Source organism: Nonomuraea turcica (genome assembly GCF_030718205.1).
Lineage (GTDB): Bacteria > Actinomycetota > Actinomycetes > Streptosporangiales > Streptosporangiaceae > Nonomuraea.
Genome location: NZ_JAUZQF010000013.1, coordinates 113752 through 171422, shown reverse-complemented (window position 1 = coordinate 171422; position 57671 = coordinate 113752). Strand labels below are relative to the sequence as shown.

At 68.7% G+C, this 57671-nt stretch carries 50 protein-coding genes and 1 pseudogene (2 of these 51 only partly in view); 20 read left to right on the top strand and 31 right to left on the bottom strand.

Annotated features, from left to right (window positions below):
• A protein-coding gene (locus Q9G87_RS31825; RefSeq protein ID WP_305920214.1) for an aldo/keto reductase crosses the window boundary here: on the top strand, positions 1 to 899 show its 3' portion. The gene continues 88 nt to the left of window position 1, outside the view; the window shows 899 of its 987 coding nt (coding positions 89-987); its start codon lies beyond the left edge, outside the window; it ends in the stop codon at positions 897 to 899.
• Positions 900 to 928: 29 nt separating this feature from the next.
• On the top strand, positions 929 to 2281 hold the full coding sequence (locus tag Q9G87_RS31820) for an MFS transporter (protein WP_305920213.1): 1353 nt from the start codon (positions 929 to 931) through the stop codon (positions 2279 to 2281).
• 134 nt (positions 2282 to 2415) lie between these two features.
• Here the strand turns inward: Q9G87_RS31820 and Q9G87_RS31815 are convergent, their stop codons facing one another.
• Positions 2416 to 3543 (bottom strand): serine hydrolase domain-containing protein, encoded by a 1128-nt coding sequence (locus Q9G87_RS31815; protein ID WP_305920212.1) that lies wholly within the window; start codon positions 3541 to 3543, stop codon positions 2416 to 2418.
• A 164-nt stretch (positions 3544 to 3707) separates the two neighbouring features.
• Here Q9G87_RS31815 and Q9G87_RS31810 point away from each other — a divergent pair, with 164 nt between their 5' ends.
• Positions 3708 to 4913, top strand: coding sequence for an acetamidase/formamidase family protein (locus tag Q9G87_RS31810; RefSeq protein WP_305920211.1), 1206 nt, complete (start codon positions 3708 to 3710; stop codon positions 4911 to 4913).
• Between the two features lie 9 nt (positions 4914 to 4922).
• Here the strand turns inward: Q9G87_RS31810 and Q9G87_RS31805 are convergent.
• From Q9G87_RS31805 to Q9G87_RS31785, 5 genes and pseudogenes are all read right to left on the bottom strand, one after another.
• Positions 4923 to 5715: pseudogene (locus Q9G87_RS31805) on the bottom strand (helix-turn-helix domain-containing protein); the annotation flags it as partial.
• 135 nt (positions 5716 to 5850) lie between these two features.
• Positions 5851 to 6348, bottom strand: coding sequence for a DinB family protein (locus Q9G87_RS31800; protein WP_305920210.1), 498 nt, complete (start codon positions 6346 to 6348; stop codon positions 5851 to 5853).
• A 115-nt stretch (positions 6349 to 6463) separates the two neighbouring features.
• A complete protein-coding gene (locus Q9G87_RS31795) occupies positions 6464 to 7066 on the bottom strand; it encodes a DJ-1/PfpI family protein (protein ID WP_305920209.1) in 603 nt (200 codons plus the stop codon).
• Between the two features lie 10 nt (positions 7067 to 7076).
• Positions 7077 to 8033, bottom strand: a complete 957-nt coding sequence (locus tag Q9G87_RS31790; RefSeq protein WP_305920208.1) for a GlxA family transcriptional regulator — start codon at positions 8031 to 8033, stop codon at positions 7077 to 7079.
• A gap of 157 nt (positions 8034 to 8190) precedes the next feature.
• Positions 8191 to 10875: a cellulose binding domain-containing protein gene (locus tag Q9G87_RS31785; protein WP_305920207.1), complete on the bottom strand. Its 2685-nt coding sequence runs from the start codon at positions 10873 to 10875 to the stop codon at positions 8191 to 8193.
• 188 nt (positions 10876 to 11063) lie between these two features.
• Between Q9G87_RS31785 and Q9G87_RS31780 the strand changes: the two genes are divergently transcribed.
• Together Q9G87_RS31780 and Q9G87_RS31775 are read left to right on the top strand one after the other, a co-directional pair.
• The gene (locus Q9G87_RS31780; protein ID WP_305920206.1) at positions 11064 to 11828 is read left to right on the top strand and encodes an SDR family NAD(P)-dependent oxidoreductase; all 765 of its coding nucleotides are present in this window, start codon (positions 11064 to 11066) and stop codon (positions 11826 to 11828) included.
• On the top strand, positions 11825 to 12574 hold the full coding sequence (locus Q9G87_RS31775) for a glycoside hydrolase family 16 protein (protein WP_305920205.1): 750 nt from the start codon (positions 11825 to 11827) through the stop codon (positions 12572 to 12574). The genes Q9G87_RS31780 and Q9G87_RS31775 overlap by 4 nt, the downstream gene beginning before the upstream one ends.
• Here Q9G87_RS31775 and Q9G87_RS31770 read toward each other — a convergent pair.
• The 6 genes from Q9G87_RS31770 to Q9G87_RS31745 all read right to left on the bottom strand — a co-directional run bounded on the left by Q9G87_RS31770 (position 12508) and on the right by Q9G87_RS31745 (position 21299).
• Complete coding sequence (locus Q9G87_RS31770) at positions 12508 to 12996, bottom strand: DoxX family protein (protein WP_305920204.1); 489 nt, start codon at positions 12994 to 12996, stop codon at positions 12508 to 12510. The genes Q9G87_RS31775 and Q9G87_RS31770 overlap by 67 nt on opposite strands.
• Before the next feature lie 114 nt (positions 12997 to 13110).
• Positions 13111 to 15993 carry a glycoside hydrolase family 3 protein gene (locus Q9G87_RS31765; RefSeq protein WP_305920203.1) on the bottom strand — a complete coding sequence of 961 codons (2883 nt, stop codon included), beginning with the start codon at positions 15991 to 15993 and terminating at the stop codon, positions 13111 to 13113.
• A gap of 12 nt (positions 15994 to 16005) precedes the next feature.
• Positions 16006 to 16827, bottom strand: coding sequence for a carbohydrate ABC transporter permease (locus tag Q9G87_RS31760; protein ID WP_305920202.1), 822 nt, complete (start codon positions 16825 to 16827; stop codon positions 16006 to 16008).
• A complete protein-coding gene (locus Q9G87_RS31755) occupies positions 16824 to 17687 on the bottom strand; it encodes a carbohydrate ABC transporter permease (RefSeq protein WP_305920201.1) in 864 nt (287 codons plus the stop codon). The genes Q9G87_RS31760 and Q9G87_RS31755 overlap by 4 nt, the downstream gene beginning before the upstream one ends.
• Positions 17688 to 18995, bottom strand: coding sequence for an ABC transporter substrate-binding protein (locus Q9G87_RS31750; RefSeq protein ID WP_305920200.1), 1308 nt, complete (start codon positions 18993 to 18995; stop codon positions 17688 to 17690).
• A gap of 18 nt (positions 18996 to 19013) precedes the next feature.
• Positions 19014 to 21299 (bottom strand): TIM-barrel domain-containing protein, encoded by a 2286-nt coding sequence (locus tag Q9G87_RS31745; protein ID WP_305920199.1) that lies wholly within the window; start codon positions 21297 to 21299, stop codon positions 19014 to 19016.
• 173 nt (positions 21300 to 21472) lie between these two features.
• On the opposite strand from Q9G87_RS31745, the gene Q9G87_RS31740 reads away from it, so the two are divergent.
• Entirely contained in the window at positions 21473 to 22279 is an 807-nt protein-coding gene (locus tag Q9G87_RS31740) for a class I SAM-dependent methyltransferase (RefSeq protein ID WP_305920198.1), read from the top strand.
• Positions 22280 to 22289: 10 nt separating this feature from the next.
• On the opposite strand, the gene Q9G87_RS31735 is transcribed toward Q9G87_RS31740, so the two are convergent.
• Positions 22290 to 23684: an NAD(P)H-quinone dehydrogenase gene (locus Q9G87_RS31735; RefSeq protein WP_305920197.1), complete on the bottom strand. Its 1395-nt coding sequence runs from the start codon at positions 23682 to 23684 to the stop codon at positions 22290 to 22292.
• Positions 23685 to 23868: 184 nt separating this feature from the next.
• Between Q9G87_RS31735 and Q9G87_RS31730 the strand changes: the two genes are divergently transcribed.
• Positions 23869 to 24354 (top strand): gamma-glutamylcyclotransferase, encoded by a 486-nt coding sequence (locus tag Q9G87_RS31730; protein ID WP_305920196.1) that lies wholly within the window; start codon positions 23869 to 23871, stop codon positions 24352 to 24354.
• On the opposite strand, the gene Q9G87_RS31725 is transcribed toward Q9G87_RS31730, so the two are convergent.
• The gene (locus Q9G87_RS31725; RefSeq protein WP_305920195.1) at positions 24351 to 25655 is read right to left on the bottom strand and encodes an MFS transporter; all 1305 of its coding nucleotides are present in this window, start codon (positions 25653 to 25655) and stop codon (positions 24351 to 24353) included. The two genes, Q9G87_RS31730 and Q9G87_RS31725, sit on opposite strands and share 4 nt — an antisense overlap.
• Positions 25656 to 25764: 109 nt before the next feature.
• Here Q9G87_RS31725 and Q9G87_RS31720 point away from each other — a divergent pair, with 109 nt between their 5' ends.
• The 6 genes from Q9G87_RS31720 to Q9G87_RS31695 all read left to right on the top strand — a co-directional run bounded on the left by Q9G87_RS31720 (position 25765) and on the right by Q9G87_RS31695 (position 33229).
• Positions 25765 to 26745 (top strand): Lrp/AsnC family transcriptional regulator, encoded by a 981-nt coding sequence (locus Q9G87_RS31720; RefSeq protein ID WP_305920194.1) that lies wholly within the window; start codon positions 25765 to 25767, stop codon positions 26743 to 26745.
• Positions 26742 to 28046 carry a M20/M25/M40 family metallo-hydrolase gene (locus Q9G87_RS31715; RefSeq protein WP_305920193.1) on the top strand — a complete coding sequence of 435 codons (1305 nt, stop codon included), beginning with the start codon at positions 26742 to 26744 and terminating at the stop codon, positions 28044 to 28046. The genes Q9G87_RS31720 and Q9G87_RS31715 overlap by 4 nt, the downstream gene beginning before the upstream one ends.
• 3 nt (positions 28047 to 28049) lie before the next feature.
• Entirely contained in the window at positions 28050 to 28853 is an 804-nt protein-coding gene (locus Q9G87_RS31710; RefSeq protein WP_305920192.1) for a purine-nucleoside phosphorylase, read from the top strand.
• Positions 28850 to 30478, top strand: coding sequence for a phospho-sugar mutase (locus Q9G87_RS31705; protein WP_305920191.1), 1629 nt, complete (start codon positions 28850 to 28852; stop codon positions 30476 to 30478). The genes Q9G87_RS31710 and Q9G87_RS31705 overlap by 4 nt, the downstream gene beginning before the upstream one ends.
• A 343-nt stretch (positions 30479 to 30821) precedes the next feature.
• Positions 30822 to 32231, top strand: a complete 1410-nt coding sequence (locus Q9G87_RS31700; protein WP_305920190.1) for an ATP-binding protein — start codon at positions 30822 to 30824, stop codon at positions 32229 to 32231.
• 413 nt (positions 32232 to 32644) lie between these two features.
• Positions 32645 to 33229 (top strand): hypothetical protein, encoded by a 585-nt coding sequence (locus tag Q9G87_RS31695; protein ID WP_305920189.1) that lies wholly within the window; start codon positions 32645 to 32647, stop codon positions 33227 to 33229.
• 71 nt (positions 33230 to 33300) lie between these two features.
• Here the strand turns inward: Q9G87_RS31695 and Q9G87_RS31690 are convergent, their stop codons facing one another.
• The 4 genes from Q9G87_RS31690 to Q9G87_RS31675 form a co-directional block, all read right to left on the bottom strand.
• Positions 33301 to 34467, bottom strand: coding sequence for an MFS transporter (locus Q9G87_RS31690; RefSeq protein ID WP_305920188.1), 1167 nt, complete (start codon positions 34465 to 34467; stop codon positions 33301 to 33303).
• Positions 34468 to 34685: 218 nt separating this feature from the next.
• On the bottom strand, positions 34686 to 35177 hold the full coding sequence (locus Q9G87_RS31685; RefSeq protein ID WP_305920187.1) for a GyrI-like domain-containing protein: 492 nt from the start codon (positions 35175 to 35177) through the stop codon (positions 34686 to 34688).
• Between the two features lie 50 nt (positions 35178 to 35227).
• On the bottom strand, positions 35228 to 36136 hold the full coding sequence (locus Q9G87_RS31680; RefSeq protein ID WP_305920186.1) for a sigma-70 family RNA polymerase sigma factor: 909 nt from the start codon (positions 36134 to 36136) through the stop codon (positions 35228 to 35230).
• Complete coding sequence (locus Q9G87_RS31675) at positions 36136 to 36951, bottom strand: MerR family transcriptional regulator (protein ID WP_305920185.1); 816 nt, start codon at positions 36949 to 36951, stop codon at positions 36136 to 36138. The genes Q9G87_RS31680 and Q9G87_RS31675 overlap by 1 nt, the downstream gene beginning before the upstream one ends.
• A 104-nt stretch (positions 36952 to 37055) precedes the next feature.
• On the opposite strand from Q9G87_RS31675, the gene Q9G87_RS31670 reads away from it, so the two are divergent.
• The 3 genes from Q9G87_RS31670 (at position 37056) to Q9G87_RS31660 (ending at position 39964) form a co-directional block, all read left to right on the top strand.
• On the top strand, positions 37056 to 37748 hold the full coding sequence (locus Q9G87_RS31670) for a TetR/AcrR family transcriptional regulator (protein ID WP_305920184.1): 693 nt from the start codon (positions 37056 to 37058) through the stop codon (positions 37746 to 37748).
• The gene (locus Q9G87_RS31665; RefSeq protein WP_305920183.1) at positions 37708 to 39171 is read left to right on the top strand and encodes a class I adenylate-forming enzyme family protein; all 1464 of its coding nucleotides are present in this window, start codon (positions 37708 to 37710) and stop codon (positions 39169 to 39171) included. The genes Q9G87_RS31670 and Q9G87_RS31665 overlap by 41 nt, the downstream gene beginning before the upstream one ends.
• Positions 39172 to 39232: 61 nt before the next feature.
• Complete coding sequence (locus Q9G87_RS31660; protein WP_305920182.1) at positions 39233 to 39964, top strand: enoyl-CoA hydratase/isomerase family protein; 732 nt, start codon at positions 39233 to 39235, stop codon at positions 39962 to 39964.
• 114 nt (positions 39965 to 40078) lie between these two features.
• Here the strand turns inward: Q9G87_RS31660 and Q9G87_RS31655 are convergent, their stop codons facing one another.
• The 5 genes from Q9G87_RS31655 to Q9G87_RS31635 form a co-directional block, all read right to left on the bottom strand.
• A complete protein-coding gene (locus Q9G87_RS31655) occupies positions 40079 to 40690 on the bottom strand; it encodes a hypothetical protein (protein WP_305920181.1) in 612 nt (203 codons plus the stop codon).
• A complete protein-coding gene (locus tag Q9G87_RS31650; protein ID WP_305920180.1) occupies positions 40687 to 41760 on the bottom strand; it encodes an adenosine deaminase in 1074 nt (357 codons plus the stop codon). Before Q9G87_RS31650 ends, Q9G87_RS31655 begins: the two co-directional genes overlap by 4 nt.
• A 24-nt stretch (positions 41761 to 41784) precedes the next feature.
• Positions 41785 to 42135: a cupin domain-containing protein gene (locus Q9G87_RS31645; protein WP_305920179.1), complete on the bottom strand. Its 351-nt coding sequence runs from the start codon at positions 42133 to 42135 to the stop codon at positions 41785 to 41787.
• Positions 42136 to 42139: 4 nt separating this feature from the next.
• Complete coding sequence (locus tag Q9G87_RS31640) at positions 42140 to 42745, bottom strand: AMIN-like domain-containing (lipo)protein (protein ID WP_305920178.1); 606 nt, start codon at positions 42743 to 42745, stop codon at positions 42140 to 42142.
• 193 nt (positions 42746 to 42938) lie between these two features.
• Positions 42939 to 44312 (bottom strand): MFS transporter, encoded by a 1374-nt coding sequence (locus tag Q9G87_RS31635; protein ID WP_305920347.1) that lies wholly within the window; start codon positions 44310 to 44312, stop codon positions 42939 to 42941.
• Between the two features lie 147 nt (positions 44313 to 44459).
• On the opposite strand from Q9G87_RS31635, the gene Q9G87_RS31630 reads away from it, so the two are divergent.
• On the top strand, positions 44460 to 44849 hold the full coding sequence (locus tag Q9G87_RS31630; RefSeq protein WP_305920177.1) for a MarR family winged helix-turn-helix transcriptional regulator: 390 nt from the start codon (positions 44460 to 44462) through the stop codon (positions 44847 to 44849).
• Between the two features lie 12 nt (positions 44850 to 44861).
• On the opposite strand, the gene Q9G87_RS31625 is transcribed toward Q9G87_RS31630, so the two are convergent.
• The 6 genes from Q9G87_RS31625 to Q9G87_RS31600 form a co-directional block, all read right to left on the bottom strand.
• Complete coding sequence (locus Q9G87_RS31625; protein WP_305920176.1) at positions 44862 to 46142, bottom strand: thymidine phosphorylase; 1281 nt, start codon at positions 46140 to 46142, stop codon at positions 44862 to 44864.
• Positions 46142 to 46537, bottom strand: a complete 396-nt coding sequence (locus Q9G87_RS31620) for a cytidine deaminase (RefSeq protein ID WP_305920175.1) — start codon at positions 46535 to 46537, stop codon at positions 46142 to 46144. Before Q9G87_RS31620 ends, Q9G87_RS31625 begins: the two co-directional genes overlap by 1 nt.
• Positions 46534 to 47814 (bottom strand): ABC transporter permease, encoded by a 1281-nt coding sequence (locus Q9G87_RS31615; protein ID WP_305920174.1) that lies wholly within the window; start codon positions 47812 to 47814, stop codon positions 46534 to 46536. The genes Q9G87_RS31620 and Q9G87_RS31615 overlap by 4 nt, the downstream gene beginning before the upstream one ends.
• Complete coding sequence (locus tag Q9G87_RS31610; protein ID WP_305920173.1) at positions 47811 to 48950, bottom strand: ABC transporter permease; 1140 nt, start codon at positions 48948 to 48950, stop codon at positions 47811 to 47813. Before Q9G87_RS31610 ends, Q9G87_RS31615 begins: the two co-directional genes overlap by 4 nt.
• Complete coding sequence (locus tag Q9G87_RS31605) at positions 48950 to 50560, bottom strand: ABC transporter ATP-binding protein (RefSeq protein WP_305920172.1); 1611 nt, start codon at positions 50558 to 50560, stop codon at positions 48950 to 48952. Before Q9G87_RS31605 ends, Q9G87_RS31610 begins: the two co-directional genes overlap by 1 nt.
• An 84-nt stretch (positions 50561 to 50644) precedes the next feature.
• Entirely contained in the window at positions 50645 to 51715 is a 1071-nt protein-coding gene (locus Q9G87_RS31600; protein ID WP_305920171.1) for a BMP family lipoprotein, read from the bottom strand.
• A 277-nt stretch (positions 51716 to 51992) separates the two neighbouring features.
• Between Q9G87_RS31600 and Q9G87_RS31595 the strand changes: the two genes are divergently transcribed.
• Entirely contained in the window at positions 51993 to 53873 is a 1881-nt protein-coding gene (locus tag Q9G87_RS31595) for a Xaa-Pro dipeptidyl-peptidase (RefSeq protein WP_305920170.1), read from the top strand.
• On the opposite strand, the gene Q9G87_RS31590 is transcribed toward Q9G87_RS31595, so the two are convergent.
• Complete coding sequence (locus tag Q9G87_RS31590) at positions 53854 to 55077, bottom strand: M20 family metallopeptidase (protein ID WP_305920169.1); 1224 nt, start codon at positions 55075 to 55077, stop codon at positions 53854 to 53856. The two genes, Q9G87_RS31595 and Q9G87_RS31590, sit on opposite strands and share 20 nt — an antisense overlap.
• A 494-nt stretch (positions 55078 to 55571) precedes the next feature.
• Here Q9G87_RS31590 and Q9G87_RS31585 point away from each other — a divergent pair, with 494 nt between their 5' ends.
• Complete coding sequence (locus Q9G87_RS31585; RefSeq protein WP_305920168.1) at positions 55572 to 56963, top strand: peptide ligase PGM1-related protein; 1392 nt, start codon at positions 55572 to 55574, stop codon at positions 56961 to 56963.
• On the opposite strand, the gene Q9G87_RS31580 is transcribed toward Q9G87_RS31585, so the two are convergent.
• On the bottom strand, positions 56935 to 57144 hold the full coding sequence (locus Q9G87_RS31580; protein WP_305920167.1) for an SCO4848 family membrane protein: 210 nt from the start codon (positions 57142 to 57144) through the stop codon (positions 56935 to 56937). The two genes, Q9G87_RS31585 and Q9G87_RS31580, sit on opposite strands and share 29 nt — an antisense overlap.
• Before the next feature lie 104 nt (positions 57145 to 57248).
• On the opposite strand from Q9G87_RS31580, the gene Q9G87_RS31575 reads away from it, so the two are divergent.
• Positions 57249 to 57671 carry the beginning of a D-alanyl-D-alanine carboxypeptidase family protein gene (locus Q9G87_RS31575; RefSeq protein ID WP_305920166.1) on the top strand. The gene runs 678 nt beyond the window's last position, so only the first 423 of its 1101 coding nucleotides appear in the window; the start codon lies at positions 57249 to 57251; its stop codon lies off the right edge, out of view.

Below are 57671 nucleotides of genomic sequence, written 5' to 3'. Positions count from 1 at the left end.
CCGCCGACGACGCGCAGTCGATCGCCACGCTGCGCCACGCCCTCGACCTCGGCGTGACCTTTCTGGACACCTCCGACTTCTACGGCGCCGGGCACAACGAGCAACTGATCGGACGGGCCATCGCTGGGCGCCGCGACGAGGTGGTGCTGGCCACGAAGTTCGGGTTCGCCAACCGCCTGGGTGAGCCCACCCGGATCCGCGGCGACGCCGCCTACGTGCGGCAGGCGTGCGAGGCGTCGCTGCGCCGGCTCGGGATCGACCACATCGACCTCTACTACCAGCACCGGGTCGATCCGCAGGTCCCGATCGAGGAAACCGTCGGCGCCATGGCCGAGCTGGTGCGGGCCGGGAAGGTCCGCCACCTCGGGCTGTCCGAGGCTGGCGCGCGAACCATCCGGCGGGCGCACGCGGTGCACCCGATCGCCGCGTTGCAGAGCGAGTGGTCGCTGTGGACCCGCGACCTGGAGGCGGAGATCGCCCCGGTCTGCCGCGATCTTGGCATCGGCCTGGTCCCGTTCTCCCCGCTCGGGCGCGACTTCCTGACCGGCCGGTACAGCTCGGTCGAAGGGCTGGCGGAGACCGACGTGCGGCGCAGCCAGCCGCGTTTCGCCGACGGCAACCTCGAACGGAACCTGGCGATCGTCGCGAAGCTGAACGAGCTGGCCGCGGCGAAGGGCGTCACCGCGGGTCAGCTCGCCCTGGCCTGGGTCCAGCACCGGGGCGACGACGTGGTACCGATCCCCGGCACCCGGCGGCAGCGGTACCTGGAGGAGAACCTCGCGGCCCTGGACGTTGAGCTGTCCACCGAAGACCTCGCCGCCATCGAGGCCGCCGCCCCGCCCGAGCAGGTCGCGGGCACCCGCTACGACGCGACCAGCCTCACCTTCGTCAACGGCTGAGCCTGCCGCGGCGCAGGGAGGAGCCCATCATGGTGAGCGAGCATGTTCTGCCGCAGCGCGAGCCGATCACCGCGCCGATCACCGCGACCAAGCCTCGTCCGGTGCCGGCCTGGAGCATGACGGTGATGCTGCTCGGCGTCATGCTGATCTCTTATCTGGACAAGGCGATCCTCGGGCTCGTCGCCCAGCCGGCCATGACCGATCTCGGGCTCTCGGCAGCCGAGTTCGGCGCCATCAGCAGCGCCGCAGGCCTGCTCGGTCCGCTCTCGGCACTCCTGTACGCCCTGGTGGCCGACCGGCTGCCCGTCAAAGTCACCCTCTTCGCGGTCGTCGTCATCTGGTCGCTGCTCCAGTTGCCGATCGTCTTCGCCGCCTCCGGCACGCTGCTCCTGGCGACGCGGTTCATGCTCGGCGCGGCCGAGGGCCCTGCGGCACCGGCGGCGTACGCCACCGCCTACACCTGGTGGCCGAACGAGCGGCGCGGCTTGCCCACGGCATTGCTCACGACTGGAGCTTCCTTCGGCAAACTACTCTTCGCCCCACCTCTGGCCTTCGTCATCGCCGCCTTCAGCTGGGAGGCCGGATTCCTCGCCGTCGCCCTCCTGGGCTTCGCCTGGGGCGTGGGCTGGCTGTTGATCGGGCGAGAGGGGCCACATGGCCAGGCGGCGGCCGCCGAGACCGTCGCGGAAACCGGATCGCGTGCGCCGCTTCGCTCTATCCTGCTGACGGGCACGTTCGCCGGTTTCGTGGCCGCGTACACCGCGGTGGCGATGCTCGCGATCGTCGTCCTCACCTGGCTGCCGTCCTACTTCCAGGTGAGCCTGGGCTTCTCCGCGGTGGCCGCGGGCTCGCTGTTCGGCGTCCCGAGTATCACCGCCATGGTGTTCCTGTACGGGTACGGCGCATGGAGCGACCGAATGCTCAGGAGGGGGATGTCGGCCCGCCGCGCCCGCGGGCTGTGGGGCGGTGTGCTGCTCGCGCTGGGCGGCGCGTTTCTCGCCGCCCTGCCGCTCGCCTCCGGGCCGGTGGTGCCGTTCGTCCTGCTGATGCTGGGCTATGGACTGGCCATCAGCGTCAACGCCGTGCTCAATCCGGCTCTCGTGCTGATAGTGCCACCGGGACAGCAAAGGAGCGTGCTCTCGGCCGGATTGGCCGTGGCCGGCCTCCTGGCCGCCACCGGGCCATTGATCACGGGTCACGTCCTCGACATGGCGCGAGCGGCGGGCACGCTCGCCGAGGGCTACGCCACCGTGTTCATGCTGGCCGGCGGTGTCGCCATCGTGGGAGGAGCGCTGTTCGCCTTACTGGTCGACCCCGAACGCGACGCGGCGAAGGTTGAGGCGGCGGCCAGGCTTGCCCACTCGACTCGGCAAAGCGCGTAGGCGGCAGAACGCCGTGCCGGGCGATCGCCCCTCCCGAAGAGGGATTCATAACGGGGCGCATGTACTTGAGCACGGCGCCTCTGCCGGTGCGGGTTTCTTGCACGGCTGCAGGCTCGGCCGGATATCACCGGATATCAGCAGTATTCCACTTCGAGGACGTCTGTGAAGATCCCGATGGGGTCCTTCCATGGGCCGCCGGCCCAGTCGGCGTTGACGTTGATCGCCACCAGATGCCTGCCCTCACGGCTGCCGTAGGCGTACGACCACGAGCCGAAGATGGCCCCGCCCATCCCCCAGACCGTCCTCCCGCACGACAGCTTCACCGAGGAGACTCCCAGGCCGTAGGCCGCATTGGGGACCCAGTCCTTGGTGGGGACCGTGGTGAACATCTCCCGCTGGACCTTGGGCGGGAGGAGGCGGCCGCTCAGGAGGGCGCCGAAGAAGCGGTTGAGGTCTCCGACCGTGGAGATCATGCCGCCGGCGGCCCAGAACGGTGACGGGTTGAGCTCGGTCAGGTCGTAGATCTTGGCGTTGGGTTCGGGCAGGTGGAGCTTGGAGTAGTGCCGTGAGTGCGGTCCCCGGATCTTGGTGTCGGCGCCGCGCGGGAGGTAGGTGCCGGTCAGCCCGAGGGGACGGGTGATCCGCTTCGAGATCTCGTCCGTCAGTGTGCCGCCGGTCGCCCGCTCGATGATCATGCCGACCAGGGCGTAGTTGGTCTGTGAGTACTGCCAGCCCTGGCCGGGCTGGAGGGCGGGCGGGTGGGCCATCGCGACCTCGACCAGTTGCCGCGGGGTGGGTGCGGGGTGACGATTGACCGCTTCCTGGTCCTGCAGGTAATCGAAGATGCCGCTGGTGTGGTTGAGCAGTTGCCGGACGCTGATCGCGGCGCCGTCGTGGCCGTTGCCGCGGACCAGGCCGGGTAGCCACTTGTCGACGGGGTCGGCGAGATCCATCTTGCCTTCGGCCACGAGTTGGAGCATCACGGTGGCCACGAATGCCTTGGTGGCGCTGCCGATCCGGAACCGGTGCCCAGCCTGGCGCTTTCGCCCGGTCTCGGTGTCGGCCACGCCAGCGGTGTGGAGCCAGCGACGCCCGCCCTGGCGTATCTCGGCGAGGATGCCTGGGATGCCTCCTGCTGTGACGGCCTGGTCCAGCACACGTCGGGTCTGTGGGTCGGTGGGGGTGGCGGCCGCGGGGCTCGCGGTAAGCGTTCCCGCGGCGATGAGCAGGCCGAGGGCTGCACGGGTGGTGATGGCCCGCATGAGAACGAATCCTTTCGGGTGGCGTACGGAATTCATGGCGACGGCGCGCGCCTGAGCCGTAAGCAACCGTAGTTGACTAAGTTCAACTTAGTCAACTCAAGTTGCTAAAGGATCGAGTTCTGTGGGCCCAGTCCCCCGACGGCTTGCGGACCCGGTCCCGGGGCTTGACAGGCGGGATCGGCGGGATCGGCGGGATCGGCGGGATCGGCGGGATCGGCGGGCAGAGCGTGACGCTCACACATGTCACGCAAGGGGTCGCCATGGCCGTACATGAGATCCGCATCAATACCGCCCTCCCCCTCCGCGACGAGCCCGGGACCGGGCACAACCGCCGGCATCCGGACATCCCGCCCGTCGTGCGGTGCGAGCCGGGCGATGAGGTGATTCTGGAGACGAGGGACGCGTTCGACGGCCAGATGGGGCCGGATGCCACGCTGAAGACGGTCGAGGCCCCGGACCTCGACGTCGTCCACCCCCTTACCGGTCCGGTCTACGTCGAGGGCGCGCAGCCGGGCGATCTGCTGGAGATCGAGATTCTGGAGATCGTCCCCGACTCGTACGGCTACACCGTGCAGGTCCCCGGCTTCGGGTTCCTGCGGGACGTGTTCCCCGAGCCGTTCATGGTGCGATGGCGGCTCGGTGACGGGTGGGCGGTCTCCGACGACCTGCCCGGCGTGCGCATCCCGGCGGCGCCGTTCATGGGCACGATCGGCCTGTCGCCCGGGCACGCGTCACTGGCGAGGATCACGGCTCGTGAGCAGGCGGCGCTGGAGAGGGGCGGGTTCGTGCTGCCGCCGTCGCCCGGCGGCGCGGTGCCTGCGGAGGCCGGTGCCGCGGGGCTGCGGACGATCCCGCCGCGGGAGCAGGCTGGGAACGTGGACATCAAGCAGCTCGGGGCGGGCACCCGGCTGTACGTGCCGGTGGACACGCCGGGGGCGCTGTTCTCGGCGGGGGACGCACACTTCGCGCAGGGCGACTGCGAGGCCTGTGGGACCGCCATCGAGATGAACGCCACGCTGCGGGTTCGGTTCGCGGTGCACGCCGGGGAGGCGGCCGAGAAGGGGATCAGGGGGCCGCGGTTCTCCCGTACCGACTACTGGGTGAGCGCCGAGTACGCGGCGCCCCGCAGGTTCTACGCCACCACAGGGATGTCGGTGAGCCGGGACGGGCAGGTGGCAGCCGAGGACGCGACGCTGGCGGCACGTAACGCGCTGCTCGAGATGATCGACCATCTCGGGGAGCGGGGGTGGAGCGCGCAGCAGGCGTACGCGCTCTGCAGCGTCGCCGTGGACCTCAAGGTCAGCCAGCTGGTCGACGTGCCGAGCTTCCTGGTGTCGGCGTTCCTGCCCGAGGACATCTTCGTCGGCTAATGCGTTGACCACATACGTTCGCCGGGTTTGATCATGCGGCCTTGGGGCGTGGGCGGCCCCAGCGTTGCTGGCGCAGATCACGTAGATCGGGGCGCCGTCGGGACGGGCCGCCCGGATCGACTTGAACGCGGCCAGGGAGTGGTCACCGCCCTTGCGTCGCCGCGTCACGCCCCACAACTGGTCGTCGCCGCGCGAGTAGCAGCCGTGGAAGTAGCGGACACCGTGGGTGCGGTGATAGGTCGCCGGCAGCCGGTCAGGTTTGCCCTCCTGCGCCCAGCAGGTGCCGTGGCAGGGCCGGATCGACAGCGGACCGAACTGGTCGAAGGCGAAGCACCGGTCGGGGAACCGGCTGGTCACCTCCTCGATCCGGTCCAGCTTGGCGTCCTTGTCAGGATCTTTGAACTCCTTGCACGTACGTGCGCTGGAAGGAGACGCCCCGGCTGCGCAGGATCTGGCGGGCTCCAGTGCGTGAACCGGCGTCCCAGCTTGGCCGGGCGAGTGGTGGCCGCCGCGACGATGTAGTCCTCGTCGGCGCTGCTGATCTGGCGGGGACGGCCTCCCGCCCAGTTAGGGTCCAGCGCGGCCAGCCCCGCTCGTTGAAGGCATGGATGACGTCCCGGACGGTGTCCTCATGCGCCGCGACCAGGTGCGCGATCGCCGGGACAGTGGTCCCCGACGCCGACGCCATGATGATCATCGCCCGGCGAACCCGGATCGACTCATGCTTGCCCCGCCGCACGATCTGCTGCAGCTTCCGCCCCTCCTGATCGGTCAGCCGCCGCGCTCTGACTGGTTCTGCCATCCACACACCCACCTCGACAACGGTCACGTTGCCATCGACAGTGGGGCCACCCGGCACACCCGCCATAGACCTCGAACGGCGTGTCACCAGACCGGTGAACGTATGTGGTCAACGCACCAGGGGCGCTGCAGCAAGCTAGGCGCGCTGGTGGTCGCCGCTCGCGCCGTCGATGAGCTCGCGCACGATGTCCATGTGGCCGACGTGCCGGGCGGTCTCCTCGATCATGTGGATGAGCACCCAGCGCAGCGTCATCCTCTCGCCGCGCTCGTTGGTGCCGAGGTCCTCGAGGCCGAACTTCTCGATGACCTCGTCCGAGGACGCGCGGGCGCGGGCGTAGAAGGCGAGGACGTCGGCCGTGGTCTCGCCCGGGTCGACGCGCAGGTCGGCGTCCTCGTCATCGTCGTCGAACGGGAGCTCCTCGTGCTCCTGCCCGAACGTGTCGGCGAACCACCAGTACTCGACGGCCGCCAGATGCTTGACCAGGCCCAGGAGGTTCGTCCCCGACGGGGTCATGGGGCGTCGCAGCGCCTCGTCGTCCAGGCCCTCGACCTTCCACAGCACCGCGTCGCGATGCCGGCCCATGCTGGCCTGGAGGCTTTCCTTCTCACCGCCGGTGAACGGGACTCTTTTCATGCCCGGAACGTAACAGCTGCCCCACCACTCGGGCTAAGTGGTGGGGCCCCCGGCACACCCGCCATAGACCTCGAACGGCGTGTCATCAGACCGGTGAACATATGTGGTCAACGCACTAGCTCGGCTCGTCGGCCAGGTACGGAGGCGCGGGGTCGTACTGGATGTGGCGGCGCACCGCGCGGGCGTGTTCGCGCCCGTGCAGCCGTCCGATCAACCACAACGCGCTGTCGATCCCGGCCGACACGCCCTGGCTGCTGACGAGGTTGCCGTCCACGACGTAGCGGGCGTCGCGGACGACTGTGACGTCGCCCTGCTCCTCCAGCGCGTCCTCAAAGGCCCAGTGCGTGGCCATGCGGCGCCCGCGCCCCGGTCCGGCGGCGTGCACGAGCAGCGCGCCGGTGCACACGCTGCTGACCCACGTGGCCTGCGCGGCGGTCTTGGCGATCCAGCCCTTCACCGCCGCGTTGTGCACCTGGACCTCGCGCGCACCCTGGCCGCCCGGCACCAGCAGCACGTCCAGCGGCGGGTGGTCGTCAAGGGTGTGATCGGGCAGGACCCGCATGCCCTTGGCGCAGCGCACCGGATCGGGCCGTTCGGCGACGAGCACTGCCGTGTCGGCACCGGCCCGCACCCGCGACGAGCAGGTGAACACCTCCCAGGGGCCCACGAAGTCCAGCTCCTCGGCCTCATCGAAGATCAACAGTCCATAGGTGGTCACCGGGTGAGCCTCACTTTCTGACGGTGGTACGGAAACGGTCGCGGTAGTCGGATGGCGCGACCCCTAAGTGCCGGTGGAAGGTCTTGCGCAGGGTCTCGGCGCTGCCGAAGCCGCACCGGCGGGCGACGGCCTCGACGGGGTCGTCGCCGGCGACCAGGGCGCGCTGCGCCGCCTCCACCCGTACGCGCTCGACGTAGGCGCCGGGCGGCACGCCGAGTTCGGCGGTGAAGCGGCGCTGCAGGTGACGCGGGCTCAGCCCGACGTGCGCCGCCAGGTCGACGATGCCGTGCCGGTCGCCTGGATCGGCGTGGATGGCGGCCACGGCCGCGCGGATGGGGTCGCTGGACGGCTGCGCCGACCACAACGCCACGCTGAACTGGGACTGGTCGCCGGGCCTACGGAGGAACAGCACCATGTGGCGGGCCACCCGCAGCGCGACGTCTTGGCCCAGGTCGTCCTCCACCAGGGCCAGTGCCAGGTCCATGCCGGCGGTCACCCCGGCCGACGACCACACGTTCCCGTCCCTGATGAAGATCGGGTCGGTGTCGACCCGCACGTCGGGATGCTCCTCGGCGAGCTGCCGCGCGCGGGCCCAGTGGGTCGTGACCCGCCGCCCGCCGATCAGGCCCGCGGCGGCCAGCAGGAACACGCCGCTGCACACCGAGGTGACACGGCGGGCCCCCGCGGCGGCCGCCCTGATCCAGGCGATCAGCGCGGGATCGAGCCGGGCCTGGTCCACTCCGGTTCCGCCGGCCATCACGAGGGTGTCGACGCCCGTGGGGTCGAGATCCGTGACGCCGTGGCCGGCGTGCACCGGGAGGCCGCTCCAGGCCCGCACCGGCCCTGGATGGGGGGCCACGATCTGGCAGAGGTAGCCGCCCGCGTGCTGGAACACCTCCAGCGGGCCCACCAGGTCGAGGGACTGGAACCCATCGAAGATCACGAAGACGATACGGCGTTGTTGCACATCTCCACCCTCCGGTCTGGCGGGCGATGGCGTCAACGACCGCTACCCCACGGATCACGCCATCGGGGCGCACCCCATCTCGGGGTTTACGCGGGAGTGGCAAGCCCCTGAGCAAGAGGCGCCCCGGCACGTACGCATGCCGGGGCGCCGTCTCGTCCTATGCGGGGGTGCAGGTGAGGGTCGGAGGAGTGGCTGCGGCGCCGCTGGCGGTGAAGCCGAACGACGTGGACGCGTTCGCCGCCAGGTTGCCGTTGTAGCTCGCGTTCGTCACGCTCACGTTGGCGCCCGTCTGGGTCGGGGTGCCGTTCCACAGTTGGGTGATCTTCTGGTCACCCGGCCAGGTCCAGGTGACCTTCCAGCCGGTGATCGCCGACGAGCCGGTGTTCTGGACCGACACCTCCGCCTGGAAACCGCCCTGCCACTGGTTGCCGGGCTTATAGGTGGCGGTGCAGCCTGTGCCCGTCGTTGGGGTCACGGTCGGAGTGACGGTGGGCGTCACGGTGGGGGTGACCGTGGGAGACACCGTGACCGTTGGGGTCACTGTCGGGGTGACCGTGACGGGCGGGCCGGTGCGGTCGCCGTAGATGATGCCGCGACCGTTGGTGCCCAGGTAGACGCGGCCGTACACGCGCGGGTCGCCGGTGAGCGCCTCGCCCATGTTGCCCCACTGGTGTTTGTCGTCGTTGATGCGCACCCAGCTCCCGCCGGCGTCGTCCGAGCGATACAGGCCGGTGACGCCGTCGATCGTGGCCACCGTGAAGATCGCCATGTAGTTTCCGCCGGGCGCGGCCTTGCCGAAGCCGACGTTCACGGACTTGGTGATCCCGGACACCTGCGTGAAGGAGGCGCCGCTGTTGGTGGAGTGCCACAGGCCGCCGTCGCCGGCCAGCCAGAGGTCACCCTCGATGCCGGGCACCGCCTTGAACTTGCCGCTGGTGGGCAGGCCGGTGGCGGCGGTGGCGGTGAAGGTGGCGCCGCCGTTGGTGCTGACGTACAGGCGGCCGCCGCTGAGGCCGTAGAACTTCATCGGGTTGACCCGGTCCGACTCCACGACCGCGTCGGTGGGCAGGCCGGAAGCCTGCTGCCAGGAGTTGCCGTAGCCGACCGAGTAGACGGGGGTCACCCCGCGAGGCGCCCACACGAAGCGGGAGCCGTCGGCGGCGGCGGCCACCGTGCCACCCTCGTTGACGCCGCCCGGCTCCGAGCCTTGGAACCAGTTCGCGCCGCCGTCGGTGGAGAAGGCCACGTGGCTGTCGTTCGGGCGGTCGGCGTCGGTGAAGTTGCCGGCCCGCACCATGATGGACGGCGACTTCTCGGCGTAGTCGAGGCTGGTGGTGGAGGTGAAGTTCGGCTGGGTGAACAGCATCGGCGGTACGGCGTCCAGGTTGGTGTGGCGGAAGCCGCCGATGTCACCGAGGCCGCTGACCAGGGGTGCGCCGCTGGGCGGGCTGATCAGGTCGAGGACGGCCGTCTCCTCCAGGCCCTTCGCCATGGGCTTGATGGTGAACTGGCCGCCTGACACGTCCCATTGCGTGAGGTTCTCGGTGCCGTAGATCGTGGCGCCGGTGCCGTACATCATCCTGTTGGAGTCGAACGGGTCGATCTCCAGCGACTCGGTCATCCAGCCGAGCTTCGGCGTGACCTCGGGCGGCTGCGGGTTGCCGCCGAACGTCAGCCACGGGTTCTCGGTGATGTCCATCTTGTAGCGGAAGCTGCGGTTCGGGTACGAGGTCCAGTCCCACACGCGGGTCCACGTGGCACCGGAGTCGGTGGAGCGGAAGAAGATCACGTCAGGCCACCACGAGATCTGCGTGGCCACCATGATCGTGCCCGGGTTCTGCCTGTCGATGGTCAGGCCGCTGTAGCCGAAGTAGTCGTCGCTGCTGGAGGACGGGACGGGGCTGATCTGGGTCCAGGTGCCGGTCGCGGTGGCGTAGCGCCAGACGTCGCCCTTGGCGCCGTCGTACGGGCCGCCGGTGTCGCTCGTGGCGATGTAGAGGTAGCCGTTCTCGGTGTCGAGCACGCCCTTGTGCGCCAGGTAGCCGGTGGGCTGCCCGGCCAGCCGCGACCAGGTGGCGCCCCCGTCCGTGGTGCGGTAGACGGTGTTCTCCTTGTCGGCGACGCCGACGTAGATGGTCTTGGTGGGTGAGCCCTGAGTGGACGAGCGCGGGTCGTAGGTCACCCAGACCACGCCCGGCTTGTGGCTCAGGTAGCCGTTGGAGTCGTTCGGGTCCTGGGCGTAGTTGCCGGGGTTGGGGAAGCTCGCCACCTTGGCCCAGGTCGCGCCGTAGTCGGTGCTGCGCCACAGGCCGTTGCCGTTGGGGGCGCCGAAGTAGAGCACCCGGTTGTCGTTCGGGTCGACGGACAGCGCCTCGCCCATGCCGCGGCCGGGCATGTTGCCGCCGAGCTTGAAGGGCAGCGCCGTGGCCTGCCAGGTGTCGCCCTTGTCGGTGGAGCGCAGGATCGCGCCGTTGTTCGGGTCCCAGCTGTTGGTGTACATGCCGACGGCGGCGTACACGCGGTTGGTCTGCACGGGGTCGGTGGCGAGGCTGATCACGCCGTTGTAGCCCCACTTGTCCCAGCCGACCCAGTCGAGCAAGGGGGTCCAGGACTTGGTGGACTGGTTCCAGCGGTAGGCCCCGCCGATGTCGGTGCGGGCGTAGATGAGGTTCCGTTCCGTCTGGTTGAAGATGATCCCCGGTACGAAACCGCCACCGTCGATCCTGACGTTCTTGTACGCGTACGGATCCGAGGAGACGGCCGAGACCGGCGACATCCTCACGACAGCCGCCACCAGCAGGACGGCGGCGGTCGTCAGCATGACGAATAATCTTCTTCGCATGCGCGGCTCTCCCTTTCCAGGCACGCCGACAGGCGCCCCAAAGGCGTCAGATGACCGCCATGCACGATCAGATTGCAGGACCCTGACCGTCACCGCGCCTTCGCGCATGAGCTCATTAAAGAGGCTCACACACGGGTGAGGCGCAGGTCAATAGTTTGGATAGACAACGAATTAAGGGGTGAAGGTAAGTGTTTCCCGAGTTTCGGGTCGACGGAAAGGTCGCCCTGGTCACAGGTGCGGCACGGGGCCTCGGGCGGGCCATCTCGCTGGCGCTGGCCCATGCCGGGGCAGACGTCGCCATCGGTCTGCGGGACGCCGGCGACGACGGCGGGCTGGCCGGCGAGATCACCGGCATGGGGCGCGACACGCTGCCTCTCCAGATGGACATGACCGCCCCGGAGCAGATCGCCCAGGCGGTGCAGGACGTCGTGGACCGGTTCGGCAGGATCGACATCCTGGTCAACAACGCCGGCATCGCCCCGGGCAACCCGGCGGAGGATGTCACCGAGGAGGACTTCGACCGCACGCTCGCGGTCAACCTCAAGGGCACCTTCCTGGCCACCCAGGCGGCGGGCCGGGTCATGATCCGGCAGCGGCACGGCAGGATCGTCAACGTCGGTTCCCAGGCCGGCGAGGTCGCCCTGCCCGGCGAATCCATCTATTGCATGACGAAGGCGGCGATCGCCCACCTCACGCGCTGCCTCGCGGTCGAGTGGGGGCCGCACGGGATCACGGTCAACAACGTCGCGCCGACGTTCATTCGCACGCCGGGCACCGCCGAGGCGCTGTCCGACCCGGCGTTCGAGGCGGACGTGATCGAGCGGATCGCGGCGCTGCACCGCATCGGCGAGCCCATGGACGTGGCCGGGGCCGTGCTCTACCTGGTCTCCCCCGCCGCGTCCCTGGTGACCGGGCACACGCTGGTCGTGGACGGAGGGTGGACGGTTCGGTGAGCGACTTCGAGGACACCTTCGAGGGCGACCGCCTCGACGAGACGAAGTGGATCCCCTACTACCTGCCGCAGTGGACCACCCGCGCCGCCGCGGCGGCGCGCTACCGGCTCGGGGACGGCCAGCTGACCCTGCTGATCGAGGAGGACCAGCCGCCGTGGTCCCCCGAACGGGAGGGCGACCTACGGGTGTCCTCTCTCCAGACAGGTCTCTTCTCAGGTCCCCTCGGCAGCCGGGTCGGACAGCACGGCCGCGGCGCGGTGGTCCGCGAGGAACACCCCGAGGTCAGGCTCTACACCCCCCAGTACGGCCGGATCGAGATGCGCGCGAAGGCGATCGACGACCCGAACTGCATGGTGGCGCTGTGGTTGATCGGCTTCGAGGACGTACCCGAGCGCTCCGCCGAAATCTGCGTCGCGGAGATCTTCGGCCGCGACGTCACGCCGAACGGCGCGCGGATCGGCATGGGCGTGCACCCCTTCGGCGATCCGGCGATCACCGACGACTTCACGGTGGAGACGCTGCCCATCGACGCCCGCGAGTTCCACGTGTACGCCGCCGACTGGACGCCCGGCCACGTCTCCTTCTCGGTGGACGGGCGCCACGTAAGGACGGTGAACCAGTCGCCGGCGTACCCGATGCAGCTCATGCTCAACATCTACGAGTTCCAGCCGGGCGGCTCCTACCCGAAGGAGTTCACGGTCGACTGGGTACGCGTCCGGGCGGCCCACAACGCGATCCCGATGTAGAGCACCTGCTCCGGGACGCGCTGCCACAGCGGCGACGCCGCCTCACCGGCGAACGGCACATCCGCCACCGCGGCGTAGACGTTCGCCGGCAACATGGCGACGAACAGCAGCGCCAGGCAGATCCCGGCGGCCCTGCGGGTCCCTTCGAGCACGAGGCCCACGGCCCCGGCCAGCTCCAGCACGCCGGTCAGGTAGACCATGAAAGCCGGGAACGGCACGACCGGTGGCATCATGGCGACCAGGTCGGCATGGTTGGGCATGAAGGTCACACCGGCCGGGACGAAGTGGGCGCTTGCCGTCATGACCAGCATGACGGCAAGCCCGTGGGCGGCGCTGATCCGCCAGGTGGTGAAGCGGCCCACGCCCAGCACGCCCAGCAGCCGGAACACCAGGGTGGCAACCAGCAGCACGACGACAGTCATCACGAACTCCCCTTGGATAGCGGAACTATCTGAGATATATAGATAACACCACTATCCAACAGAAGCAAGGGGTTTCGTGGCGGCCACGACCATGCTCATGGCCGCCACGAAACGTCATCGGGCGAGAGCGAAGTCCTTGATCCGCAGGTCGCCCTTGAACACCAGGTAGAGGCTCCCGGTGCCCGCCTTCACGGTCGCGCTCGCCGTGCCGTACTGGTAGATCCCGCCGGTGGCGGGCGCCTGGAGGGTGCCCAGCAGCGTGCCCGTCGGCGAGCCACTGCGCACCTCGACCGAGCCGCCGCTCACCGAGGCCACCGAGGCCGTGAGGCGGGTGCCCCAGGAAGCGCCGGTGAAGGAGATCCAGTCACCCGCCGAGCCCTCGACGACCTCACCGCTCACCTTGGTCTCGTCGGCGAAGAAGATTCCCGAGTAGTCGTCGAAGTCCATCGCCCTGGTCGTCTTGGCCAGGTCGCGGACCGGGACGCTCTCGCCGGACACGCGCAGGGTGGTCGTCTGGCGGATCCGGTCGGAGGCGGAGCCGACGAGGACGTCGTGGGTGGCGTTCTCGACGACCCACTTGTTCCGGGTGTGGTCCCAGACGGCCAGGTCCGACTTCTTCAGGGTGAAGGAGACGGTACGGGTCTCGCCCGGGTTCAGCGTGATCCGCTCGAAACCGCGCAGCTGCTTGACCGGCTGCTTGAAGCGGGACTCGCGCTGGTGGGTGTAGAGCTGGACGACCTCGTCGCCCTTGACCTTGCCGGTGTTGGTGACCTTCACACTCACCTTGTCACCCCGGATCTCCAGGCCCTGGTAGCCGAACGTGGTGTAGCTCAGCCCGTGGCCGAAGGAGTAGAGCGGCTTGCCCTTCCCGTACAGGTAGGTCATGCCGGTCTTGGTCAGGTCGTAGTCCAGCTTGTCCGGCAGGTTGTCCGACGCGGGCCAGGTCTGGGTGAGCCGGCCGGCCGGGTTGACGTCGCCGAAGATCACGTCGGCGACCGCACGGCCGGTCTCGGCGCCCGCGTGCGTGGTCCACAGCAGGTTAGGCGCATCCACGATCACCGGGTAGCTGGTCTCCAGGACCACGACGGTCTTCGGGTTGGCCTTGCGCACGGCCTCGATGAGCCGCTTCTGCCCATCGCCGAGCTGCAGGTTGTCGCGGTCGTGGTTCTCGCGCCCGGCCACGAACGGGTGGCTGCCCACCACCACGACCGCGACCTCGGCCTTGGCGGCCTGCGCGGCGGCCGCGGCGATGCCGTCGGCGACGACCTCCTTGCCGAACTTCGCCGCCTCGGCCTTCGGGGCCAGGGCGAGCGCGCCGTCGGCGGTCACCGTGACGTACGGGTCGGGCAGGCCGTACCAGCCCTCGGCGTTCTCGTAGCCGGCGTACCTGATCAGGTAGCTGCCGTCGGACTGGCGCTCCAGCGCGAACTGCTGCTGCACGAACCAGCCGTCGGGCTCGGCGTCGTCGGTGTCGAGCGAGCGCCAGTCGCCGCCGAGCAGTTTGCCGTTGCCCGCGTTGCGCAGCGTGGACACGCCGCTGGTCCAGTCGGTCAGGTCCCACTGGGAGGCGGCCGTGGGCGCGGTGTCGGTGAGCGCCGCGTTGTCGTCGGCGCCCGTGCCGGTGGCGGTGATGTACTTGCCGGTGGCCAGGTGCTTGAGCGCGATCCGCTCCAGGCCGTCACCGGTGCTGACGTCGCTCACCCGCTCCTTGATCCCGTCGAGCGGGGTCACCTGGTAGGGCATCTGACCGGAGTACCAGTCGCGGTAGAGCCTGGCCGACAGCGGGCCGACCACGGCCGCGGACTTGGGCTTGGCCAGCGGCAGCACGCCGGAGTTCTTGAGCAGCACCGCGGCCTTGGCCGCGGTCTCGCGGTTGAGCTTCTGGTGCTCCTGGCTGTTGATCACGTCCTTGGTGATCTTCTTGTACGGCCCGCCATCCGGGTCGAAGTGCCCCAGCCGGGTCCGGATCGACAGGGCGTGGCGCACCGCGTTGTCCACGTCGGCCTCGGTGATCCGGCCCTGGTCGAGGGCGGCCTTGAGGTTCGTGACCAGCGGCCCGCTGTTGCTGTCGTCGATGGTGAAGCTGTCCTGCCCGCTCTTCAGCACGCCTGCGAACGCCTCGGGCTTGTTGTCGAAGTACTTCTGCAGGTCGGTGAGCGCGTGCGGGCCCCACGCGTCGCTGACGTTGTAGAGCGTCTTGTCCGTCCACGACCTGACCACGGTGTTCAGGTCGGGGTTGACGTGCGCGGGCCGCCCGTTGACCAGGTTGTACGAGGCCATGACGCCGGTGGCGGCGTCCGCCGTGATCGGCGCCTTGAAGCCCTGCTCGTAGTACTCGCGTTTGAGCTTCGGCGTCAGGTTGGAGGAGGTGAGGCTGCGGTCGGCCTCGTTGTTGTAGCCCATGTAGTGCTTCAGCACGGGCGCGGCCTTCAGGTAGAAGGGATCGTCGCCCTGCAGGCCCTTGCCGTAGGCCGTCGCCATGGCTCCGGTGAGGAGCGGGTCCTCCGAATATCCTTCCTCGTTGCGGCCCGCCCGCGGGTCACGCAGCGGGTCCACCACGGGCGCCCATACCTGCAGACCCCAAAGGATCGGGTCGACGTCGTTGAAGCCACGCACCTCGTCGCCGACCGCGGAGCCGACCTTTTTCATCAGCTTCGGGTCCCAGGTGCTGGCCAGGCCCACGGCCTGCGGGAACACCGTGCCGTTGGCGAACTTCTGCCTCCAGCCGTCGTTGAGGTGGTTCGACCAGGCGACGCCGTGCAGCGCCTCGGTGCCGTTCTTGTGGTAGGCGATGCCCAGCCGGGGGATCGCCGCCTGCGACTGGTGCAGCAGGCTCAGCTTCTCATCCAGCGTGAGCCGGCCGAGCAGGTCGTTCACCCGCTGCTCCAGCGGCAGGGTCGGATTCTGGAAGGGGTAGTCCACCGCCTGGGCGGGCGGCACGGCGAGCAACGAGGCCGCCAGGGTGAGGGTCGCTAACAACGGGATTCTTGAACGCATAAAGGGTCTCCATCATTTGATGGCGCCGACCGTCACACCTCGGGTCAGCGTGCGCTGGAAGATCAGGAAGAAGGCGATCGCCGGCACGACGCCGAGCAGGGCCGAAGCGCTGGACATGGTGGCGTCCATGAACTTCTCGCCCTGCAGGACGGCGAGCGCGACGGGCACCGTCTGGGTGTCGTTCGAGATCAGGAAGATCAGCGGGAGGAAGAACTCGTTCCAGGTCCAGATGAAGAAGAAGATCAGCAGGACGTTGATGGTGGGCCTGCTGATCGGCACCACGATCCGCAGCAGCGATCGCAGCCGCCCCGCGCCGTCGATCGCCGCGGCCTCGAGGATCTCCTTCGGGAACTGCCCCAGGACCGCGCTCAGCAGGTACGTGCCGAACGCCGCCTGGATCACGGTCATGACGATGATGACGGCCAGTTGGGTGTCGTAGAGCCCGACCGCCTTGGACAGGTAGTAGAGCGGGTAGGCCAGCGCCTCCTGCGGCAGCGTGTTGGCCACCAGGAACAACACCAGGATGGACAACCGGCCCTTCACCCTGCCGATGCCCAGCGCGTACGCGTTGAGCACCGACAGCACGACGGCCAGCACCGCCACGGAGGCGCTGATGATGAAGCTGTTCCAGAGCTTCGTGCCGAAGTCGACCCGGTTCCAGAAGTCGATGATGCCCTGGAGATAGAGCCCGTCAGGCAGGCTCAGCGGCCCTTGCGTGCTGTACTCGGCCGGCGACTTGACCGCGTTCATCGCCACGATCGCGAACGGGAACACCATCACGACCGCCAGCACGACCAGCGCGAACAGCACCGCCCACCGTCCTGGGCCCCTCATTGCTCACGCTCCTGGACTCGCAGGAACAGGAACGTCACCACGATGATGATCAACGCCAGCACCGTGGCGATCGCGGAGCCGTACCCGACGTTGCTCTTCTGGAAGAAATTCAGGTACGAGAAGTACGAGGGGACCATGGTGGCGTTGCCAGGCCCGCCCCTGGTCAGCACGAAGATCGGTCCGAAGACCTTCAGCGCGGCGATCGTGCACGTCAGCAGCACCACGAAGATCTCCGGCCGGATCTGCGGGATCGTGATGTGCCAGAACTTGCGCCACCACGAGGCCCCGTCGATCTCGGCCGCCTCGTAGTAGGCCGGGTCGACCCGCTGCAGCCCGGCCATGAAGATCACGACCGGGTAGCCGAGCTGGAACCAGACCATGACCGCCATGACCGTGGCGAGGGCCAGGTCGGGATCGCCGAGCCAGTCGAGCTCCAGCCCGAAGATCTGGTTGACCGCGCCGTACGACGGGTGCAGCATCCACCCCCACACCACGCCGGCCACCGCCACCGGCAGGACCTGCGGCAGGTAGTACATCGCGCGCAGCGCCGAGGCCGTTCGGGCCCCGAACCGCTTGCCGATGTAGTCGAACAACGCGGCCGCCAGCACGAGGCCGATCGCGGTCGGCACGATGGCCATGGCCACGATCAGCGCCACGTTGTGCTGGAACGACTGCCAGAACCGCTCGTCCTGCAGCAGCCTGGTGTAGTTGTCGAACCCGATCCACCTGGGCGTCCCCACCCCGGACCAGCGGGTGAAGCTCGCGCCCACGTTCATGAGGAACGGGACGACGATCACGCCCAGGAAGAGCAGCAGGCTGGGGGCGAGGTAGAGCCAGTACCCCCTCGTACGCACTCTCATCTAGTTACCAATGTCGGCGAGGTTGTCCTCGTACGGCTTGGCGATCTCGTCCAGCACCGCGGAGGGGGTCTTGCTGCCGTTGATGAGCTCCTGGACCCCGGCCACCAGCACGTCGTAGTAGCCGGGCGCCGGCCAGTCGGGGTAGAAGGCCAGGCCGTCGGCGGTCGTCAGCTTGTTGAAGGACTCGATGAGCTCCTTGCTCTTGGCGTCGGTGATCGCGGCCGGGTCGGCGGCCACGGGAACACCGCCGGAGTTGCCCAGCAGGTTCTGGATCTCCTTGCTCATCGTGATGTCGATGAAGTCGTAGGCCAGGTCCTTGTTCTTCGACTTCTCGGGGACGACCCACAGGTTTCCGCTCGAACCCGGCGACATGGTGGCTCCGGGGAACAGGAAGTGACCCCACTGGAAGTCCTTGATCGTGGAGGCCACGCGGCCGTACCACCAACTGCCGCTGATCATGATGGGGAACTTGCCGTTCATGAACGCCACGCCCATGTCCTCGGCCTTGAGCCCGGCCGAGTTCTTGGCGATGTAGCCCTTCTTCACCCAGTCGGTGAACGTGTCCGCGCCGTAGGTGAACTCGGGACCGTGGAAGTCGACCTTGCCCTTGTAGGACTGGAACGCATCGAGCCACGGCTTCTGCGCCTTGGTGAGCGCGAGCTGGTAGAGGATCTGCTGCGCCGGGTATTCGGCGCCGGCGTTCGAGATCGGCGTCACGCCGGCCTTGACGAACGTGTCCAGCCCGGCGGTGAACTCCTCGAACGTGGTGGGGACCTTGACCTTGTGCTTGTCGAACAGGTCCTTGTTGTAATAGACCATCACGAACTCGCCGTAGTTCGGCACGCCGAACCAGTTGCCGGCACCCATGACGCCGCGATCGTCGTACTTGGCGGTGGTCTGCAGGCCGCCGGGCAGCAGCTTGTCCCAGCCGCGCTTGGTGGCCTCCTCGGTCAGGTCGGTGAGCAGGCCCTGCTTGGACAGCAGGCCGGCGGTGGCGTTGCCCTTGTTGTACTCCATGATGTCGGGCGCCTCATCGGAGTTGAGCACCATGCTCGCCGTCTTCTGGATCTGCTCGAAGCCCTTCTCCTCGAACTTGACGGTCACGTTCGGGTGCGACGCCTCGAACTTCTTGATGGCCTCCGCCCACGCCTTGGCCATGGCGCTGTCTTTCGACTCGTAGTGCCAGAGCTTCAGCACGCGGGGCTCGGTGCCCTGCGCCGTCGGGGGACTCTCGGTACCGCCGGAGCCGCAGGCCGTCAGGACCAGGACCGCAGCGGCCAGCGCCGCCGCGCCTCTGAGTTTGCGCATGATCCCTCCAGGGGGGTGTTACGAAAGGACGGCCCGCGCGGGAGCTCCGGCCACCGGGGCGATCTCCACCGCGGTGACACGCTTCGGGCCGGTGACGGCGACACGCAGTTCATCGCCGTCCCTGGTGGCGACGGCGACCGTCACGCCGTCTTCGTCGTGGATCTCGGTAGTGCTGTCGCCGCCCCCGAAGGCGACGAGGGTGATCTCTTGCGGCACGTCGGTCGTGTCTCCTTGCTCGGAGACCGGTATCAGCGCGCCATGGCGGACGAACAGGGGGATCTGGTCGAGCGGCTTGCTGACCTGGACGTAACGGGTGCCTTCCAGCACCTCACCCGTCCAGTAGTCGACCCACAGGCCGTGCGGCAGGTACACCTGCCTGACGCCTTCGGGCGCGACCATGGGCGCGACCAGCAGGTCGCGACCGAACAGGTACTCCAGGTCGGCCTGCCAGGCCACGGGGTCGTCCGGGTAGTCCACGCAGAGCGCCCGCATCATGGGCGCGCCGGTGCGCGCGGCCTCGACGGCCGCCGAGTAGATGTACGGCATCAGCCGGTAGCGCAGCTTCAGCGCCTGCACGGCCAGGTCCTCGACGGCCGGGAACTCCCACGGCTCGCGAGTGGTCGTGCCGTGCAGCCGCACCAGCGGCGACAGGGCGCCGAACTGGGTCCAGCGGACGTACAGATCGTCCGACGGCCGGCCGGTGAACCCGCCCGCGTCGTGGCTCCAGAACGGCACCCCGGACAGGCCGTGCGCGAGCCCGCCTCTGATCGTGCTGCCCATGGCGGCGTAGCTGGTGTAGGTGTCGCCGTTCCACTGGGCGCTGTGCCGCTGCCCGCCCAGGTACGACGAGCGCGCCCACACCAGCCCGTGCCCGTTGACCTCACGGGTGACGTCGGCGACCACGTCGTTGAACAGCAGCGTGTAGACGTTGTGCAGGTCGGTCCCGCTCATCCCGTTGTACGCGACGGCGTCCGCGGGCACGCCCTCCGCGAAGTCCGTCTTGAACGCGTCCACGCCCTGCCGCAGCAGATCTCTCAGCAGCCCCTTGAACCAGCCGGCCGCCGCCGGATTGGTGAAGTCGACGATCCCGCAGGCGGGGAAGGAACCGTGCCAGCAGTCGGCGACGTACGCCTCCCCATCGTCCTTCTTCAGGAAATATCCAGCGCGGGCCGCCTCCTCGAAGGCCGGGCTGAGATGGGAAATGTAGGGATTCATCCACAGACAGACCTTGAACCCCATCTCATGAAGCTCATCCAGCATCTGCTCCGGCTGCGGGAAGTTGACGGGATCCCACTGCAGGTCCGACCAGTGCCCGTCGGTCTGCCAGTAGGTGTCCAGGTGCAGCACGTCGCACGGGATGCCGCGCTCCCTGATCGTGCGCGCCCTGGCCAGCACCCGCTCCTGGCTGTCGACGCAGAACCCGGACGAGATCCACGTCCCGAACGCCCACTTCGGCGGCAGCGACGGGCGGCACGTCAGCCGGTCGTAACGGTCCAGAACGTCGGGCGGGGTCGGCCCCGCGATCACGTAGTAGTCCATGACGTCGTCGGGCACCAGGATCTGCACGACGCTGTGGGTGGACTGGCACACGTCGAACTCGGTGGGCGCGCCGCTGTCGACCAGCACGCCGTAGCCGCGGCTCGACACGTACAGGGGGACGTTCTTGTAGGCCCGCTGCGACTCGGCGCCGAACGCGTCGAAGTTCCACATGAGCGGCCGCTGGCCGCGCTTGTCCAGCCGCGTGAACGACTCCCCGAACCCGGCGAACGCCTCGTCGGGCGCGGAGGCGAAGCTCTCGTGGAACGCCACGGACGCCCCGCCGGCGCTCGATCGGCCGAACGGGAGCGTACGCAGCCGTCCGCTGATGTCGGTGTGTCCACGGTCCTGCTCCAGCAGCGTGGCCCCGGACGCGTCGGTGAAGCGCAGGTGCCACGGCGCGAGGCTGATCTCCGCCTTCAGGGATCCCGCATCGATCACGATCGGCTCACCTGGAGTGACCCCGGCACGGGCCCCTGAGTACGTGCCGGGGGTCACCAGCGAGATGGCGCCTTCCGACCGCGGCCTGGCGGCCGCGTCCTCCGACAACCGCACCCGGATCACACCCTCGCCGGCCACACCAACCTGCACGACCAGCGTCTCCTCCGCCGTCGTGACCGCCTTCAGCATCACCTCGGCGCCATCGGCCGCGACCAGTTCGGCCGCGGCCACCGCCGACAGGCCACCCTCGCCACGTGCGCGAACCGGCAGTTCGGGCGGGTCCGCGACGAAGTACTCGTGCGCGACCAATGGGGGGCGATAGGGCATGGAAGCTCCTTATGGACGGCTGCGCCAACTCAGGGAATTAGTTTGCTGTCCATACCAACAAACGTCAACGGCTATCGCCCGCCGTTTGGGTTCTGCCCAGCCCGACCAGCCCAGCCACGCCCCGGGCGAACCCCGTGCAGCCCCTGCCTCAAAGGGCGGTTAGGGTGATCGCCATGCAGGACGACGTCTACCGCTACAACAAGGAACGCTGGGAAGCCCTTGTGGAGGCGGACGCCTTATTCACCCGTCCCATGCTCGACCTCGACACGGAGAAGGCCCGGGCTTATCTGGGCCTGGAGAGGCTGGGCCTTCCTGGCGACCTGGCCGGCCGGAAGGTGCTCTGCCTGGCAGGAGGAGGCGGGCAGCAGTCTGCGGCCTTCGCTCTGCTCGGAGCCGACGTGACGGTTCTCGACATCTCGTCCGGGCAGCTGGAGCGTGACCGCTCGGCCGCCGAGCACTACGGCGTCGGCATCCGCACCATCCAAGGAGACATGCGGGATCTGTCGGCCCTCGACGAGTCCTCGTTCGACCTGGTCTGGCATCCGTACTCGTTGACGTTCGTCCCGGACTCCCGGATCGTTTTCCGCGAGGTGGCGAGAGTCGTCGCACGAGGCGGCCACTACTACCTGATGTGCGCCAACCCGTTCTTCGCCGGACTCACGCACGACTCGTGGAACGGCGAGGGTTACACGCTCAAGCTGCCCTACACGGACGAAGCCGAGTCCAGTTATCCCGACCAGGACTGGGTCTACGACCGGAAGGCGCCCGGCCGCTTGATCAGCGAACCGAGGGAGTACACGCAGACGCTGAGCCGGATTGTCAACAGCCTGACCCGGGAGGGCTTCGTACTGAGGCTTCTGTCCGAAGTCCGAGGCGACTACCCCGGTGCGGAACCGGGCAGTTGGTCACACTTCACGGGGGTGGCCCCGCCGTGGCTGGAATTCGTCTGGCAGTACCGCCCCGGCATTGTCGGAGGGTGAGGGAACCCGGCTAGATGCCGCTCGCCGTCTGGGGCTGCATGAGGCGGCGGGCGGCCTCGGTGATCGAGCCGGACAGCGACGGGTAGACCGCGAACGTGTGCGCCAGCTGATCGACCGTCAGCCGCTGCTGGACGGCCACCGACACCGCCAGGATCAGCTCCGACGCCCGCGGGGCCACCACGACCCCGCCCAGCACGATCCCCGTGTGCGGCCGGCAGAACAGCTTGACGAAGCCGTCGTTGAAGCCCTGCATCTTGGCCCGCGCGTTCGTGGCGAGCGGCAGCTTGACGACGTTCGCCTCGATCTCGCCCGCCTCGATGGCCCGCTGCGCGACCCCCACCGCCGCGATCTCCGGGTCGGTGAAGATGTTGGAGGCCACCGTGGCCAGCCGCAGCGGCTGCACGGCCTCCCCGAGCGCATGCCAGACCGCGATCCGCCCCTGCATGGCCGCCACGGAGGCCAGCATGAGCACACCCGTGCAGTCCCCAGCCGCGTAAACGCCCGGCGCCGACGTGCGCGAGACCTTGTCGACCTTGATGAACCCGCCCCGGTCCAGCTGGACCCCGGCCTCCTCCAGCCCGATCCCGGCCGTGTTGGGGACCATGCCGACCGTCATCAGCGCATGGGATCCCTCGGCCGTGCGCCCGTCCTCCAGGGTCACCACCACTCCGTCGGCGGTGCGCTTGACGGAGGACGCGCGCGAGCGCCCCATGACGTTCATGCCACGCCGCCGGTAGACCTCTTCGAGCACCTCGGCGCCGTCGGCGTCCTCGTTGGGCATCATCCGGTCCCGGCTGGAGACCAGCGTGACCTCGGCGCCGAGCGAGCGATAGGCACCGGCGAACTCCGCCCCGGTCACACCCGACCCCACCACGATCAGGTGCTCGGGCAGCTCCTCCAGGTCGTAAAGCTGACGCCAGTTGAGGATGCGTTCGCCGTCGGGCTCTGCCCCGCGCAACACGCGCGGCGTCGCGCCCGTGGCCACGAGCACGACGTCGGCCCGGATCGTGCGATCCCCCGCCCGTACGACCTGCGGATCCACCAATCGGCCACGAGCCTTGATGATCTCGACGCCCTCGGCCTCGACCCGGGTCGCGATGTCCGCGGACTGAGCCTGCGCCAGCTCTTTCACCCGCTTGTTGACCAGCGGCAGGTCGACCCCGACCGTCCCCGGCTCGCCGTCGGGCCCGCCGTCGAACGAGATGCCAAGCCCCGGCGCGTCGAGCAGCGCCTGCTTGCGCACGGAGGTTGCGATCAGCGTCTTGGACGGCACGCAGTCGGTCAGCACGCACGCGCCGCCCGGCCCGTCCTGCTCGACCATGGTGACCTGCGCGCCTAGCTGGGCGGCCACCAGCGCCGCCTCGTAGCCGCCGGGTCCGCCACCGATGATCACGATCCTCGTCACGTGTCCCATTCTCCCGTACGAGCTCGGCCGAGCTGCAACCGGGCTGCGTCCCATCCAGCTCAGCGACGAAGATGACGGATCCTTCTGCCGCACCTGGCCTCCTGATGGATCGCCTCGGCTCTTCGGCATGGCAGGATGTCGCGGTAGCTGGACGACGAGCAACACCCAGCGAGAGGGGTGGATCGTGGCGTGGCCCTCAGATTCGGAGAAGCCGAATGAGCTCAGGCTTTATGCCGCGTATGGCTCCAACATGGATCCTGAGCAGATGGCCATGCGCGCCCCACACTCCCCCATCCGGGGCGTCGGCTGGCTGACCGGCTGGCGCCTGACCTTCGGCGGGCACGACCCGGCCTGGGGCGGCGCGCTCGCCACGATCGTCGAGGATCCGGACGAGCACGTGTTCGTCGTGCTCTACGACGTGCCCGACTGGGAGGAGACCTCGCTCGACCAGTGGGAGGGCGCGGTCCGCGGCGCCTACCACAAGGTGCGGCTGCGGGTGCAGACCCTCGAGGGCGAGGTCGTGGCCTGGTTCTACGTGCTCGACGGCTACGAGGGCGGCCTGCCGTCGGCCCGCTATCTGGGCAGTCTGGCCGAGGCGGCCGAGCGGGCGGGCGCCCCCGACGACTACGTCAAGGAGCTGCGGGAGCGCCCCTGCACCTCGTTCGGCTAGCTGAGCGGCTGGTCCTTGGTCTCGCGCAGCACGAAGATGTAGACCAGGGTGGAGATCAGCGCCAGCGCCGACATGTACCACGGGAACAACCCCGGGTTCTTGGCCTCCTGCAGCGCGGTGCCGATCAGCGGGGCGGTGCCGCCGAAGAGCGCCACGGTCAGCGAATACGGGAACCCGGCCCCCGCCGCCCGCACCCGCGTGGGGAAGAGCTCGGAGTTCACCGCGGCCGAGATCGAGGTGAAGCAGCCGAGGAAGACCATGCCGACGAGCTGCACCAGCAGCAGGCTGCCGTAGGCGTCGGTGAGCGTGCCGAGCAGCGGCACAGGCAGGATCAGGAACGCGAGACCAAACGTGATCAGCATCGGCCTGCGCCCGATCCGGTCCGACAACATGCCCAGCAGCGGCTGCAGGATCATGAAGAAGACCAGCGAGATCGTGCCGATCTGCAGCGAGTCCGCCTTGTCGAAGCCCACCGTGATCTGCGCATACGTGGGCAGGAAGCTGGTCCAGGTGTAGTACGCGACGGTGCCGGCGATGGTGATGCCGACGATCGTGAGGGCGGATCTCGGGTGGTGCTTGAGGAAGTCGAACAGCTTCGGCCGCGCGGCCTCGCCCCGCTGGATCTCCTCCGCCACGGCCGAGGTCTCGTCGGCGCCCTTGCGGATCCACAGCCCCACGAGGCTGAGCACGGCGCCCACGATGAACGGGATACGCCAGCCGTAGGAGCTCATGTCGGCCTCGACCAGCACCGTGGCCAGCAAGGCGGCGAGTCCGGAGGCCAGCAGCTGGCCGATGGTGGTGCTGACGTACTGGAAGCTCGAGAACAGGCCGCGGCGGCCGGGCGGGGCCGACTCCACCAGGAACGTGGTGGCGGCGGCGAACTCACCGCCCACCGACAGGCCCTGGATCAGGCGGGCGAGAGTCAAGATGACCGGTGCCAGGACACCCACGGCCGCGTAGGTGGGGGTCAGACCGACGAGCAGCGATCCCGCGCCCATCAGCACGATCGTGAACGTCATCGCGGCCTTGCGCCCATAACGGTCGGCGAACGCGCCGACCAGCAGGCCGCCCAGCGGGCGCATGAAGAAGCCCACCGCGAAGACCGCGAATGAGCTCAGCAGCGGCACCAGGCTGTTGCCCGCGCTCTCCGGGAAGACCTGCTTGGAGAAGTAGATGGCCAGGAACGTGTAGGCGTACCAGTCGTACCACTCGACAACGTTGCCGATGCTGGCCGCCATGAGCTGGCGGGATCGGCTTTTGGGGATGCCGAGGGGGGATTGGGTCACGGGGGAGGTCGCCACGGGGGCTCCTTTGCTGACATGTGCGGTATGGCTTACTCTGCAATTGAAAGACCGAAACAGTCAAATTCGCGGGTCCGGATTTACATTCCCGACACAGAAATGGTTGCAGGTGGACGTTCTCGACCGGCGCCTGGTCGCCGCGCTGCAAGTCAGCCCCCGCGCCTCGTGGGGCGAGATCGGCCGGGCCGTGGGCGAGCACGAACGCACCGTAGCCCGCCGCCTCCAGCGGCTGATCGCGGAGGGGGTCGTCCGGGTCACGGCGATCTACGACGACCTGCGCACCGGGCACGGCCGCCCCGTCCACCTGGACGTCCGGGTGCAGCCCGGCGCCACGGCCCAGGTGGCCAAGGCTCTGGCCGACCGGCCGGACACGCGCTCGGTCTACGCGCTGACCGGCGCCGCCGACCTGGGCTGCGAGCTGGTGTCGCCGTCCCGCGAGGCGCTGCACCGCACCCTGTCCGCCGAGATCAGCGCGATCGACGGGGTGTTGCGGACGCAGACCCAGGTCGTGCTCCACACGTTCAGGACCGTCGCCGAGTGGCACGCTCCGTTCCTCACCGAGCAGGAGGTCGCCGAGCTGCGCCCCGCGCCGCCTCCTGAGGGCCTGCCCGACGAGGAGGGCCTGTCACCTCTGGAGCAGGAGATCGCCGAGCTGCTGGCCGCCGACGGCAGGATCGCCTTCACCGCGGTCGCCGAGCGCCTCGACATCTCCCTGCCGACCGCGCGCCGCCGGGTGACCTCGCTGATCGAGCGGCGGCTGCTGCTGCCGCGTGCGGAGGTGGAGCCCGCACTGCTGGGCCTGGAGGTGGAGGCCATGTTGTGGCTGAAGGTCCGCCCGTACGGGCTGGACCAGGTCGGACAGCGGCTGGCCGGGCATCCGAACGTGCGTTACTGCGCGGCCACCTCGGGCACCCATTCCCTGATCGTCCAGGTGGTGGCCGCTCACGAGGCGGACCTCTACCGTTTCATGACCGGCGTCGTCGGCTCCCTCGACGAGGTCACCGACAGCGACCTCACCCTCATCACCCGCGCTTACAAGCGCGGGCACCTGCACAAGTCCGGACTGCTCACACTGGAGAAAACGCCATGACACCAGCCGAGAAGGAAGTCGCCGACCTCTGCGTGGAGCTGATCCGCGTCGACAGCAGCAACTACGGGGACGGCAGCGGCCCGGGCGAGCGGGCGGCTGCCGAGGTCGTCCTGGCCCGGCTGGCCGAGGTCGGGATCGAGGCCACGTACGTCGAGAGCGAGCCGGGCCGCGGCAACGTGATCACCCGCATCGAGGGCACGGACCCGTCCCTGCCCGCGCTGCTCGTCCACGGACACCTGGACGTGGTGCCGGCCAACGCCGCCGACTGGTCGGTTGACCCGTTCGGCGGCGAGGTCCGCGACGGCTACATCTGGGGCCGCGGCGCCGTGGACATGAAGGACATGGACGCGATGATGCTGGCGGTGCTGCGCCAGCTGAAGCGCGAGGGCCGCCGGCCACGCCGCGACATCGTCTTCGCGTGGGTGGCCGACGAGGAGGCCGGCGGCGTGTACGGCGCCAAATACCTCACCGCCCACCACCCCGAGCTGTTCGAGGGCGTCACCGAGTCGATCAGCGAGGTCGGCGGCTACTCGCTGGAGGTGGACCCGTCGCTGCGGCTCTACCTGATCGAGACCGCCCAGAAGGGCCTGGCCTGGATGAAGCTGATCGCCGACGGCACCGCCGGGCACGGCTCGATGCTCAACACCGACAACGCCGTCACCGAGATCGCCAAGGCGGTGGCCAGGATCGGCGAGCACGACTGGCCGCTGACGTATACGCCGACCGTGCGGCAGTTCCTCACCGAGGTCGCCGACGCCTTCGGCATCCCCTTCGACGAGTCGGACCCGCAGCCGATCCTCGACAAGATCGGGCCGCTGGTGCGTTTCGTGGGCGCGACCCTGAGCCACACCACCAACCCGACCCAGCTCGGCGCCGGCTACAAGTCCAACGTGATCCCCGGCCAGGCCACGGCCGTGGTCGACGGGCGGTTCCTGCCGGGGTTCGAGGAGGAGTTCTTCAAGACCGTCGACTCGCTGATCGGGCCGCGCGTGCGGCGGGAGTTCGTGCACCACGACATCGCGCTGGAGACGACCTTCGACGGTGCGCTGGTGGAGTCGATGATCGGGGCGCTGAAGGCGGAGGACCCGACGGCGCGGGCGATCCCGTACTGCATGTCCGGCGGCACCGACAACAAGACGTTCTTCGCCGACCTCGGGGTGCGCGGGTTCGGGTTCGTGCCGCTGCGGCTGCCTGCGGACATGGACTTCGCGTCGATGTTCCATGGCGTGGACGAGCGGGTGCCGGTGGAGGCGTTGCAGTTCGGCGTGCGGGTGCTGGACCGGCTGCTCCTAAACTACTGAGATGTGACCAACGACGCATACACCCTGGCCAGTGAGGCCGCCGCGGCGCTGCACCGCGCCGCCGGTCTCGACACCTTCGACGTGGCGCTCGTCATGGGGTCGGGGTGGGTGCCCGCCGCCGACGCGATAGGCGAGACGGTGTGCGAGATCCCGTTCATCGAGCTGCCCGGCTTCCAGGCCCCCGCCGTTGCCGGGCACGGCGGCAAGATCCGCGTCATCCGCACCTCGAGCGGGCGGCAGGCGCTGGTGTTCCTCGGACGCACGCACCTCTACGAAGGGCTCGGGGTGGACGCGGTGGTGCACGGCGTGCGCACGGCGGCCGCGGCCGGCGTCCGTACGCTCGTGCTCACCAACGCGGCCGGCGGCCTGCGGCCCGAGACGCAGAGCGTCGGCGACCCGGTCCTGATCAGCGACCACATCAACCTGACCGGCGCCAACCCGATCACCGGGACCACGTTCATCGACCTCACCGAGGTCTACTCGCGCCGCCTGCGCGCGCTGGTGAGGGAGATCGACCCGACCCTCGCCGAGGGCGTCTACGTGGCCTTCCGCGGGCCGACATACGAGACCCCGGCCGAGATCCGCATGCTCCGCACGCTGGGCGGGGACATGGTCGGCATGTCCACCGTCCTGGAGGCCATCGCCGCCCGCGAGGCGAACCTGGAGGTGCTCGGCGTCTCCCTCGTCACCAACCCCGGCGCGGGCCTGTCCGGCGAGCCGCTCAACCACGAGGAGGTCCTGGAGGTCGGCCGCGCCACGGCCGCCCGCATGGGCGTCCTGCTCGCCAAGGTGGTGGACCGGCTGTGAGCCTCATTGAAGAGGCCCGCGCCTGGCTGGCTCAGGACCCCGACCCCGACACCCGCGCCGAGCTGGCCGCCTTGCTGGAGCGCGAGGACATGGTTGCCCTCCAGGACCGCTTCGGGGCCAAACTCGAGTTCGGCACCGCGGGCCTGCGCGGCGAGCTGGGAGCCGGCCCCAACCGGATGAACCGCGTCACCGTCATGCGCGCCGCCGCGGGCCTGGCCAAGGTCCTCGGCCCCGGCAAGCACGTGGTCATCGGCTACGACGCCAGGCACAAGTCCGACGTCTTCGCCCGCGACACCGCGGCCGTCCTGACGGGCGCCGGCCTGCACGCTTCACTCCTGCCGTGCCCCCTGCCCACCCCGGTCCTGGCCTTCGCCGTACGCCACCTGGGGGCGGACGCCGGCGTGACCGTCACCGCCAGCCACAACCCGCCCCGCGACAACGGCTACAAGGTCTACTGGGGCGACGGCTCCCAGATCGTGCCACCGATCGACAGTGAGATCTCGGCCGCCATCGACGCCGTCGGCCGCGTGGACGGGCTGCCTCTGCACGACCCCGGCACGCTGACGGAGCTCGGCGAGGGCATCATCGACGACTACATCGCGGCCGTCACGTCCCTGCCGCTGGGCGACGCCCGCGACCTCAAAGTCGCCTACACACCCCTGCACGGGGTCGGCGCGGCCACGCTGACCGGCGCCTTCCTGGCCGCAGGCTTCGACAGCCCCATGGCGGTGGAGGAACAACGCGACCCTGACCCGGACTTCCCCACGGTCTCCTTCCCCAACCCGGAGGAGCCTGGCGCGATGGACCTGGCCATCGCCTTGGCCTCCAAGCACGGCGCCGACCTGGTCCTCGCCAACGACCCGGACGCCGACCGCTGCGCCGTGGGCGTACCTCTGCCGGACGGCTCCTGTCGCATGCTGACCGGCGACGAGGTCGGCGGCCTGCTGGCCGAGCACGTGATCACCCACACCACCGGCGACCGCATGGTGGCCACCACCATCGTCTCCTCCACCCTCCTCAGCAAGATCGCCCAGGTGCATGGAGTCCGCTACGGCGAAACGCTGACCGGCTTCAAGTGGATCATCAAGGCCGGCCCAGGCCTGGTCTTCGGCTACGAGGAGGCCATCGGCTACAGCGTCGGCTCGGACGCCGGCCTCCCGGTCAGGGACAAGGACGGGATCGGCGCGGCCCTGACGGTGGCCGCCATGGCGGCGGACGCGAAGCGCATCGGCCGTACCCTGCTGGACCTCCTGGACGACCAGGCCAGGCGCTACGGCCTGCACGCCACGTCCCAGCTGTCGTTCCGCGTGGCAGACCTGTCCCTGATCGCGGACGCCATGTCCCGCCTGCGGGCGCACCCTCCGGCGATGCTGGGTGGCCGCACGGTGGAGCGGATCGACGACCTGACCAGGGGCGAGGGCGGCCTGCCACCCACGGACGGCCTGCGCTACCGGCTGTCGGGAGACGCCCGCGTGGTGGTCCGCCCGTCAGGCACGGAGCCGAAGCTGAAGTGCTACCTGGAAGTGGTCGTCCCGGTGACGGGCGAGGTGCCGGACGCCCGCACCCGCGCCACGGAGGACCTCAACGCCCTGAAAACCGACCTCTCCACCACCCTGGGCCTCTAACCGGCTCCCGGGCCCAAAGCATGGTCCTCCGCAAACGGGGGCGCTGCGCGCCATGGGGCTCCGGGCAGCGCCCTCTGGGGGCAGGCCCCCAGACCCCCGGCGAGGGGACTCCCGTCCCTCGCGCTCCCCGGTCGTGAGCCACTCGCCGGTTGCCATACAGGGTTGGTCACACTATTGAGACATCGGGAACCGATACCACCACATCTGATTGTTTCAATCTTCGGCTCTTCCCCCTTCTCAAGTCTCATCCATGAGACCAACTTGGAGAGTCGAGGCCATGAAACCACCTCGTGAGACCAACTCCTCAGTTAGTCTCATCTCTGAGACTTCCGGGAGGAGTTGAATGGAACCGTTCATTGGCAGGCGACGAGAGCTCGCCGTTCTCAAGCGAACCCTTGAGAAGACGGATCGTCATCAGCTCGACCGACCCGGGCGCGCGCTCCTCATCCGGGGACGTCGCCGCATCGGAAAGTCCCGGTTGGCAGAGGAGTTCATCCGGCAAGCACAGGCGCCCCACGTCTACTACGCGGCCACGGGCCAGGCACTCGGCGACGAACTCCGCACCTTTGCCGAGGAGGTGCGGACGTCCAACCTCCCCGCCGCGTCCATCTTTGACGACGAGCAACCCGCGTCATGGCACGACGCGCTCTCCCTCCTGGCTCAGGCCCTCCCAGAGCACTCTCCCAGCATCGTCGTCATCGACGAGCTTCCGTATCTGATCAAAGAGGACCCCACGTTGGAGGGCGTGCTTCAGAAACTCTTCGATAGGGAGTTCTCCAGAAGGCCTGTCCTGTTGCTCCTCATCGGCTCAGATCTGTCGATGATGGAGGCGATCAACACCTACAATCGCCCCTTCTACCGGCGTGCCGCCGATTTCGTGGTCAACCCGCTCACGCCATATGACGTGGGGCACGCGCTCGACCTCCCCCCAGCGGAGGCGTTTGACGCGCACCTGATTTCTGGCGGACTGCCGATGATCTGCGAAGAGTGGCCCAGAGGTAGTTCAATGTGGACATACCTGGAGCAGGCGCTCGAGGACCCGCTCTCGGCCCTGATAGCCAGCGGAGAGCACGCCCTGACCGCCGAGTTCCCGCCCGAAGCGCACGCCCGCAGAGTCCTCAACGCCATCGGCTCGGGACAGCGCACCCACTCCAATATCGCGGCCGCCACCCAGGCCGTCCCGCGGGCGACTATGAATCGCGCACTCCAACTGCTCCTTGAAAAGCGCATCATCGCCTTGGACAAACCGCTGTCAACGCGCCCATCGCGGGATTCACGCTACCGCGTGATCGACTCGCACCTGCGGTTCTGGATTCCCTTTATTGGACCGCGCCTGACCGACATCGAGCGTGACCGGGGAGACAAGGTCCTGGAGCGCATCCGCCGTTCATGGACATCATGGCGAGGCACAGCCATCGAGCCCCTGATTCAGGAGTCTCTCCGCCGCATGGACGACCTACCCGAGCAGACTGGAGCGATCGGCGGATACTGGACAAGGACCAACGATCCCGAGATCGACATCGTCGGGGCAGATCGAGAGCCAATCGCGAAGACGATCACTATGGTGGGCTCCGTGAAGTGGCTTGAGGACCGGCCATTCGACCATCACGACCTTAGCGAGCTCATCGTCCACCGCTCCAAGATGCCTGGAGCGGACACTTCCACTCCTCTCTACGCGATCTCCCGAAGCGGATGCAGCGTGGAAGGTTTGACACACATCTCTCCAGAACAACTGCTCGACGTTTGGCGATAGGCGACCGTTGGTCTCATCAATGAGACCAACCTGAAGACTAGGTCCGTGCACGACATCGATTGAGACCAACTCCCGTAGTTAGTCTCAGTCATGAGACCTATTGCCGCCCCGGCCGGCAGGTGGGAGAAGAGCCGCAGCAGACCCACACGGGCGACGGCCACGTGAACCAGTGATGAGCGACGTCGATCTTGCGCAGGAGTGCGTCCCGGTGGATGGGTCGCACATATCCCCGGAGGAACTGCTCGACGTCTGGCGGTAGACACGCACGGCCAACCTGATCGACATCACCGCCGAACGAGGCCCGAACGCCATCAACTGCGAACTTTTCGTACGGTTCGCGTATCTCATGACTTGTGATCAAACAAGCTATGGCGATTGCGTTGGTGGCCGGCTCGGTTCTGGGAGGGACTGGCGTGGCCCAAGCGAGCACCAACGGGATCTCCAAAGGGTTCCTGCTGACCGAGTCCGCTGCGGCCGCGGGACCGGTCATGGAGGACGAAGAATCGTGGAAGATCAGCAACAACCTGTCCCGGCAGCTGGAGCTCAACCCTTGTGGCAGGAAGACGAAGCCCCGCGACGGCCGGGTCGCGATGCGCACCATCACGTACGAGAGCAGTGCTCCTTCCAGCAGCAGCGAGCAGCTCGTGCTGTACAGGAACACCAAGTCCGCCCAGGCCGCTTTCCGCAAGCTCCAGAGAGACCTGGCCAAATGCCGGATGCAGGCGGTGTCCGTCAAACACCATGGCCACCCCTGGTACGGCTACATCGGCAAGCCGCTGCGCGCCGGGGACGAAGGCCTGTCCGTCGCAAGCTACTACTACAACAAGAAGAGAAAGCGTGTGGGTGAGGCCCTCGATCTGACGGTCGTCGCCCGCCGGGGCGCCGCCTTGTTCTTCTACACTGACGCCGGCAACGGCCTGCGAGAACGCAAGAAGATCGTCAGCCAGGCGAAGAAGATGGCGACGAAGGTGTGCGACCTTCCCGGGGTGTGTGAGTAGGTAGCGGCGCGGTCGCCGCAGCGGGTGGAACACCAGTGGCGGCGGCCGTGGGTAGGTCTCAACCATGAGACTTATTCCGGGGCGGCGACGGCTGCGGCCGGCAGGCGGGAGGAGAGGCGCAGCAGCCCTGCGCAGGCCAGGGCCAGGAGCGCTGCCAGGACGGCCCACAGCAGGACGGGGGCCACGCCGATCAGAGCCGAGAAGCCGGCGGGCGCCACGACGTAGCCCACTGCCCAGGTCATCTGGTAGACCGCCAGGTAGCGGCCGCGGAGGGCCGGAGGTGCTGCGCCCGCGGCCAGGGCGACGGCGGGGACTCTGTGCAGAAGCTCCGCCAGAGTGAAGACGAGGGTGGCGGCGACCAGGCCAGCGATCCTGAGTGGGCCGGGCGGGAAGAGGGCTGTCGCGGCGTACAGGGCGCAGGAGAGGATGAAGACACCTCCCGCCAATGCCATCGCGTGCGTACGGCGAGCGCGCCGCTGGATGAGACGGGCAGGGAGTTGTCCTGCGGCGATGAGCAGCGTGTTCACCGTGTAGAGAATGCCGAGCAGGGCCGGCGGAGCGCCCAGAGCCGAGACCGCGTACAGCGGCAGCCCCACGGAGAGGATCAGGTGGGCCAATGTGAACGCCTGCTCGGCCGCCACCAACCCCATGAACGGCCGGTCGGCAAGCACCTGGCGGTAACCGCCGGGCTTCTCGCCTGAACGACGCGGACCCTTGACCGCCCCACCGGAAAAGAGCAGGCACACGGACGCCACCACGAAGCTGACGGCGTTGAGCGCCGCGATCACCATGAACCCGTTCTGACCAGCCAGCGACACGGCGGTCGCCGAGAACAAGCCGCCCAGCCCGAAGGCGACGTTGCGGGCCGTGGCCTGTATCGCGTACAGCCGGTCCCTGCCCCCGCCCTCCGTGAGCACCGCGACATAGCTGCCCGAGGCCGGGTAGAAGGCACGGTCGCCGACCGCGATGACGGCGGCGACCGCAACGAGCGGGCCGAAGCCGTCCACGAGCGGGTAGAGAGCGAAGCCGAGCGCGCGGATCACGTACGTGCCCACCAGCACCGTACGCGCGTCGAACCGGTCGATGAGCACCCCGGCGACCGGGTTGGCCGCCAGGCCGAGCGTGGCCGCCACCGTCACGCCCAGGCCGACCGTGGTCGCCGGTAGCCCGGTCACCTGCTGGATGAAGAGCAACGTCAAGGGCAGGTAGAGGCCACTGCCGAGTGCGTCGACGAACATGCCGACGAGGAAGGGGCCTACGTTCGGGACCCGCGGTGGTGATGAGACGAGCACGCGGCTCAGTGTGCCGGACTCATGGCGGGCGGCGGATCGGGCGCAGGTCCTAGGTCTCCTGTCGCGGATGCCACGGACCCGCCCCCGACGATTGGGCGGCGTCGTGTCCGTCCAGTGTCACCTTGCGCGACGCCCGGAACCGTCGCCGGGCGTCGCGCCCGAGGTCAGTCGGCCAGGCGGAACTGCAGGTCCGTGTGCCACTTGTTCAGGTCGGGCTCTTCGACGGGATTGGTGTTGTAGAGCTCCAGGCGGGAGCCCCAGTGCTCCGTCCCGTCAGGGTCGGACGTCTTGTCCCAGGTGAGGCCCTGTTCCGCAGCCCACTTGCGCATCGCGTCGGTCACGGCCATGAGCCCGTCCGGGTGGCCGTGGTGGGAGACGGTGACGTAGCGGCCGGCGGGCAGGACGTCGGCGAAGATGTCGGCCTCGCCCTCCACCGGCGAGGCCACCGGCACACCTGCCACTACCACCAGCCGGTCCGCGGCCATGTTGATGCTGTCGTACTTGAAGAACGGCGCCCCGGCGGGATACGCGCCGCGCTCGATCAGCCAGCCGATGATCTCGCCGATGCGGTCTCCGACGAGGTTGAAGCTGGTCATGGTGATGGTCTTGCGCACCCCGACGTATGGGCGGTCGGGAAGCTCGATGATCTCTGGCATGTTTCTTTCTTTCCTCCTTCACCTCTCAGTACGAAGGACGGACTCGAAACTCATCGACCGAGTACGGCTTCGAAACTCATCGGCAGGCCGAAGAAGGGGAACAGGCCGGGGTCGAGGTATGTGGTCTCGCCAGTGATCAGGTCGTCGGCGACGTCGAGAACGACCAGGGCGAAGGGCTCGCCGTTCACGTACTGGCCGAAGGCCGGGGAGCCGTTGGCCCTGGTCGGGACGAGGCGGGAGCCGGCGCACGCGGCGTCGGCCTCGGCGGCGAGCATGACGGCGCGGATGTGCTCGCGCCCGCGCAACCACCAGGTGAACGGCGGCATGGACGAGGTCGCGTCCTCGTGGAGCAGCGAGACCAGCGCCGCCACGTCGTAACGCTCGAACGCCGACACGTAGCGGGACAGCAGCCCCTCGTCCACGTCCTCGTCGGCCGCCTCGGTCGGCGGGAGCTTGGCCCGGGCACGTTGCAGGGCGCTGTTCACCGACGTGACCGTCGTGTCCAACAACCCCGCCGTCTCGGCGGCGGACCATTTCAGCACGTCACGGAGGATGAGCACGGCCCGCTGGCGGGGCGGCAGGTGCTGCAGGGCCGTCACGAACGCCAGCCGGATCGTCTCCCGCGCCACCGACAGGTCCGCCGGGTCGAGGGCACGGCTGTCCGGGATGGGGTGGATCCACCGGTCAGGCGGGAGGGGTGCGCCCAGGCCGGCGCCGGGGATCGCGTCCGGGACCAGGTCCATGGCGCGGGCGCGACGCTGCGACCCCCGGAGCATGTCCAGGCAGATGTTCGTGGCCAGGTGGAACAACCACGGGCGCAGCGGGCCCCTGGCCGGGTCGTACGTGCGCCACGCCCGCACGAACGTCTCCTGCACCGCGTCCTCGGCCTCGAAGCCGGAGCCCAGCATGCGGTAGCAGTAGCCGGTCAGCTCGACCCGGTGCCCTTCGAAGCCGTGCACTACGCGGGGGTCACCTCGATCTGCAGCTCCGTCACCCATTCGTCCTCATTCTCCGGGCAGTGCAGGGAGATCTCCCTGGCCAGCCCGAGAGAGCGGTAGCCGTTCTCCTCGGTCCAGTGGGCCAGCGTCTGGAACGTCGGTCCCACCGCCTCCATCGACCCATGATGGATGATCGTGGCCGCCAGCTCGATGGCAGGCAGGTCGATGACGTCGAAATCATAGGAACCAGGCGGCACGGAGACCGGCAGGCAGGTGTGCACCATGACCGAGCCGTCCTCCTCCGGCACGTAATAGGCCAACCCGGGAGCTACGACGGACACGCCGGCCGCCTCCACCCGCCGGCAGATCTCCTCGAACAGCGGCTTGATCACAGGGCCGATGTCTTCGCCCTCGTAGCTGGCCGCCCTGGCGCTGAGCTCGGCGACTCGCACCGAGGGCACCTTCTTCAACAGGACTTCGGCCGTACGCATGTGCCCCTCCGTCTCGATCGTGTGGAGCCTCGCCTCGACGCTGCGCAACCTGGCCAGGTCGGCGCTGATCTGGGCCTCCAGCTGGGCACGGCGCATGCGTACCATGCCGTGCAGTTCCTCCGTGCTCACCTTCTCGTCGAGGATCACCCTGACCTGCTCCAGCGTGAAGCCGAGGTCCTTGATCGCGACGATGCGGTTGAGCCGGGACAACTGCGCGGCCTGGTACGACCGGTAGCCGGTGACCGGGTCCACGTGGGCAGGGCGCAGCAGGCCGATGGCGTCGTAGTGGCGCAACATGCGGACCGACACGAGCCCCAGCCTGGCGAAGTCTCCGATGCTGAACATGACTGCTCCAGGTCTAGGGGCTGACACGGTGTCAGGGTCAACCTATGGCGATTCAAGGGGAAAGAGGCTAACTTAGGTGCTACCGAACGTTCGGTAGGAGGATCATGGATCTCAAGGACCGGGACGCGGACGCGAGCCGGCGGATCAGGATGGCGGCGGTGCTGCTGTTCGCCCGGCAGGGCTACGCGGCCACGAGCATTCGCGATCTGGCCCGAGAGGTCAACATGACCAATGCCGGCATCTATCACCACGTGTCGAGCAAGGAAGCCCTGCTGGCAGGCCTCATGCGGGTCGCCCAGCAGGGATTGATCGACGCCGCCGAGCGCATGCTGCGCGACGTCCAGCGCCCCGCCGACCGCCTCGCCCTGCTGATCAGCTCGCTCACCGCGAGCCACGCACTCGCCCCCATGACGACCCGGGTCATGGACGCCGAGCTCCGCTCCCTGACCCCCGGCTCCGCCGCCCTCGACGAGATCATCGCACTCCGCGACGCCTACGAGGACCACTGGAAGCACGCCATCGCCGACGGCGTCTCAGCAGGCGTCTTCCGCATCGCCGACCAGAAGCTGACCCGCCTCGCGCTCATGTCCATGTGCACGGGCACCAGCGAGTGGTACCGCCCCGACGGGGACTCCACGCTGGAGCAGGTGTGCGCGGAGTTCGTGGCGATCGGCCTGGCCGCCGTACGCGCTCCCGTCCAGGTCGTCGCGGCCCTCGACCTCTCCCTGCTGCCCGACTTCCCCTGGGAGCCGCCGCATGCCAGAAACGATCCCCGACCTGCTGAGGCACGCCGCTAGACAGTACCGCCGCCGCGAGTTCCTCCGCTTCCCCGACACCTCGCTGACCTTCGAAGACGCAGACGCCCAGTCGGATCGGCTGGCCGGCGCCCTGATCGACAAGGGCGTAAAGACCGGCGACCGGGTTGCGGTCATGATGGACAACGTGCCCGGCTGGCCGATCAGCTGGCTGGCGATACTCAAGGCAGGCGCGATCACCGTGCCGGTCAACGTCCGCTACCGCGCCGCGGACCTGGAGCACGTCCTGCGCGACTCGGGCGCCGTCGCCACGCTGACCACCGCCGAGCACGTCCCGCACATCCCGGGCACGGTGTACGCCCTCGACTCCCTGACCGGGTCACCTCCCGCCCGGCCCGTTCCCATCGATCCGCACGATGTCGCGAATTTTCAGTACACGTCGGGCACGACTGGCTTCCCCAAGGCCTGCATGCTCACCCACGACTACTGGCTCAGAACCGCCCGGATCATGGCCGACCAGGCGCGTCTCCGCGACGACGACGTCATGATGATCGCCCAGGCGTACTCGTACATGGACCCCCAGTGGGCCACCCTCCTCTGCCTCATCGGCGGCATCCCCCTCGTGGTGCTCCCCCGCTTCTCCGCCTCCGGCTTCTGGCCGTCGGCCAGGCAGCACGGCGCGACGCTCACGTACGTGCTCGGCACGATGCCCGTTCTGCTGCACAAACAACCGCCCCACCCGCTCGACCGCGAGAACCGGATGCGGCTCGTGCTCTGCTCGGGCATCCGCACCGACCTGCACCGGGAGTTCGAGGAGCGCTGGGGCGCGCCGTGGCGCGAGCTGTACGGCTCCACCGAGAGCGGCCCCGACCTGTACGTGGACATCGACGCCGAAGAGACGGTGGGCACCGGCGCGATGGGCCGCCCGCCGGCCGGCAAGGAGGTCGTGCTCGACGAGGAGACCGGGGAGATCCTCGTCAGGGGCGTGCCCATGATGAACGGCTACTGGAACCACCCGGAGGCGACCGCCACGGCGTTCAGAGACGGCTGGTACCACACCGGCGATCTCGGCGTCCGCGACGAGCACGGCTACATCCACCACGCCGGGCGGATCAAGGACATGGTCCGCAGGGGCGGGGAGAACATCTCGTGCGCCGAGGTCGAGAGCGTGCTGACCCAGCATCCCGCGGTGCTGCAGGCGGCTCTGGTGCCCATCCCGGACGACCTGTGGGGCGAGCTGCCGAAGGCGTTCATCCAGCTCCACCCCGGCCACACCCCCGACGCGGACACGGCCATGAGCGTGATCGAGCACGCCAGGCAGCGCCTGGCCCGCTTCAAGATCCCGGAGTACGTGGAGTTCGTCGAGGGCTTCTCGCTGACCCCGTCGGCCCGCATCGAGAAACGCCACCTGATGAGGCCCGACCAGCGCTCCGCCCCCGCCCTGTTCATGGGCCTCACTCCGTGAGGCCGGCTCGATCGCCAGACGCCGCCGCCTTCCTCACCATCGAAATCGACCAGGAGAGAGCATGATCGAAGTAACGGAACGCGACGAGGTGGCCGTGATCACGCTGGCCCGCCCCGAGAAGCTCAACGCGCTCACGGCGGCGATGCGCAGGGACCTGGCCGCGGCGGTACGCGGCCAGGGGGACGACAAGAGCGTCAAAGGCATCGTGGTCACCGGCACGGGCCGGGCGTTCTCCGCCGGGGAGGATCTGCGCGAGGCCGCGGGCAAATCCCTCCTGGAGGAGGTGAAGCTCTTCCACGACATGACCAGGGCGGTGCTGGAGACCCGCGTGCCGGTGGTGGCCGCGGTCAACGGCATCGCCGTGGGCGGGGCCGCCGAGTGGACGCTGTGCTTCGACTCCCGCATCGGCGTCCCGTCGGCCGAGTACTTCTTCCCCGAGAACCACATCGGCCTGTCGATCTCGAACGCCTCCAGTTACCTGCTGCCCCGCCTGGTCGGCGCCCGTGCGATGCGGCTGGTGCTCGACTCGGCCCGCCTGAGCGCCGAGGAGGCCCTGGCGGCGGGCCTCTTGGACGAGATCGCCGAGCAGGAGGCGCTGGTGGAGACGGCGATCGCCCGGGTGCACCACTGGTCACGGCCGGGCACCGCCACAGACGTGCACCTCTCGCTGCTGCGCCCGGCCCTGACCGAGGTGGAACGGGCCTTCGCCGTCGAGACGGAGGCCGCCAAACACGTGGAGGAAACCGGAATCGCCGAGGCGGGCATGCGGCGCTTCGTCGAAGCAAGGTCATGACGCCCCGACACCAGCCGAGCGATGACGACGCGACCACCAACCGAGGACGGCGACGACCATCAGCTGAGCGACAGCGACGCGATCACCAGCTGAGCGACGGCGATCGCCGGCTCGCTAGGGGATGACGATCGCCACAATCACCAGCACGACCGCGGCCACCAGCACCGCGATCGCGTCGTAGGCCCAGACGACCCGGACCGGCGCCGCCTCCTCGTGACGGTGCCGGACCGACTCGGCGCGCTCGCGGATCTGCTCGCCCACCCAGTCGGCGTGCGTCTTGCCCGCGAACGCCTCCTCCGCCGCCTGCTCGCCCTTGCTCAGCGTCGGCTCGGTGCGGAGGCGTCCCCGCTGCTGCCGGGGCATGCCGCGGCGCTGCGCCTTGGCCCGCTCCCGCGCGCTGGCCATCGGCGTCCACAACCGCAGCACCTGCTCATCGCCGTGGTGCACGCTGATGGCGTGCGACACGCTCACATCATCGATGGCCGCCCACGGCACGTGCGTCGTGCGCATCGGGTTGCGGCCCACCAGCTCGGACTCCGTGAACACGGTCGCGGGCCGCAGCGCGACGAGGTAGACCAGCGCGGTCAGCACGCCGAGCACGGCCAGTGCCACCAGCGACGGCTTGCCGTTGTATTTGCTGATCAGGTCCCAGACGTTGAACGCGACGAACGCCAACCAGACCCACGCCAGTACGAACGCGGCCCTGGAGCGGTAAGTCTGTTTCACGGCCGCCACTTCAGCTGCGCGAACCCGGGCTTGATCACGCCGTTGATGAGCGCCAGCCGCTCGTCGAACGGGATGAACGCCGACTTCATCGCGTTGACCGTGAACCACTGCAGGTCGTCCCAGCCGTAGCCGAACGCCTCGACCAGCTTGGCGAACTCCAGCGACAGGCTCGTCCGGCTCATCAGCCGGTTGTCGGTGTTGACCGTGACCCGGAAATACAGCCGCCGCAGCAGCCCGATGGGATGATCGGCGATCGACGCGGCGGCCCCGGTCTGCAGGTTGGACGTGGGGCACATCTCCAGCGGGATGCGCTTGTCGCGGACGTAGGCGGCCAGGCGGCCCAGCTTGGCCGTGCCGTCACCGGCCACCGTGATGTCATCGATGATCCGCACGCCGTGCCCGAGCCGGTCGGCACCGCACCACTGGATGGCCTGCCAGATCGACGGCAGCCCGAACGCCTCGCCCGCGTGGATGGTGAAGTGGGAGTTTTCCCGCTGCAGGTATTCGAACGCGTCGAGATGCCTGGTGGGCGGGTATCCCGCCTCCGCCCCCGCGATGTCGAACCCCACCACGCCCACGTCGCGGTAGCGGACGGCGAGCTCGGCGATCTCCATGGAGCGCGCCTGGTGCCGCATGGCCGTGAGCAGCGTGCCGACGCGGACCCCGCGGCCCTGCGAGCCCTGCTTGAAGCCCTCGAGCACCGCCTCGACCACCTGGTCCAGAGTCAGCCCCGTGGTGGTGTGCTGCTCGGGGGCGAAACGCACCTCGGCGTAGACCACGCCGTCCGCGGCCAGGTCCTCGGCGCACTCGGCCGCCACGCGGACGAGCGACTCGCGCGTCTGCATGACGCCGACGGTGTGGTCGAACGTCTCCAGATAACGTTCGAGCGATCCGGAATCCGACGCCTCCTCGAACCACTGGCGCAGATTGTCGGGATCGTTGGTAGGCAGCCGATCGTAACCAGTCTCCCGGGCGAGCTCGACGATCGTCTCGGCGCGCAGCCCGCCGTCGAGGTGATCGTGCAGCAACACCTTGGGAGCCCGGCGGATCTCGTCAAACGTGGGGCTCATCCGCCCATGATATGGCCAGCGGTCTCAGTCGCGGCCCGCGCTGTCCGGAGAAAACGCAGGCAGGCACACGGCCACGTATTCAGCGCCCTCGGGACCCACGCTGTAGCGGACCTTCTCGCCCGGCGACGTCACCACCGACTGCCCGGCCGCGACCTCCGTCCGCCCGCCGTCGTGCTCGACGATCAGCGTGCCGCGCAGGACCACGGTGTATTCCGTGAAGGACGGCGTCTGCGCGGGCTCCTCCCAGCCCGGCGGTGCGGTCATGTGGGCGATGGAGATCTCCTCGTCGCCGCTGTTGACGCGGCCGATGTGCTCGTCGATGAGCTTGCCGCCGGGGACGGGGATGCGGGCCGGGCCCTCGATCTTTCTCACCACGGGATCAGTGTGCCACGTCGAGTACGAGCCGGTTGGGCGAGGACGCCTCGGTGAGCTGGAACGCCGCCTGCCTGGCCAGCACCAGGCCGATGCCGACGCGGCTCTCGAAGTCACCGGTCCGCACGACCTCGGTGAGGTTGCGCAGGTCGGCCTGGTAAACCGGGCCGCCCTTCCAGGTGAGCTCGCCGTTCTCCTCGTGCGCGTTCGCGGGGAAGAGCGTGAGCTGCAGGTAAGCCCCGCCACGCACCTCGAGGGGTTTGCCGGAGCCGGCCTCCACGAACTCGTCCACCCATCTCACGCTGTATCCGGGGATATCGCCTTCGAGGTCGATGACCAGGCGGTCGTACGTTTCGTGGGACGCATACCGCACAGCCCTCACGACCGCGGGCCCCACGCCCGGCCGTGCGACGTCCACTTCCGCCGTGCTGGTCGGCGCGCCCGACTCGGGAACCAGCGCCGCCGATTCGGTCGCGGACGGGCTTCCGGGCAGGGCGGTCTGGGTGGCCGGGCCGCACGCCGTACCGCCGGCCGTGAGCAGGGCCAGGCAGGCGAGCGGGGCGGCGAGGCGGCTGCGCGCCCACCGGCCACCGGCCCGGGATGACGGTCGCATGCCTCGGTAGATGCCCAGCACGCGAGTCGGCAAGCGGCGTTTCGGGCGACCGGCGCGATCTTTCCTGGCCCTTTCGCGGAACGGGACCGACCCTCTACCCTGATCGGCTCACAAGGAGTCACACACGTGACTACGAGGTCATTCAGGAATGAGAAAAGGGCCCCGCCAGGACGGCGGGGCCCTTTTATCGTGATCAGACGGCCTCGTAGACCTTGTCGCTGTCCGGCTCCACGGCCACGGCCTTGCGGCCGCGCAGCCCGGTCAGCGAGATCGCCAGGCCGACGAGGGCCAGCACCAGCGACACCACGATGGCCGCGCGCAGCGTGCCGATCGAGAGCGTCTCGCCACCCCCCGAGGTCAGCACGGCGGTCACCGCGGCCAGCACGATGGCGCCGCCCACCTGCCCGGAGGTGTTGAGCAGCCCGGAGGCCAGCCCCTGCTCATCGTCGTGCACGCCGCTGACGGCCTGGATGTTGAGCGCGGGGAACGACAGCGCGAACGCGACGCCCAGCAGCAGCATCCCGGGGATGACCATGCCGGCCAGGCTGGGCGTGCTGTCGATGCCCAGGAAGATCGCGTAGCCACCGGCCAGCGCGGCCGCGCCGATGACGATCAGCTTGCCGGTGCCGAACCTGTCGGCGAAGTCGCCCATCTTGGTCGAGGTGAGCGCGACGAGCAGGCCCGCGGGCAGGAAGGCGAGCGCCGTGCCGAGTGCCGACCAGCCCAGCAGGATCTGGAAGTACTGCATGGCGACGAACTGGAAGGCGACGTACGAGCCGAAGAGGATCATCAGGCCGAGGTTGGCCCGCACGATGTGGCCGGAACGCAGGATGCCGAGCCGCACCAGCGGGTGCTTCATCCGCAGCTCGGTGAAGACGAACAGCCCGAGCAGCGCCGCCACGGCCACCAGCGAGCCGATGGTCCGGACGGAGGTCCAGCCGACCTCAGGCGCCTGGACGACGGTGAAGACCAGCAGCAACATCGAGGCGGTGATCAGCACGGCGCCGAGCAGGTCGTGGCCGCCCTCGGCCCGCTCCTCGGCGCCCCGCGGCAGCACCCTGAGCGCGGCGACCAGCGCGATGATCGCGACGGGCACCGGCATCAGCAGCGTCGCCCGCCAGTCGAGCTCCGTCAGCAGGCCGGAGAGCACGAGGCCCAGCGAGTAGCCGCTGGCGCCGCAGGCGGTGAAGATGCTCAATGCCCTGTTGCGCTCCGGGCCCTCAGGAAAGGTCGTCGTGATGATCGACAATGCCGCGGGCGCGGTGAAGGCGGCCGACACACCCTTGATGAACCTGGCCGCGATCAGCAGCGCTCCGTCATCCACGATGCCACCGAGCAGGGACGCGACGGCGAAGACACCCAGAGCGACCAGGAACACCCTGCGCCGCCCGAGCAGGTCGGCGGTCCTGCCCCCGAGCAACAGAAGACCGCCGTAGCCGAGCACGTAACCGCTGACCACCCACTGCAAAGACGACGTGCTCAAGCCCAGGTCGTGCTGGATTGCGGGGAGAGCCACACCGACCATCGAGACGTCCAGAGCGTCAAGGAAGATCACCGCGCACAGCACGGCGAGCAAGCCCCAGAGAGAAGAAAGAGATGCCGAAGTTGAAGAAGAGGAAGACGACATGGATCAGAACAATACATGCATCAGCATCTAATGCAAGTGCATTTAATTCCGTTGCATAAGGTTTAGCGGAGTGGTAACCTCCGCGACATGGACGAGGAGTTCGTGGTCGAGACCTGGCATTACGTCCTGGCCAAGCACGCCAAAGCCATGTGCGCGCTGGAGCGGGAGCTCGGCGATCGGCACGGGCTGGGGCCCAGTGAGTTCGAGGTGCTGGACCGGATCGTCCACCACGACAGGAAGTTGCGCCTGCAGGAGCTCTGCGACGAGGTTCACCTGAGCCAGAGCGCGCTGTCCAGGGTGGTGGCGCGGTTGGAGAAGGCCTCGCTCGTGTCACGGGGCGCGTGCGATTCGGACCGGCGCGGTGTCTTCGTGTGCATCACCGATGAGGGCCGCGCTCGCCACGCCGAAGCCCTCCCCACCCAGCGGGCCGTCCTGTCCGGCATCTTCACCGACACCCCGGCGGCTCTGATCTCCTGACCCCGCCGCGCGCTACTCGGCGGTGATGCGGTCGATGACCAGCGGGAGCTGCTCCTCGCTGGCATCCCCCACCGCGTAGCCGCCCTCCAACGCCTCCAGCGCCCGCGCGAACCGCTCCGTCTCATCGGCGTGCAACGTCATCAACGGCTGCCCGGCCCGCACCAGATCCCCGGGCTTGGCGTGCAGCGTGACGCCGGCCCCGAACGACACCGGGTCCTCCTTACGCGCCCGCCCGGCCCCCAGCCGCCAGGCCGCCAGCCCCACCGCGTACGCGTCCAGCCGGGTCAGCACCCCCGACCCGGGCGCCTCGACGACCATCGTCTCGGCCGCGCGCGGCAGCACGGCGTCCGGATCGCCGCCCTGAGCGACGATCATCCGCCGCCAGGCGTCCATGGCCGATCCGTCCTGCAGCGCCTTGGCCGGGTCCTTGCCGGAGGCGACCCCGGCCGCCTCCAGCATCTCCCTCGCCAGCCGTACGGTCAGCTCCACCACGTCAGAGGGCCCGCCGCCGGCCAGGACCTCGACGGACTCCTCGACCTCCAGCGCGTTGCCCACGGCCCGCCCCAGGGGCCGGTCCATCGCGGTGAGCAGCGCGACCGTGCGCACTCCCGCGTCCGTGCCGAGCGCCACCATCGTCTCGGCCAGCTCACGCGCCGTCTCGACGGACTTCATGAACGCCCCTGAGCCCACCTTGACGTCGAGCACCAGGGAGCCGGTGCCCTCGGCGATCTTCTTTGACATGATCGACGAGGCGATCAGCGGGATGGACTCGACGGTGCCGGTGACGTCGCGCAAGGCGTACAGCTTCTTGTCGGCGGGAGCGAGGCCGGAGCCCGCCGCGCAGACGACGGCGCCGGCCGAGCGCAGGACGTGCAGCATCTGGTCGTTGGAGAGCGAGGCACGCCAGCCGGGAATGGACTCCAGCTTGTCCAGGGTGCCACCGGTGTGGCCGAGGCCGCGTCCGGACAGCTGCGGCACGTACGCGCCGCACGCCGCCACCAGCGGCGCCAGCGGAAGCGTGATCTTGTCACCGACGCCGCCGGTCGAGTGTTTGTCGGCAGTCGGCCGATCCAGCATCGACCAGTCCATGCGCTCACCGGAGCGGATCATGGCCTGGGTCCAGTCGGCGATCTCGCGCCGGTCCATGCCGTTCAGCAGAATGGCCATGGCCAGCGCGGACATCTGCTCGTCGGCCACGTCGCCGCGGGTGTAGGCGGCGATCACCCAGTCGATCTGGGCCGTGGTCAGCTCGCCGCCGTCCCGCTTGGCGCGGATGACCTCGATGGCATCCACTACGCGCTCCTGCTCAGGTCTTCCGGGCCGAACGCGTACGGCAGGATCTCGGACATCGGCTTCGGCCCGTCGACGGTCTCGACCAGCAGGTCGTCACCACCGAACTCGTACAAGACCTGCCGGCAGCGCCCGCACGGCATCAGCAGCTCGCCGTGGCCGTCCACGCAGGTGAAGGCCACCAGCCGGCCGCCGCCGGACAGTTGCAGCGCCGACACCAGCCCACACTCGGCGCACAGGCCGAGCCCGTAGGAGGCGTTCTCGACGTTGCAGCCGGTGACGATCCTGCCGTCATCGACGAGCGCCGCCGCCCCCACAGGAAATTTCGAGTACGGCGCGTACGCGTGCCGCATGGCCTCAGCGGCCTCGTCCCGCAGGCCGTCCCAGTCGATGCTCAATGCTGTTCCCCCCGGCGATAGCGTACGCCGTCGGCCTTGGGCATCCGCAGGCGCTGCGAAGCCACCAAGAGCACGAGCAGCGTGAGCACGTGTGGTGTGATGAAGACGAACTCGTTCGGCAGCTGGTCGACGGTCATCCAGAGCCAGAACAACACGACCATGCCCGCCGCCGCGGCGGCCATCAGCGTGTAGTCCCTGGGGCTCCTGGCCGCCAGCTCGGCCGGCTGGTCGGGCGCCAGCATCCGGCGGGCCCTGATCACCAGATAGGCCAGCAGCAGCACCGCGCCGAACAGGAAGAACGACGTGACCGCCCCCGAGCTGCGCAATTGCAGGCCGTCGGCGTAGCCGAACAACGACGCGCCGGCCGCTAGCCCGCCGGGCCGCCAGTTGCCGAAGATCATGGCGGCCAGGCCGATGAAGCCGCGCCCGGCCGTCTGGCCCTCGACGTACTTGGTGGAGACGAAGACCAGGAACACGCCGCCGAGCCCGGCGAACGCGCCGGAGATGACGACCGCGAGGTACTTGATCAGGTAGACGTTCACGCCCAGCGACTCGGCCGCCCACGGGTTCTCACCGGCCGAGCGCAGCCGCAGGCCGAAGGCCGTGCGCCAGAGCACGAAGAACGTCAGCGGCAGCAGGAGGACCGCGAGGACCACCAGGACGTTCACGTTGTGCGTGAGGCCGCGCAGGATCCCGGCGAGGTCGGAGAGCAGGAACCAGTGGGTGCTCTCGAGCTTTCCGAGCAGGTCAGGACCGTCAGAAAGCAGCGGCAGGCTGATCTGCCACGAATCCCCAGTGATCGCGGGCGAGGTGGTGATACCCGCGCCGGCGTCGGCCGCGGGCGTGCCCTCCTTGTAGAGCACCTCGGACAGGAAGCGGGTGACGCCGGGGCCAAGCAGGTTGATGGCGACGCCGCTGATGATGTGGTCCACGCCGAACGTCACGGTGGCGATGGCGTGGATGAGGCCGCCGAGCGCGCCGCCGAGCAACCCGGCGATCAACGCGGCCACGGCGCCCCACTGGTAGCCGGCCCAGCCGGCGAACCAGGTGCCGAGCACCATCATGCCTTCGAGCCCGATGTTGACCACACCCGCCCGCTCGGCCCACAACCCGCCGAGCCCGGCCAGGCCGATCGGCACCGCCAGCAGCAACGCGGCGGCGAAGGTGCCGGAGGAGGTGATGTCGTTCTGGCCCGACACGACGCGGACCAGCGACATCAGCAGCAGGAGCGCGGCGACGCCGACGAGCACCAGGTGGTATTTGGTGAACCTGGTCATGCTGCCACCTCAACCTTGTTCGTGCCGAGCTCGTGGGCGGCCCGCCGTTCCTCGAGTCTGAGGGCCAGCCGGTTCGTCACCTCGTTGGCCACGACGACCAGCAGGACGGTCACACCCTGAATGATCGTGATGACGGATGGCGGCACGTTCGCGATCTGCAGGGCGCCCTGCGCCCGGTCGAGGAAGGCGAACAACAACGCGGCGACCGCGATGCCGACCGGCTTGTTCCTGCCGAGCAGCGCCACAGCGATGCCCAGGAAGCCCAGTCCCGCGGTGAAGTTGGAGTTGAACGCGCCCTTGTCTCCGAGGATCTCGGGCAGGCCGATGAGCCCGGCGATCCCGCCGGACAACACCATGGCCGCGATGACCATCGTCTTCGGGTTCACGCCCGAGGCGAGCGCGGCCGGGCCGTTGAGTCCGCTGGCCTTGACGTTGAAGCCGAAGCGGGTGCGTTCGAGCACGACCCAGATCACGATGCCGAGCGCGATCGCCACGAGCAGGAAGCCCCACACGCCCCCGCCGCGGGTGGGCGGCAGCAGCCCGAACCATTCGAAGGCGAAGTTGAGGTTCGGGAACATGGCCGACTCCGGCAGCTCCGGCGTCGTGGTGGTGAGTTGCCCGGCGGCACGCTCGCCCGCGAACGGTCCTCGCACGAGGAACGAGCTCAGGTTGATCGCGATGTAGTTCAGCATGATCGTCGCGATGACCTCGTTCACGCCCCTGGTCACCTTCATGACCGCGGGGATGAGCGCGTAGAGGCCGCCGACGGCCGCCGCCACCAGAATGATCACCGTGATCTGGATGGGCGCGGGCGCCGTGAACGTCGAGCCGACGTAGGCCGCGCAGATGGCGGCGAGCCGGTACTGTCCCTCCACGCCGATGTTGAAGAGGTTCATCCGGAAGCCGACGGCCACCGCCAGGCCGGCGATGAACAGCGGCACCGCCCGGTTGAGGAAGGCCGCGATCGCGTTGGACTGGGCCCGCTCGGTGGCGCCGAAGTCGAAGAAGGCGGCGAACGCCTCCAGCGGGCTCGCGCCCGCGGCGGTGATCGCCACGCTGGAGATCGCGATGGCCAGGACGATCGCGATGACGGCGCCGGCCACGGTGAGCAGCGCCCGGTTGAGCCCGGCGGGCATCACGTCTCCTCAGTGCCGGCGATGGCGCCGGTCATGTAGCCGCCCAGCCGCTCGGGCGTGATGTCGGAAGGGTCGAGCGCGGCCACGAGGCGTCCCCGGTAGATCACCTGAATCGTGTCCGACAGGCCGATCAGCTCGTCCAGGTCGGCGGAGATGAGCAGCACGGCCAGGCCGGCCGCCCGGGCGTTACGCAGGTGGTCCCAGATGGCGGCCTGGGCGCCGACGTCCACGCCGCGGGTCGGGTGGGCGGCGATGAGGAACTTGGGAGCGCCGCTCATCTCGCGGCCCACGATCAGCTTCTGCTGGTTGCCGCCGGACAGGGCCAGCGCCAGGGTGTCCACGCTGGGCGTGCGGACGTCGTAGTCCTTGACGATGCGCTCGGTGTCACGTTTGGCGGCGCTCCGGTCGACCCAGATGCCGTTACGTGCGGGCTTCCTGGTCTGGTGACCGAGCACGCGGTTCTCCCACAGGGACGCCTCCAGCAGCAGGCCCTGGCGGTGCCGGTCCTCGGGGATGTAACCGACGCCGGACTCCCTGCGCTTGAGCGTGGACCAGGTGCTGATGTCCTGCTCGCCGAGGGCGATGACACCGTGCGCGGCGCGGATGCCCATGATGGCCTCGATCAGCTCGGACTGGCCGTTGCCCTCGACGCCGGCGATGCCGAGGATCTCGCCCTCGTGGATCTCGAACGACACGTCGTCGAGCAGTAGCCGCTTGCCGTCCGCGCGCAGCTTCTCGACGTACACCTCGACCGGGGTGCCCTTCGGCACCGGGCGGTAGCCGTCGGCCTCCATGGTGAGGTGCGCGACCTGGAGCGACACGCGGTCGGTCACCGTGGACTCGCGGGTCTCGGGCGTGGGCAGCTCGCTGCCGACCATGAGCTCGGCGAGCTGGCGGGCGCTGGTGACCTCGTCCCTGGCCAGGCTCGCGACGGTGGTGCCGCGCCGGATCACGGTGATCGCGTCGGCGATGTCGAGCACCTCGTCGAGCTTGTGCGAGATGAAGATGACGGTCAGGCCCTCGGCCTTGAGCTCGCGCAGGTTCTGGAAGAGCTCCTCGACCTCCTGGGGGACCAGCACGGCGGTCGGCTCGTCGAGGATCAGGATGCGGGCGCCGCGGTAGAGGACCTTGAGGATCTCCACACGCTGGCGGTCGCCGACGCCGAGGTCCTCCACGAGCTTGTCCGGATCGACCCGCAGGCCGTGGCTGTCGGCCAGCTGGGTGATGCGCGAGCGGGCGGCGGCCGTGTCGAGCATGCCGGCCTTCTTCGGCTCGGCGCCGAGGACGATGTTCTCCAGCACGGTGAGGTTGTCGGCCAGCATGAAGTGCTGGTGGACCATGCCGATGCCGACGGCGATGGCGTCACTGGGCGTGCGGAAGCCGACCTCGGTGCCGTTGACCTTGATGGTGCCCTCGTCCGGCTTCTGCATGCCGTACAGGATCTTCATCAGGGTGGATTTGCCTGCGCCGTTCTCGCCGACGATGGCATGCACCGTGCCGGGGTCGACGGTGATGCGGATGTCGTGGTTCGCGACGACGCCGGGGAAACGCTTGGTGATGCCCTCCAGCTCTACGGCGGGTTTCGCCGTGGCCAGGGTGTCAGCACTCATTTCGCCTCTCCTAGAGGGGGGCGGCATAGGCAGAAGGCCCGAAGTATCCGGACTCCGGGCCCTCTGTCAATGGTCCTACCCAGGTTACGGCTTAGCCGGAACCGTAATTTTGCCGTCGACGATGTCCTGCTTGGCAGCGTCGAGCTTGTCCTTGATGTCGTCGATCTCGCCACCGGTGGTGGCCAGGCCCACGCCGTCGACCTTGAGGTCGTAGATGACGTTCGTGCCGCCCTTGGCGCCGCCCTGGAAGGCCTTGATGAACTCGAACACGCCGACGTCGACGCGCTTGAGCATCGAGGTCATGATGACCGGCTGCAGGTCGGCCTCCTTGACCGTCTGGCGCTGGTCGGAGTCGACGCCGATGGCCTTCTTCTTGGCCGCGGCCGCCGCCTGGAACACGCCGAGGCCGGAGTCGCCGGAGGCGTGGTAGACGATGTCCGCGCCGTCCTGGTACATCTTGTCGGCCGCGACCTTGCCCTTGTCGGGGGCCTTGAAGCCGGAGAAGTCACCGTCGGGGGTGAGGTACTTGATGTCGATCTTGATGTCCGACTTGACCGACTTGGCCCCGGCCACGAAACCGGCCTCGAACTTCTTGATCAGGTCGTTCTCGACGCCGCCGACGAAGCCGAGGTGGCCGCTCTCCGACTTGGTCGCCGCGGCGACGCCCGCCAGGTAGGAGCCCTGCTCCTCGGCGAACAGCAGGCCGGTCACGTTGGCCGCGTTCGAGGCGGAGTCCACGACCGCGAACTGAATGTCCGGGTACTCCTCGGCGGCCTTCTTGATGTCCTCGCCGTAGGCGAAGCCGACACCGATGATCGGGTTGTAGCCGGCGTCGGCGAGCTGGCGCAGCAGGTCACCACGGTTGGAACCGTCGGCGGCCGGGCTCAGCTCCTTGATCTCCGCCTGGAGTTCCGTCTTGGCCTTCTCCAGGCCGGCGTACGCCGCGTCGTTGAAGGACTTGTCACCACGTCCGCCGATGTCGAACGCCAGTCCCACCTTGAGCGCACTCTTCGGCGCCTCGCTGCTGGCCGCGCCGGTCGGCGCCTCGCTGGCCGTCGTGGAGCCCCCACCACCGCCGCCACATGCGGCCGCTGCCATGAGCATGACGCCGGCTACCGAACCGAGCGCCATCCTGTTGAATCGCTTGCCGAGCAAGGCGACTCCCTTCCATCTCCCCGCCGTCGAACTTCATCGCAGGCGCGAAGAAACGTACGGCACCTGCACGGAAGATAGTTGCTTGACCAGGGCAGACCAAACCGGCACACAGGGTCGCAACTACTCCGTTATCGACCTCAGTCGCGTCTGTGACCTGAAACCCCCAAGAGAGGCGTACAGAAGATTTGCCCGACTTTGGGGATGAATCACCTCTTGCCCTGGGCCCGATCATGACAGAGATTCCCACAGACGGTGGAATTTTCCGATCGGAGCCCGCATGCACCCTAGGAAGGCACTGGCCGTGCCACTGGCCGCGATCCTCATCGCGGCCATGACCGGCACCACGCCTGCCGCAGCCGACACCCCCGCCTTAAAGATCGAGAACAACGCCACCCAGCCCGTCTTCTCCCGGGCGGACGCCATCAAGCAGACGGTGTTCGTCGAGGTCGCCGGGACCGACAGCGACAACGACGGCGCACCGGACCGTGTCGCGGTGGACATCCTGCGCCCCAAGGAGACCGACCAGGGACTCAAGGTCCCGGTGATCATGGAGGCCAGTCCGTACTACGCCGGCGGCAACGACGTCGCCAACCACCCCGTGGACGTGGACGAGAACGGCAACCCCCTCCCCACGCTCAGAGCACTCGCCAACAAGCTGGCCGCCGAGCCGTTCGACGGCTACTACGACAATTATTTCCTGCCCCGCGGCTACGCCATCGCTCTGGTGGAAAACCTCGGCAGCGGCCGCGCCACCGGCTGCCCGACCTCCGGCGACCGCAACGAGACGGCCGGCCCGAAGGCCGCGATCGACTGGCTGAACGGCCGCGCCAAGGGCTTCGACGCCGACGGCAACCCGGTCGAGGCCACCTGGTCGACCGGCAAGGTCGGCATGATCGGCGTCTCCTACAACGGCACGCTCCCGAACGCGGTCGCCGCGACCGGCGTCGAGGGCCTGGAGACGATCGTGCCGATCGCCGCGATCTCCAGCTGGTACGACTACTACCGCGCCAACGGCGGCGTCCTGGCCCCCGGCGGCTTCCAGGGCGAGGACCTGGACGTGCTCGCGAAATACGTGCTGACCAGGGAGAACGGCCAGGAGGCCTGCGGCGCGCTGATGGACCAGATCACCGCCACCCAGGACCGGATCACCGGCGACTACAGCCCCGTCTGGGACGCCCGCAACTACATGAACGACGTCGGCAAGGTCAAGGCCAGCGTCTTCGTCGTGCACGGGCTCAACGACTGGAACGTCAAGACCAAGCAGTTCGCGCAGTGGTGGTACGCCCTGGCCAAGCGGCACGTGCCGCGCAAGATCTGGCTGCACCAGGGCACCCACATGAACCCCTTCAGCCTGCGCACGGTCGAGTGGCTGCGCCAGCTGCACGGCTGGTTCGACCACTGGTTGTACGGCATCGACTCGGGCATCATGCGCGAGCCGCAGGCCGACGTCGAGCACGCGGCCGGCCAGTGGGCCCAGCACAGGTCGTGGCCGCTGCCCGGCGCCACCCCCGTCCCCCTCCACCTGGGCTCCGGCCAGCGGCTGAGCCTGACCCCGCAGCCGTTGCCTGCCAAGGAGTCCTTCATCGACCAGAAGGCCAGGACCGCCGAGCAGCTCGTCGAGGCCACCGGTTCCGACCCGAACCGGCTGGCGTACACCACCGGCGAGCTCCCCGCCGACGTGCGGATCTCCGGCACGCCGACGGTGTCGGTACGGGCCTCGTTCAAGAACGGGGCGTCACCGTATCTGACGGCGTTGCTGGTGGACTACGGCACGGACGTCCGCCCGAACGGCTCGTTGCTCTCGACCGGCCAGACCTACTGCTACGGGCAGGGCGTCCCGGGTGACACGGGCTGCACCACGCTCAGGGTGCTCGGCACGGCCACCACGCCGTACAAGATCGTCACCCGGGGCTGGCTGGACGTGCGCAACCGGCACCGCCAGGACCGGACCGAACCGCTCAGGCCGGGCAAGGAATACACCTTCACCTGGGACTTCCAGCCGACGGACTACGTGTTCAAGAAGGGCCACCGGCTGGGCCTGGTGATCATCTCGACCGACTACGACTACACCCTGCGGTATCCGCCGGGCACCGAGATCACGGTGTCGCCGGGACACTCGTCCCTGCGGCTGCCGCTGGTCACGCCAGCGCGCTGGTGATCGAGTCGAGCGGTCCGACCTCCCAGAGGGCGGTCAGCGCGGTGGCGGCCATGATCCGCACCCCCATCGCGATCGCCCTCTCGTCCACGTCGAACGTGCCCTGGTGGATGTCGTAGGTCACGCCGCCCGGTGAGCGGGTGCCCAGACGGGCGAACGCGCCGGGAATCGACTCGAGGTACCAAGCGAAGTCCTCGCCGCCGAGCGACTGCTGGGTCGGGATCACCGCACCCGCGCCCAGCACACGCTCGGCGGCCTCGGCCAGCATCTCGACGCTGACCTCGTCGTTGACCACCGGAGGCACGCCGCGCTTGTAGTCCATCTCGGCCTCGATGCCGTAGGCGCCGGCCACCGACTCCAGCAGGGACTTGATCAGGTCGGGGGCGGCGTGCCAGGCGTTCTCGTCGAGGCAGCGCACGGTGCCTTCGGCGATGCCGTCGTCGGGGATCGCATTGGCCGCCGTGCCGGCCTCGACCCGGCCCCAGACGAGGCTGAGCGAGGAACGCGGGTCGACGCGGCGCGACAGGGCGGCGGGCAGCTCGGTAAGGATCTTGGCGAGGGCGAAGACCAGGTCGGCGGTCAGGTGCGGGCGCGCGGTGTGGCCGCCGGGTCCCGAGACCCGGATGCTCAGCTTGTCGCAGGCCGAGGTGATCGGGCCCGGCCTGAGCCCGACCTGGCCGACGTCGACGCGCGGGTCGCAGTGCAGGCCGAAGATGCGGTCGACGCCGCTGATGCCACCGTGCGCCATGACCTCGAGCGCGCCGCCCGGCAGCTCCTCGGCGGGCTGGAAGATCAGCCTGACCCGGCCGGGCAGGAGGCCGGCGGCGGCCTGCTGGGCGAGGAAGAGCGAGGTGCCGAGCAGCACAGCGGTGTGCACGTCATGGCCGCAGGCGTGGCAGGCGCCGCCCACGTTCGAGCGGTAGGACACGTCCTTCTCGTCGTGCAGCGGCAGCGCGTCGATGTCCGCGCGCAGCGCGACGGTCGGGCCGTCTCCGCTGCCCACGTCGCAGATGAGGCCGGTGCCCCGGGGAAGCACCGAAGGCGTCAGCCCGGCGGCGGTGAGCCGCTCGGCGATCCGCTGTGTCGTGCGATATTCGGCGAAGGCCAGCTCAGGATGCATGTGGAGGTCGCGGCGGAATGCCACGAGATCCTGCTCGGTCTCCGCCAGGAACGCGTCGAGTTCGCCCCGAAGCTCACGTCCCCGCATATGTCACCATCCCGTCCATGCCGCGCGCCCCAATATGTCTGACCACCGCGGCTCATGCGCTGTGAAAGCTCGTCCTTCCGCCGTGGCCACCCGGTCGAGCGGCCGCTCGGCGAATCAAAAAACACACCCGCTGGTTCGGGTGCGCGAGATCGTCAGCATGGGCTTTGCGCTCGTCAGTCGCGAGTGCCGCTGCAGCCCGGGTGCACAGCGGTCGGCCGTGTGCCCGATGGCGATGCTTCGACTCTATCGCCCGCGCGCGAGTTCCTGCCGACAGATACACCAAAAGTTAGCCGACGGCACGCCCGTAACCTCGGGTGGTGACGCTAGGTGAACGTCAGCCTGATCCGGAAATAGTCACAAGGGATCATTAGATGGTGACCCGATGCCGCCTGTTCCAAACGTGGTCGGCGATTCCGAATCCTGTCACCTTCTGTCATGGTCATCACACTTCGGCGGTGGCTGCATTTGAGAAGAATGCGTGTTTCACTCGCAATATGATCACTAATATCCCGTTCGGGGAGAAGTATGCCGGGTTGAGCATCTTCGAGCCGAGTGAGGGGACCCTGGTGGTCGTGCCCTCGCTCTCCCTTCCGCAGGACGAGCTCCGCCGCATCACGGCGGCCAGGTCCTACGAGCAGCGCCTGCTGTTCCTGCTGCTGACGCTCCGCGAACCCGGGGTAAAGGTGGTCTACCTCTCCTCCGCGCCGATTGATCCCGACATCATCGACTACTACTTCGCCTTCCTGCCCGATCCGGATGACGCCGCCAAGCGGCTCACGTTGATCACGCTCGACGATCCCTGGTCTCAGCCGTTGACCAGGAGCGTGCTCGAGCGCCCGGATGTGATCGAGCAGCTGCGGTCGGAGATCAACGGTGACGCATGGATCGTGCCGTTCGTCCTCAGCGAGCTCGAGGAGGAGCTGGCGTCGTTACTCAACGTGCCCCTCTACGGTCCGGCCACCTCTTTCGCCTATTACGGCTCCAAGAGCGGCGGACGCGAGTTGGGCCACGAGGCGGGCGTGCCGATGGCGCGCGGCTTCGGCGACCTGCGGACCTCGCTGGAGATCGAGGAGGCGATCGAGGCGCTGCCGGGCGAACGGGTGATCGTCAAGCTGAACGACGCCTACTCCGGGCTGGGCAACGCGATCGTCACCAAGACCGACAGGTCGCTGACCAGTTTCGCGATGGCGGGCGAGAGCTGGGACACGTTCTCCGTGAAGATCAGGGACCGCGGGGCGGTGGTCGAGGAGTACATCGAGCACCGGCCGCTCTACTACCCCAGCGCGCTGGCCTGCATCACGCCGGGCGGCCACGCGCAGGTGCTGGCCACGCATGACCAGGTGCTCGGCGGCGCCAACGGCCACGTCTACCAGGGCTGCACGTTCCCAGCCGCGCCCGAGTATCGCGCCGAGGTGGGCGCCTCGGCCGAGCGGATCGCCGGCGTGCTGGCCGAGCGGGGCGTGGTGGGAGTCTTCGGGATGGACTTCTTCGCGCTGAAGGCCGACGCCGGATACGCGGCGCTGCTGTGCGAGATCAACCTGCGCATCGGCGGCACGACGCATCCGTTCGGCGCGGCCGTGCTGACGACCGGGGCCGCGTACGATCCCGCGACCGGCCTGCTCATGGCCGGCGACCAGCCGAAGTATTACACCGCGACCGACAACTGCGCCTCCTCCTGCCTGCGCGGGCGCACCCCGGGCGAGGTCGTGCGCACGGCCGACCGGCTCGGCATCGGGTTCGACGCCGAACGGCGCACCGGCAACGTCTTCCACTTGCTCGGGGCCGTTCCCGAGCATGGGAAGCTGGGCTTCACCTCGATAGGCGACTCGCGAGAGGAGGCCGACGAGCTGCACGCGCTTACCCGGCGTCTCCTCTGCGGTTCCTGAGTCCCCGCCAGCCGATGGCGGCCAGCACGAGGGCGAGGATGATGTTCACCGCGATCAAGATGCCGTGAACGACATAAAAGCTGGTTGGATGCCCGTCCTGCAGGTTAAACCCGAGATTCACCCACTCGAAGACCATGAACGCGCCGAGCGCGATCAGGAATCCGGCGATCTTTCGTGACATTAGTGCCTCTCTGGTATCGAAGGTGGATCTTCGGGGGATGTGTCGCCACATGGGCATTCACACGAAGCTACGCTGAGACCGCCATGTGGACAAAAATCGTGCCGGTGACGGCACTCATCGCCTCGGTCTCGCTCACCGGCGGGACCGCATATGCCGCACCGACGACACCCGTCGGTGGCGAGGCGCTGGGCAGCCGCGGACTGGTGGCGCCCCAAGGCGTCAAGAAGCCACCCAAGACCAAGGCTACTTCGTACGTCATCGCGGACGTGGGCACGGGCCAGGTGCTCGCGGCCAAGGACGCCCACGGGCGTTACCTGCCGGCCAGCACGCTGAAGACGCTGACCGCGCTCACGCTCATCCCCAAGCTCGACAAGAACCGCAAGATCCGGCCCAGCCAGAACGCCTGCAACCAGGAGGGCAGCGCGGTCGGTCTGACGCCGAAGACGACGTACAAGGTCGAGGACCTGTTCAGGGCATTGATGATGTCGTCGGGCAACGACGCGGCCATGGCCCTGGCGGAGACGAAC

Excerpts from the sequence above, each read along its gene's own strand:
- Q9G87_RS31820 (WP_305920213.1), top strand. The coding sequence starts at position 929 with ATGGTGAGCGAGCATGTTCTGCCGCAGCGCGAGCCGATCACCGCGCCG.
- Q9G87_RS31815 (WP_305920212.1), bottom strand. The coding sequence starts at position 3,543 with ATGCGGGCCATCACCACCCGTGCAGCCCTCGGCCTGCTCATCGCCGCG.
- Q9G87_RS31800 (WP_305920210.1), bottom strand. The coding sequence starts at position 6,348 with ATGAAAAGAGTCCCGTTCACCGGCGGTGAGAAGGAAAGCCTCCAGGCC.
- Q9G87_RS31785 (WP_305920207.1), bottom strand. The coding sequence starts at position 10,875 with ATGCGAAGAAGATTATTCGTCATGCTGACGACCGCCGCCGTCCTGCTG.
- Q9G87_RS31770 (WP_305920204.1), bottom strand. The coding sequence starts at position 12,996 with ATGACTGTCGTCGTGCTGCTGGTTGCCACCCTGGTGTTCCGGCTGCTG.
- Q9G87_RS31765 (WP_305920203.1), bottom strand. The coding sequence starts at position 15,993 with ATGCGTTCAAGAATCCCGTTGTTAGCGACCCTCACCCTGGCGGCCTCG.
- Q9G87_RS31760 (WP_305920202.1), bottom strand. The coding sequence starts at position 16,827 with ATGAGGGGCCCAGGACGGTGGGCGGTGCTGTTCGCGCTGGTCGTGCTG.
- Q9G87_RS31755 (WP_305920201.1), bottom strand. The coding sequence starts at position 17,687 with ATGAGAGTGCGTACGAGGGGGTACTGGCTCTACCTCGCCCCCAGCCTG.
- Q9G87_RS31750 (WP_305920200.1), bottom strand. The coding sequence starts at position 18,995 with ATGCGCAAACTCAGAGGCGCGGCGGCGCTGGCCGCTGCGGTCCTGGTC.
- Q9G87_RS31745 (WP_305920199.1), bottom strand. The coding sequence starts at position 21,299 with ATGCCCTATCGCCCCCCATTGGTCGCGCACGAGTACTTCGTCGCGGAC.
- Q9G87_RS31740 (WP_305920198.1), top strand. The coding sequence starts at position 21,473 with ATGCAGGACGACGTCTACCGCTACAACAAGGAACGCTGGGAAGCCCTT.
- Q9G87_RS31715 (WP_305920193.1), top strand. The coding sequence starts at position 26,742 with ATGACACCAGCCGAGAAGGAAGTCGCCGACCTCTGCGTGGAGCTGATC.
- Q9G87_RS31700 (WP_305920190.1), top strand. The coding sequence starts at position 30,822 with ATGGAACCGTTCATTGGCAGGCGACGAGAGCTCGCCGTTCTCAAGCGA.
- Q9G87_RS31690 (WP_305920188.1), bottom strand. The coding sequence starts at position 34,467 with ATGTTCGTCGACGCACTCGGCAGTGGCCTCTACCTGCCCTTGACGTTG.
- Q9G87_RS31685 (WP_305920187.1), bottom strand. The coding sequence starts at position 35,177 with ATGCCAGAGATCATCGAGCTTCCCGACCGCCCATACGTCGGGGTGCGC.
- Q9G87_RS31675 (WP_305920185.1), bottom strand. The coding sequence starts at position 36,951 with ATGTTCAGCATCGGAGACTTCGCCAGGCTGGGGCTCGTGTCGGTCCGC.
- Q9G87_RS31670 (WP_305920184.1), top strand. The coding sequence starts at position 37,056 with ATGGATCTCAAGGACCGGGACGCGGACGCGAGCCGGCGGATCAGGATG.
- Q9G87_RS31665 (WP_305920183.1), top strand. The coding sequence starts at position 37,708 with ATGCCAGAAACGATCCCCGACCTGCTGAGGCACGCCGCTAGACAGTAC.
- Q9G87_RS31660 (WP_305920182.1), top strand. The coding sequence starts at position 39,233 with ATGATCGAAGTAACGGAACGCGACGAGGTGGCCGTGATCACGCTGGCC.
- Q9G87_RS31650 (WP_305920180.1), bottom strand. The coding sequence starts at position 41,760 with ATGAGCCCCACGTTTGACGAGATCCGCCGGGCTCCCAAGGTGTTGCTG.
- Q9G87_RS31640 (WP_305920178.1), bottom strand. The coding sequence starts at position 42,745 with ATGCGACCGTCATCCCGGGCCGGTGGCCGGTGGGCGCGCAGCCGCCTC.
- Q9G87_RS31630 (WP_305920177.1), top strand. The coding sequence starts at position 44,460 with ATGGACGAGGAGTTCGTGGTCGAGACCTGGCATTACGTCCTGGCCAAG.
- Q9G87_RS31615 (WP_305920174.1), bottom strand. The coding sequence starts at position 47,814 with ATGACCAGGTTCACCAAATACCACCTGGTGCTCGTCGGCGTCGCCGCG.
- Q9G87_RS31610 (WP_305920173.1), bottom strand. The coding sequence starts at position 48,950 with ATGCCCGCCGGGCTCAACCGGGCGCTGCTCACCGTGGCCGGCGCCGTC.
- Q9G87_RS31605 (WP_305920172.1), bottom strand. The coding sequence starts at position 50,560 with ATGAGTGCTGACACCCTGGCCACGGCGAAACCCGCCGTAGAGCTGGAG.
- Q9G87_RS31595 (WP_305920170.1), top strand. The coding sequence starts at position 51,993 with ATGCACCCTAGGAAGGCACTGGCCGTGCCACTGGCCGCGATCCTCATC.
- Q9G87_RS31590 (WP_305920169.1), bottom strand. The coding sequence starts at position 55,077 with ATGCGGGGACGTGAGCTTCGGGGCGAACTCGACGCGTTCCTGGCGGAG.
- Q9G87_RS31585 (WP_305920168.1), top strand. The coding sequence starts at position 55,572 with ATGATCACTAATATCCCGTTCGGGGAGAAGTATGCCGGGTTGAGCATC.
- Q9G87_RS31580 (WP_305920167.1), bottom strand. The coding sequence starts at position 57,144 with ATGTCACGAAAGATCGCCGGATTCCTGATCGCGCTCGGCGCGTTCATG.